82 protein-coding genes, 3 tRNA genes and 1 pseudogene (1 of these 86 only partly in view) are annotated in these 53,928 nt (G+C 57.8%); 83 read left to right on the top strand and 3 right to left on the bottom strand.

Features of this window, described 5'->3' with window-relative positions; all coding sequences use genetic code 11:
* The 83 genes and pseudogenes from dnaB to VB144_11320 all read left to right on the top strand — a co-directional run.
* On the top strand, nucleotides 1-346 hold the 3' portion of the coding sequence (gene dnaB, locus VB144_11730; GenBank protein ID MEA4884299.1) for a replicative DNA helicase. 968 nt of this gene lie to the left of the window's left edge; only the last 346 of its 1,314 coding nucleotides appear in the window; the start codon falls outside the window, past its left edge; its stop codon occupies nucleotides 344-346.
* Nucleotides 343-534, top strand: a complete 192-nt coding sequence (locus VB144_11725; protein ID MEA4884298.1) for a hypothetical protein — start codon at nucleotides 343-345, stop codon at nucleotides 532-534. The genes dnaB and VB144_11725 overlap by 4 nt, the downstream gene beginning before the upstream one ends.
* Complete coding sequence (locus VB144_11720) at nucleotides 497-964, top strand: hypothetical protein (GenBank protein ID MEA4884297.1); 468 nt, start codon at nucleotides 497-499, stop codon at nucleotides 962-964. The genes VB144_11725 and VB144_11720 overlap by 38 nt, the downstream gene beginning before the upstream one ends.
* Nucleotides 927-1,499, top strand: coding sequence for a hypothetical protein (locus tag VB144_11715; GenBank protein MEA4884296.1), 573 nt, complete (start codon nucleotides 927-929; stop codon nucleotides 1,497-1,499). Before VB144_11720 ends, VB144_11715 begins: the two co-directional genes overlap by 38 nt.
* Nucleotides 1,499-2,620 carry a DNA polymerase III subunit beta gene (dnaN, locus tag VB144_11710; protein MEA4884295.1) on the top strand — a complete coding sequence of 374 codons (1,122 nt, stop codon included), beginning with the start codon at nucleotides 1,499-1,501 and terminating at the stop codon, nucleotides 2,618-2,620. Before VB144_11715 ends, dnaN begins: the two co-directional genes overlap by 1 nt.
* Before the next feature lie 63 nt (nucleotides 2,621-2,683).
* Nucleotides 2,684-3,193: a hypothetical protein gene (locus VB144_11705; GenBank protein MEA4884294.1), complete on the top strand. Its 510-nt coding sequence runs from the start codon at nucleotides 2,684-2,686 to the stop codon at nucleotides 3,191-3,193.
* Nucleotides 3,193-3,360, top strand: a complete 168-nt coding sequence (locus VB144_11700; GenBank protein ID MEA4884293.1) for a hypothetical protein — start codon at nucleotides 3,193-3,195, stop codon at nucleotides 3,358-3,360. The genes VB144_11705 and VB144_11700 overlap by 1 nt, the downstream gene beginning before the upstream one ends.
* Before the next feature lie 2 nt (nucleotides 3,361-3,362).
* Entirely contained in the window at nucleotides 3,363-3,566 is a 204-nt protein-coding gene (locus tag VB144_11695; protein ID MEA4884292.1) for a hypothetical protein, read from the top strand.
* Complete coding sequence (locus VB144_11690; GenBank protein ID MEA4884291.1) at nucleotides 3,560-3,763, top strand: hypothetical protein; 204 nt, start codon at nucleotides 3,560-3,562, stop codon at nucleotides 3,761-3,763. Before VB144_11695 ends, VB144_11690 begins: the two co-directional genes overlap by 7 nt.
* Nucleotides 3,760-4,074, top strand: a complete 315-nt coding sequence (locus tag VB144_11685; GenBank protein MEA4884290.1) for a hypothetical protein — start codon at nucleotides 3,760-3,762, stop codon at nucleotides 4,072-4,074. The genes VB144_11690 and VB144_11685 overlap by 4 nt, the downstream gene beginning before the upstream one ends.
* Nucleotides 4,062-4,427: pseudogene (locus VB144_11680) on the top strand (DUF5131 family protein). The gene VB144_11685 and the pseudogene VB144_11680 overlap by 13 nt, the downstream one beginning before the upstream one ends.
* Nucleotides 4,410-5,669: a DUF5131 family protein gene (locus VB144_11675; protein MEA4884289.1), complete on the top strand. Its 1,260-nt coding sequence runs from the start codon at nucleotides 4,410-4,412 to the stop codon at nucleotides 5,667-5,669. Before VB144_11680 ends, VB144_11675 begins: the two are co-directional and overlap by 18 nt.
* The gene (locus tag VB144_11670; protein MEA4884288.1) at nucleotides 5,669-5,854 is read left to right on the top strand and encodes a hypothetical protein; all 186 of its coding nucleotides are present in this window, start codon (nucleotides 5,669-5,671) and stop codon (nucleotides 5,852-5,854) included. Before VB144_11675 ends, VB144_11670 begins: the two co-directional genes overlap by 1 nt.
* Before the next feature lie 25 nt (nucleotides 5,855-5,879).
* The gene (locus tag VB144_11665; protein ID MEA4884287.1) at nucleotides 5,880-6,272 is read left to right on the top strand and encodes a hypothetical protein; all 393 of its coding nucleotides are present in this window, start codon (nucleotides 5,880-5,882) and stop codon (nucleotides 6,270-6,272) included.
* The gene (locus VB144_11660; protein MEA4884286.1) at nucleotides 6,259-6,930 is read left to right on the top strand and encodes a hypothetical protein; all 672 of its coding nucleotides are present in this window, start codon (nucleotides 6,259-6,261) and stop codon (nucleotides 6,928-6,930) included. The genes VB144_11665 and VB144_11660 overlap by 14 nt, the downstream gene beginning before the upstream one ends.
* Nucleotides 6,923-7,132, top strand: a complete 210-nt coding sequence (locus tag VB144_11655; protein ID MEA4884285.1) for a hypothetical protein — start codon at nucleotides 6,923-6,925, stop codon at nucleotides 7,130-7,132. Before VB144_11660 ends, VB144_11655 begins: the two co-directional genes overlap by 8 nt.
* A 20-nt stretch (nucleotides 7,133-7,152) precedes the next feature.
* A complete protein-coding gene (locus VB144_11650; GenBank protein MEA4884284.1) occupies nucleotides 7,153-7,470 on the top strand; it encodes a Lar family restriction alleviation protein in 318 nt (105 codons plus the stop codon).
* Nucleotides 7,467-7,832, top strand: coding sequence for an SLOG family protein (locus tag VB144_11645; protein MEA4884283.1), 366 nt, complete (start codon nucleotides 7,467-7,469; stop codon nucleotides 7,830-7,832). The genes VB144_11650 and VB144_11645 overlap by 4 nt, the downstream gene beginning before the upstream one ends.
* Nucleotides 7,820-8,197 carry a RusA family crossover junction endodeoxyribonuclease gene (locus VB144_11640; GenBank protein ID MEA4884282.1) on the top strand — a complete coding sequence of 126 codons (378 nt, stop codon included), beginning with the start codon at nucleotides 7,820-7,822 and terminating at the stop codon, nucleotides 8,195-8,197. The genes VB144_11645 and VB144_11640 overlap by 13 nt, the downstream gene beginning before the upstream one ends.
* On the top strand, nucleotides 8,197-8,484 hold the full coding sequence (locus VB144_11635) for a hypothetical protein (protein MEA4884281.1): 288 nt from the start codon (nucleotides 8,197-8,199) through the stop codon (nucleotides 8,482-8,484). Before VB144_11640 ends, VB144_11635 begins: the two co-directional genes overlap by 1 nt.
* Entirely contained in the window at nucleotides 8,484-8,888 is a 405-nt protein-coding gene (locus VB144_11630; protein MEA4884280.1) for a hypothetical protein, read from the top strand. The genes VB144_11635 and VB144_11630 overlap by 1 nt, the downstream gene beginning before the upstream one ends.
* 29 nt (nucleotides 8,889-8,917) lie before the next feature.
* Nucleotides 8,918-9,079 carry a hypothetical protein gene (locus VB144_11625; protein ID MEA4884279.1) on the top strand — a complete coding sequence of 54 codons (162 nt, stop codon included), beginning with the start codon at nucleotides 8,918-8,920 and terminating at the stop codon, nucleotides 9,077-9,079.
* 185 nt (nucleotides 9,080-9,264) lie between these two features.
* Entirely contained in the window at nucleotides 9,265-9,816 is a 552-nt protein-coding gene (locus tag VB144_11620; protein ID MEA4884278.1) for a sigma factor-like helix-turn-helix DNA-binding protein, read from the top strand.
* Between the two features lie 199 nt (nucleotides 9,817-10,015).
* Nucleotides 10,016-10,093: transfer RNA gene (locus tag VB144_11615), tRNA-Pro, on the top strand.
* A 6-nt stretch (nucleotides 10,094-10,099) separates the two neighbouring features.
* Nucleotides 10,100-10,173: transfer RNA gene (locus VB144_11610), tRNA-Met, on the top strand.
* Between the two features lie 4 nt (nucleotides 10,174-10,177).
* A tRNA-Ile gene (locus VB144_11605) sits at nucleotides 10,178-10,252 on the top strand.
* 490 nt (nucleotides 10,253-10,742) lie between these two features.
* On the top strand, nucleotides 10,743-11,216 hold the full coding sequence (locus VB144_11600) for a hypothetical protein (protein ID MEA4884277.1): 474 nt from the start codon (nucleotides 10,743-10,745) through the stop codon (nucleotides 11,214-11,216).
* A complete protein-coding gene (locus VB144_11595) occupies nucleotides 11,198-11,353 on the top strand; it encodes a hypothetical protein (GenBank protein MEA4884276.1) in 156 nt (51 codons plus the stop codon). Before VB144_11600 ends, VB144_11595 begins: the two co-directional genes overlap by 19 nt.
* A 297-nt stretch (nucleotides 11,354-11,650) precedes the next feature.
* On the top strand, nucleotides 11,651-11,830 hold the full coding sequence (locus VB144_11590) for a hypothetical protein (protein MEA4884275.1): 180 nt from the start codon (nucleotides 11,651-11,653) through the stop codon (nucleotides 11,828-11,830).
* A gap of 5 nt (nucleotides 11,831-11,835) precedes the next feature.
* Entirely contained in the window at nucleotides 11,836-12,294 is a 459-nt protein-coding gene (locus tag VB144_11585; GenBank protein MEA4884274.1) for a hypothetical protein, read from the top strand.
* Complete coding sequence (locus tag VB144_11580; protein ID MEA4884273.1) at nucleotides 12,278-13,501, top strand: PBSX family phage terminase large subunit; 1,224 nt, start codon at nucleotides 12,278-12,280, stop codon at nucleotides 13,499-13,501. Before VB144_11585 ends, VB144_11580 begins: the two co-directional genes overlap by 17 nt.
* A 4-nt stretch (nucleotides 13,502-13,505) precedes the next feature.
* Nucleotides 13,506-14,972, top strand: coding sequence for a phage portal protein (locus VB144_11575; protein ID MEA4884272.1), 1,467 nt, complete (start codon nucleotides 13,506-13,508; stop codon nucleotides 14,970-14,972).
* Nucleotides 14,973-14,990: 18 nt separating this feature from the next.
* Nucleotides 14,991-15,425: a hypothetical protein gene (locus VB144_11570; GenBank protein ID MEA4884271.1), complete on the top strand. Its 435-nt coding sequence runs from the start codon at nucleotides 14,991-14,993 to the stop codon at nucleotides 15,423-15,425.
* Nucleotides 15,426-15,455: 30 nt separating this feature from the next.
* Nucleotides 15,456-15,638, top strand: coding sequence for a hypothetical protein (locus tag VB144_11565; protein ID MEA4884270.1), 183 nt, complete (start codon nucleotides 15,456-15,458; stop codon nucleotides 15,636-15,638).
* A gap of 4 nt (nucleotides 15,639-15,642) precedes the next feature.
* Nucleotides 15,643-15,804 (top strand): hypothetical protein, encoded by a 162-nt coding sequence (locus tag VB144_11560; protein MEA4884269.1) that lies wholly within the window; start codon nucleotides 15,643-15,645, stop codon nucleotides 15,802-15,804.
* Between the two features lie 4 nt (nucleotides 15,805-15,808).
* Nucleotides 15,809-16,924: a phage minor capsid protein gene (locus tag VB144_11555; GenBank protein MEA4884268.1), complete on the top strand. Its 1,116-nt coding sequence runs from the start codon at nucleotides 15,809-15,811 to the stop codon at nucleotides 16,922-16,924.
* Nucleotides 16,925-17,255: 331 nt separating this feature from the next.
* Nucleotides 17,256-17,657 (top strand): dATP/dGTP diphosphohydrolase domain-containing protein, encoded by a 402-nt coding sequence (locus VB144_11550; GenBank protein ID MEA4884267.1) that lies wholly within the window; start codon nucleotides 17,256-17,258, stop codon nucleotides 17,655-17,657.
* A gap of 3 nt (nucleotides 17,658-17,660) precedes the next feature.
* Entirely contained in the window at nucleotides 17,661-18,095 is a 435-nt protein-coding gene (locus VB144_11545) for a hypothetical protein (protein MEA4884266.1), read from the top strand.
* A gap of 109 nt (nucleotides 18,096-18,204) precedes the next feature.
* The gene (locus tag VB144_11540) at nucleotides 18,205-18,759 is read left to right on the top strand and encodes a DUF4355 domain-containing protein (protein MEA4884265.1); all 555 of its coding nucleotides are present in this window, start codon (nucleotides 18,205-18,207) and stop codon (nucleotides 18,757-18,759) included.
* Nucleotides 18,760-18,792: 33 nt separating this feature from the next.
* Nucleotides 18,793-19,731, top strand: coding sequence for a phage major capsid protein (locus VB144_11535; GenBank protein MEA4884264.1), 939 nt, complete (start codon nucleotides 18,793-18,795; stop codon nucleotides 19,729-19,731).
* A gap of 13 nt (nucleotides 19,732-19,744) precedes the next feature.
* Complete coding sequence (locus VB144_11530) at nucleotides 19,745-20,671, top strand: hypothetical protein (protein ID MEA4884263.1); 927 nt, start codon at nucleotides 19,745-19,747, stop codon at nucleotides 20,669-20,671.
* Nucleotides 20,672-20,684: 13 nt separating this feature from the next.
* Nucleotides 20,685-21,146 (top strand): DnaT-like ssDNA-binding protein, encoded by a 462-nt coding sequence (locus VB144_11525; protein ID MEA4884262.1) that lies wholly within the window; start codon nucleotides 20,685-20,687, stop codon nucleotides 21,144-21,146.
* The gene (locus VB144_11520) at nucleotides 21,139-21,459 is read left to right on the top strand and encodes a hypothetical protein (GenBank protein MEA4884261.1); all 321 of its coding nucleotides are present in this window, start codon (nucleotides 21,139-21,141) and stop codon (nucleotides 21,457-21,459) included. The genes VB144_11525 and VB144_11520 overlap by 8 nt, the downstream gene beginning before the upstream one ends.
* Nucleotides 21,459-21,959 (top strand): hypothetical protein, encoded by a 501-nt coding sequence (locus VB144_11515; protein MEA4884260.1) that lies wholly within the window; start codon nucleotides 21,459-21,461, stop codon nucleotides 21,957-21,959. Before VB144_11520 ends, VB144_11515 begins: the two co-directional genes overlap by 1 nt.
* Nucleotides 21,956-22,387, top strand: a complete 432-nt coding sequence (locus VB144_11510; protein ID MEA4884259.1) for a minor capsid protein — start codon at nucleotides 21,956-21,958, stop codon at nucleotides 22,385-22,387. Before VB144_11515 ends, VB144_11510 begins: the two co-directional genes overlap by 4 nt.
* A gap of 1 nt (nucleotide 22,388) precedes the next feature.
* Nucleotides 22,389-22,778: a phage tail tube protein gene (locus VB144_11505; GenBank protein MEA4884258.1), complete on the top strand. Its 390-nt coding sequence runs from the start codon at nucleotides 22,389-22,391 to the stop codon at nucleotides 22,776-22,778.
* 13 nt (nucleotides 22,779-22,791) lie between these two features.
* A complete protein-coding gene (locus VB144_11500; GenBank protein MEA4884257.1) occupies nucleotides 22,792-23,406 on the top strand; it encodes a hypothetical protein in 615 nt (204 codons plus the stop codon).
* Nucleotides 23,407-23,416: 10 nt separating this feature from the next.
* Nucleotides 23,417-23,776, top strand: a complete 360-nt coding sequence (locus VB144_11495) for a hypothetical protein (protein ID MEA4884256.1) — start codon at nucleotides 23,417-23,419, stop codon at nucleotides 23,774-23,776.
* Nucleotides 23,777-23,944: 168 nt separating this feature from the next.
* A complete protein-coding gene (locus tag VB144_11490) occupies nucleotides 23,945-27,883 on the top strand; it encodes a phage tail tape measure protein (GenBank protein ID MEA4884255.1) in 3,939 nt (1,312 codons plus the stop codon).
* Between the two features lie 32 nt (nucleotides 27,884-27,915).
* The gene (locus VB144_11485; protein MEA4884254.1) at nucleotides 27,916-29,421 is read left to right on the top strand and encodes a hypothetical protein; all 1,506 of its coding nucleotides are present in this window, start codon (nucleotides 27,916-27,918) and stop codon (nucleotides 29,419-29,421) included.
* Entirely contained in the window at nucleotides 29,421-29,879 is a 459-nt protein-coding gene (locus VB144_11480) for a hypothetical protein (protein MEA4884253.1), read from the top strand. Before VB144_11485 ends, VB144_11480 begins: the two co-directional genes overlap by 1 nt.
* Nucleotides 29,880-29,882: 3 nt before the next feature.
* Nucleotides 29,883-30,896: a hypothetical protein gene (locus tag VB144_11475; protein ID MEA4884252.1), complete on the top strand. Its 1,014-nt coding sequence runs from the start codon at nucleotides 29,883-29,885 to the stop codon at nucleotides 30,894-30,896.
* A gap of 365 nt (nucleotides 30,897-31,261) precedes the next feature.
* Nucleotides 31,262-31,831, top strand: a complete 570-nt coding sequence (locus VB144_11470; GenBank protein MEA4884251.1) for a hypothetical protein — start codon at nucleotides 31,262-31,264, stop codon at nucleotides 31,829-31,831.
* Nucleotides 31,832-32,263, top strand: a complete 432-nt coding sequence (locus VB144_11465) for a hypothetical protein (GenBank protein ID MEA4884250.1) — start codon at nucleotides 31,832-31,834, stop codon at nucleotides 32,261-32,263.
* A gap of 410 nt (nucleotides 32,264-32,673) precedes the next feature.
* On the top strand, nucleotides 32,674-32,925 hold the full coding sequence (locus VB144_11460; protein MEA4884249.1) for a hypothetical protein: 252 nt from the start codon (nucleotides 32,674-32,676) through the stop codon (nucleotides 32,923-32,925).
* On the top strand, nucleotides 32,922-33,413 hold the full coding sequence (locus VB144_11455) for a glucosaminidase domain-containing protein (GenBank protein MEA4884248.1): 492 nt from the start codon (nucleotides 32,922-32,924) through the stop codon (nucleotides 33,411-33,413). Before VB144_11460 ends, VB144_11455 begins: the two co-directional genes overlap by 4 nt.
* Complete coding sequence (locus VB144_11450; protein ID MEA4884247.1) at nucleotides 33,410-33,775, top strand: hypothetical protein; 366 nt, start codon at nucleotides 33,410-33,412, stop codon at nucleotides 33,773-33,775. The genes VB144_11455 and VB144_11450 overlap by 4 nt, the downstream gene beginning before the upstream one ends.
* Nucleotides 33,756-34,028, top strand: a complete 273-nt coding sequence (locus tag VB144_11445) for a hypothetical protein (protein MEA4884246.1) — start codon at nucleotides 33,756-33,758, stop codon at nucleotides 34,026-34,028. The genes VB144_11450 and VB144_11445 overlap by 20 nt, the downstream gene beginning before the upstream one ends.
* Nucleotides 34,025-34,411: a hypothetical protein gene (locus VB144_11440; protein MEA4884245.1), complete on the top strand. Its 387-nt coding sequence runs from the start codon at nucleotides 34,025-34,027 to the stop codon at nucleotides 34,409-34,411. Before VB144_11445 ends, VB144_11440 begins: the two co-directional genes overlap by 4 nt.
* A 12-nt stretch (nucleotides 34,412-34,423) precedes the next feature.
* Entirely contained in the window at nucleotides 34,424-34,843 is a 420-nt protein-coding gene (locus VB144_11435; protein ID MEA4884244.1) for a hypothetical protein, read from the top strand.
* 11 nt (nucleotides 34,844-34,854) lie between these two features.
* Nucleotides 34,855-35,154 carry a hypothetical protein gene (locus VB144_11430; GenBank protein ID MEA4884243.1) on the top strand — a complete coding sequence of 100 codons (300 nt, stop codon included), beginning with the start codon at nucleotides 34,855-34,857 and terminating at the stop codon, nucleotides 35,152-35,154.
* 13 nt (nucleotides 35,155-35,167) lie between these two features.
* On the top strand, nucleotides 35,168-35,356 hold the full coding sequence (locus tag VB144_11425; protein MEA4884242.1) for a hypothetical protein: 189 nt from the start codon (nucleotides 35,168-35,170) through the stop codon (nucleotides 35,354-35,356).
* Nucleotides 35,349-36,140, top strand: coding sequence for a hypothetical protein (locus VB144_11420; protein ID MEA4884241.1), 792 nt, complete (start codon nucleotides 35,349-35,351; stop codon nucleotides 36,138-36,140). The genes VB144_11425 and VB144_11420 overlap by 8 nt, the downstream gene beginning before the upstream one ends.
* Before the next feature lie 10 nt (nucleotides 36,141-36,150).
* Nucleotides 36,151-37,632: a hypothetical protein gene (locus VB144_11415; protein MEA4884240.1), complete on the top strand. Its 1,482-nt coding sequence runs from the start codon at nucleotides 36,151-36,153 to the stop codon at nucleotides 37,630-37,632.
* Nucleotides 37,629-37,898 (top strand): hypothetical protein, encoded by a 270-nt coding sequence (locus VB144_11410; GenBank protein ID MEA4884239.1) that lies wholly within the window; start codon nucleotides 37,629-37,631, stop codon nucleotides 37,896-37,898. Before VB144_11415 ends, VB144_11410 begins: the two co-directional genes overlap by 4 nt.
* Before the next feature lie 10 nt (nucleotides 37,899-37,908).
* A complete protein-coding gene (locus VB144_11405; protein MEA4884238.1) occupies nucleotides 37,909-38,688 on the top strand; it encodes a hypothetical protein in 780 nt (259 codons plus the stop codon).
* A 324-nt stretch (nucleotides 38,689-39,012) separates the two neighbouring features.
* A complete protein-coding gene (locus VB144_11400) occupies nucleotides 39,013-39,729 on the top strand; it encodes a hypothetical protein (GenBank protein MEA4884237.1) in 717 nt (238 codons plus the stop codon).
* Between the two features lie 13 nt (nucleotides 39,730-39,742).
* On the top strand, nucleotides 39,743-40,204 hold the full coding sequence (locus tag VB144_11395) for a hypothetical protein (GenBank protein MEA4884236.1): 462 nt from the start codon (nucleotides 39,743-39,745) through the stop codon (nucleotides 40,202-40,204).
* A 13-nt stretch (nucleotides 40,205-40,217) separates the two neighbouring features.
* A complete protein-coding gene (locus VB144_11390; protein MEA4884235.1) occupies nucleotides 40,218-40,463 on the top strand; it encodes a hypothetical protein in 246 nt (81 codons plus the stop codon).
* A gap of 16 nt (nucleotides 40,464-40,479) precedes the next feature.
* A complete protein-coding gene (locus VB144_11385; protein ID MEA4884234.1) occupies nucleotides 40,480-41,076 on the top strand; it encodes a hypothetical protein in 597 nt (198 codons plus the stop codon).
* A 15-nt stretch (nucleotides 41,077-41,091) separates the two neighbouring features.
* Nucleotides 41,092-41,355: a hypothetical protein gene (locus tag VB144_11380; protein ID MEA4884233.1), complete on the top strand. Its 264-nt coding sequence runs from the start codon at nucleotides 41,092-41,094 to the stop codon at nucleotides 41,353-41,355.
* A gap of 99 nt (nucleotides 41,356-41,454) precedes the next feature.
* Entirely contained in the window at nucleotides 41,455-42,240 is a 786-nt protein-coding gene (locus VB144_11375; protein MEA4884232.1) for a hypothetical protein, read from the top strand.
* A gap of 94 nt (nucleotides 42,241-42,334) precedes the next feature.
* Nucleotides 42,335-42,769: a hypothetical protein gene (locus VB144_11370; protein MEA4884231.1), complete on the top strand. Its 435-nt coding sequence runs from the start codon at nucleotides 42,335-42,337 to the stop codon at nucleotides 42,767-42,769.
* Nucleotides 42,770-43,077: 308 nt separating this feature from the next.
* Entirely contained in the window at nucleotides 43,078-43,731 is a 654-nt protein-coding gene (locus VB144_11365; protein ID MEA4884230.1) for a hypothetical protein, read from the top strand.
* A complete protein-coding gene (locus VB144_11360; protein MEA4884229.1) occupies nucleotides 43,664-45,088 on the top strand; it encodes a DEAD/DEAH box helicase in 1,425 nt (474 codons plus the stop codon). The genes VB144_11365 and VB144_11360 overlap by 68 nt, the downstream gene beginning before the upstream one ends.
* Nucleotides 45,048-45,557, top strand: coding sequence for a ParB/RepB/Spo0J family partition protein (locus tag VB144_11355; protein ID MEA4884228.1), 510 nt, complete (start codon nucleotides 45,048-45,050; stop codon nucleotides 45,555-45,557). Before VB144_11360 ends, VB144_11355 begins: the two co-directional genes overlap by 41 nt.
* Nucleotides 45,554-46,207, top strand: a complete 654-nt coding sequence (locus VB144_11350; GenBank protein MEA4884227.1) for a hypothetical protein — start codon at nucleotides 45,554-45,556, stop codon at nucleotides 46,205-46,207. The genes VB144_11355 and VB144_11350 overlap by 4 nt, the downstream gene beginning before the upstream one ends.
* Nucleotides 46,200-46,784, top strand: coding sequence for a hypothetical protein (locus VB144_11345; GenBank protein MEA4884226.1), 585 nt, complete (start codon nucleotides 46,200-46,202; stop codon nucleotides 46,782-46,784). The genes VB144_11350 and VB144_11345 overlap by 8 nt, the downstream gene beginning before the upstream one ends.
* A 4-nt stretch (nucleotides 46,785-46,788) precedes the next feature.
* The gene (locus tag VB144_11340; GenBank protein MEA4884225.1) at nucleotides 46,789-47,652 is read left to right on the top strand and encodes a hypothetical protein; all 864 of its coding nucleotides are present in this window, start codon (nucleotides 46,789-46,791) and stop codon (nucleotides 47,650-47,652) included.
* A complete protein-coding gene (locus VB144_11335; GenBank protein MEA4884224.1) occupies nucleotides 47,621-48,700 on the top strand; it encodes a phosphoadenosine phosphosulfate reductase family protein in 1,080 nt (359 codons plus the stop codon). The genes VB144_11340 and VB144_11335 overlap by 32 nt, the downstream gene beginning before the upstream one ends.
* Nucleotides 48,697-49,236, top strand: a complete 540-nt coding sequence (locus VB144_11330) for a hypothetical protein (GenBank protein ID MEA4884223.1) — start codon at nucleotides 48,697-48,699, stop codon at nucleotides 49,234-49,236. The genes VB144_11335 and VB144_11330 overlap by 4 nt, the downstream gene beginning before the upstream one ends.
* A 136-nt stretch (nucleotides 49,237-49,372) precedes the next feature.
* The gene (locus VB144_11325; protein ID MEA4884222.1) at nucleotides 49,373-50,146 is read left to right on the top strand and encodes a ParA family protein; all 774 of its coding nucleotides are present in this window, start codon (nucleotides 49,373-49,375) and stop codon (nucleotides 50,144-50,146) included.
* A gap of 142 nt (nucleotides 50,147-50,288) precedes the next feature.
* On the top strand, nucleotides 50,289-51,278 hold the full coding sequence (locus VB144_11320; GenBank protein ID MEA4884221.1) for a helix-turn-helix domain-containing protein: 990 nt from the start codon (nucleotides 50,289-50,291) through the stop codon (nucleotides 51,276-51,278).
* 486 nt (nucleotides 51,279-51,764) lie between these two features.
* Here VB144_11320 and VB144_11315 read toward each other — a convergent pair whose 3' ends face one another.
* Genes VB144_11315 through VB144_11305 form a run of 3 tightly spaced genes read right to left on the bottom strand, consistent with a single transcriptional unit; the run spans nucleotide 51,765 to nucleotide 53,560 of the window.
* Nucleotides 51,765-52,634 carry a hypothetical protein gene (locus tag VB144_11315; protein MEA4884220.1) on the bottom strand — a complete coding sequence of 290 codons (870 nt, stop codon included), beginning with the start codon at nucleotides 52,632-52,634 and terminating at the stop codon, nucleotides 51,765-51,767.
* An 11-nt stretch (nucleotides 52,635-52,645) separates the two neighbouring features.
* Complete coding sequence (locus VB144_11310) at nucleotides 52,646-53,107, bottom strand: ImmA/IrrE family metallo-endopeptidase (protein MEA4884219.1); 462 nt, start codon at nucleotides 53,105-53,107, stop codon at nucleotides 52,646-52,648.
* Between the two features lie 60 nt (nucleotides 53,108-53,167).
* A complete protein-coding gene (locus VB144_11305; GenBank protein MEA4884218.1) occupies nucleotides 53,168-53,560 on the bottom strand; it encodes a helix-turn-helix transcriptional regulator in 393 nt (130 codons plus the stop codon).
* Nucleotides 53,561-53,928 lie beyond the last annotated feature (368 nt).

Raw genomic sequence — 53,928 nt, 5'->3', positions numbered from 1 at the left:
TCAGAGACAGCTGGAGATAGGCCAATACACGAGGGCATTCAAGTGGCTGGCGCTGGAATTCAAGGTTCCCGTGATTGTTCTCGCACAACTCAGTAGGGCCGTCGAGGCTACCGCCGATAAGCGCCCGCAACTCCAGCACCTGCGCGAGTCGGGCAACATCGAGCAGGATGCAGATGTGGTGCTCTTCCTCTGGCGCGAGGATTACTACAAACCGGAGACAGACCGCAAAGGCATTACAGAGGTCATCATCGCCAAGCAGCGTAATGGCCCAGTGGGCACAGTCGAGCTGAGGTGGAATCCCGAGTTTGTGAGCTTCGAGAACCTCGAAAGGCGGGTGCCAGCATGAATTGGACGCTACAACAACGCGAGTATCTGTGCGCCGAGGAGTGCCGGCAGGCGATGCGCGACTGGCGGGCTGGCAAGATAGGCAACCAGGAGCTCATATGGAGAACATGGCGGGCGCAGCAGCGATACGGAGTAGGGGAGGCATTTGGCGATGACATACGACGAGATCATGAGTCTATCGGGGCGTGAGCTGGATGCGGCAGTAGCGGAGCATATATACGGGCGGGAGATAGAATGGCGCGATAAGGTGACAGGGAGATCGCCGTTTTGCCGGGATAAGAGCTCATATTTGTTTGGGGTGCCGTTATACTGCGAGCACGCTGCAGAGGCGCTAGACATTCTGAAACTCGTCCTATCCCATGACAATGCAGCGCGCGACACATTTTTCCCGGCGCTATGGTCACAGGCAGGCATACCCGAGTGGTTCAGCGTGCCGATGGACGATGCCCAGCTGGCCCGCCGATGGTGTGAGAGGGCTCTGACCTCGCTGGTTCTGGAGGACAGGTTGTCAGAGGCGATATGTAGGGCAGCAGTGTATGCCACGACGCGACCCTGGTGGACTGTGGAGGAGACCGCGGCGGATGAGGAGGGCGAGCATGGCGGCGACTTGGAATCTTGAAGCAGAGCGCATACTCACCGACTACTACCCGGCAGAGGGCGTGGTTGGCGTGCAGCGGCGACTAGCCGATATAGGCACCCACAGCACATACGAGGCGATCAAGAGCAAGGCATACAGACACCATTTGTATTTTCGCGACAGCAAGGAATGGGCAGACGAGGAGGACGCCATCATCCTCCGCGAGTGGGAGCACGGTGCGTTGCACACATTGCAGTGCCTACGCGCAGCTGGTTATGGGCGCCAGATGAAGGACGTCCTGAAACACGTAAGGAGCATGAGAGATGCGCAGGTGCAGGTGCCGCAAGGCGCACCGCGCAGCCCACGGACGCCGCTCAGTGAGCGCGACTTGGCTAGACTGCGAGCGATAGAGTACATACTCGGCGCGGCATGGAAACGTGCTCAGGCTGGCGAGTTGCTGCACCCCGATGGGAACCGCATGAGTATCCAAGATGTAATCGCCTTAGTGCTCGAAGGCGCGCACGCCAAACCAGCAGCGTTCGAGGCGGTAGCGGATGAAATGGAGGCGATAGCGTAATGAAACTCTCGGTGTCCACGATTGCGCTGCAACAGGCGGTCGGCGTAGTGTCCCGAGCAGTGAGCCATAGCGCGAATATTCCCATAGTAACCGGGATGCTGATGACAGCAGATGGCAATGGGCTGATGCTGACGGGATACGATCTGGAGATGGCCATCGAGACGCGCATACCCGCGACCGTCGAGGAACCGGGCGCAATAGTCGTCCCAGGCAAGCAATTTGAGGCCATCACTAAAAAGCTTCCGCATCCCGAGGTGGTTATCACCGCACAGAATACGAGCGCGATTATCAAGGCCAACAAGTCGAGATTTACATTGCAAACCATGGCGGTGGAGGACTACCCTGCGCTGCCCGAGGCCAGCGGCAAGTCGCTCACCATACCCGGCGATAAGTTCTGCGCAATGGTGCGCAGGGTGGCGTTTGCCACAGCAACAGATGTGACGAGGCCGGTCATGGCAGGAGTTCTGACCACGTTGGCAGACGGCAAGATGGCCATGGCGGCCACCGATTCATTCCGCATGGCCGTGCGCCGAGCAAGCATGGATACCGAGGAGTCGGTGAGCACAATTCTGCCTGCGCGGTTTCTGAGCGAGATCGAGAGAATATCTGGCGCCTTTGTGCGACTCATATTGGGTAACCAGCACGTGCAGGCCACCGTAGGCGAGACACGGTTTATCGCTCGCCTGTATGAGGGTGCATACCCAGAATGGGAGCGAGTCATGCCCGACCAGGCCAAGGTACAGGCATGGATCACGGTGGAGCGTGATACCCTGCTCAGCGCAATCGAGAGAGTGTCGCTGATGTGCGAGGACCAACTGGCGCCCATGCGTTTCACCCTCGACGAGGACACGCACGACCACCTGCTGGTCGAGGCCACGAACCCGGAGATAGGCAATGCGAAAGAGGAGCTGAACATCGTCGGCGATTTCCAAGGAAATGATCCCACTATGCAAGTATCGCTCAGGCCGTCATACCTGCGCGATGCCCTGCGGGTGATGACGGGCGACGTGCGGATAGGTTACACGGGCATTGGGCATCCCGTGCTAGTGCTCGACCAGGGCGATCCCGACTATAGTTACGTGATCATGCCGATGACCACTAACTCAAGCCCACGCCAATAACCGTGTGAAACGGTGGGCGTAATTGTGTTGCAGGGTCGAATTATGAAATAAGGGAGTGGTTCAATGGCTGGCTATACATATCGTCCACTAGCAGATGTATGGATTCTGGCGCGGACCAAACAGCACTACTACGGCGCGTATCCGGGCGGGTTCCTGTGGCGGGCGAAGGCATTACTGCCGGGGGAAATGTGCCACATGTGCAGCGGGACAGTTCGAGGCGATTATACTGTTGATCTCAATCCCGCGATGGAGCCAAGCCTGGTGGCAGATGCACGGGACACGGGGTTGCCAGCGGAGAGCTTCGAGGCGGTCCTGATCGACCCTCCATACACACCAGAGGATGCGACGCAATACGGGTACGAGTATCCGGAACCAAAGGACTTGCTACGAGAGGCGTGGCGGTTAATCAAGCCGGGCGGGCGTGTGGGGATACTGCACTACATTGTGCCGCGTCCACCGGCAAAGGACGCGCGACTGTTGGCTCTGGTGTCGGTGGTGGTGGGGTTCGGCAATAGGGTCAGGGTGTTCACAGTGTTCGAGAAGCCCAAAACGGTAGATGTGGAGGCTGCATAATGCCCAAATTTACCAACTGTGCGGATTGCCTTAACTTTCGCCCACTATACACTCGCGGCGAACCGGTATGCAGTCAGGGCGCGGAGTTCAAACTCAAACCCCTCGAATGGGAAGCGGTGCAGGAGGGGCGCATGAAGTGCCGGCTGAAACCGGAGGAGGTGGCATGACCATGGACACAAGACGAGCGTTATCGGGCGCCATCGGTATATACCCCAATGCGCGTGGTGATTGGTCGGCGGTCGTTATGATCAGGCGCGCGAGAGGGGCTTACAGCTGGTGGCCAGAGTATTTTGTGCACGGCGATTCTGCTGAGGCCGCTCTGGCAGCACTCAAACAGGCTGTGGCTGAAGGCGAGGAGGGGTGGACGTGGTAGAAATTGAGCGGGCCATAGATGTGGGCATCTGCATGGGCGTCAGTTGGGACAGCTGGGAGGCGGTTACTATGGTAAAGCGGCAACGCGGGACATGCCTGATGTGGGCGAAGTATGAGGGGCGCGGCGGTAACCCTGAGGCGGCGCTCGCTGCGCTCAAGAAGGCAGTTGCCGAGGGTGAGGAGGGGTGGAGCTGGTGAACGAACTCAAAGAGGCGATTGATACAGAGCCCAGACCAACAGTGGCTTGGTTCGCGCAACTGATGGAATGCAAACTCAGGGCGCGCGACTACAGAGGCGGTTGGGAGAACTGCACGCTCCAATACCTAGTTGGTGGGATGACAGAAGAGGTCTTAGAACTGATCGGAGCTATGGACGCGATCCTGACCGACGATGGGCTGACTAACCTATACGCCGTCATCGAAGAGGCGGTTGATGTGGCGAACTACTGCATGATGCTGGCGGACGTGGCGCAGGCACAGATTCGGCGCGAAGAGGGGTGGAGCTGGTGAACACGACGTCAATCAGCTGGACTGAGAAAACTTGGAATATAGTAACGGGCTGCACGCCGGTCTCCGAAGGCTGCGCGAATTGCTATGCCAAGCGCATGGCTCAGCGCCTTCGGGGCAGGTGTGGATACCCGGCGGACGAGCCGTTCAAGGTAACGCTGCACGAGGACAAACTGAAGGAGCCGCTGAGGATGTGGAAACCGGCGAGGATTTTCGTATGCAGCATGGGCGATCTGTTCCACGATGATGTGCCGGATGAGTATATACACCGGGTATTCGCGGTGATGGCGTTGTGTCCTCAACACATATTCATGGTGCTCACTAAGCGACCGCAAAGGATGCGAGAGTATCTCTCTGATTCAGCGACGCCATTCCGAGTCGCCAGAGCCATTGACTCGACCGGGGTGGCACGTGAGACAGCCGATATGGTACTTGAAACACGTCCCGTGCCTGGTTACGAGAACTATCTTGTTCGCAATGATGGCGTCATCTTCAGTCGCCATGGAAGCGGCGCTTGCGTCAACTGCGGTAATAACACTACGGGATATGCGAAACGGCGCTACTGCAGTCAGAAATGCAAAGAAAAGGCCCAATACATCGAGCGAGTAGGCAGGCCTTTACCCTTTCCGCCCACACCTACACCAATGACTCCGATGCCGGGTGAGGATGGGCACATGCGAGTTATGCTCTACCGCGAAGGTATCGGCTACCGGGAATTGGTCCATCGACTTGTCCTAACCGCCTTCGTGCGACCTCCCCAACCCGGCGAACAGGCGTGCCATAGGACCGGTGATCCCACAAATAACGCCCTGCCGAACCTGAGGTGGGGCACACAGCAAGACAATTGGCAGGACCGGATTAGGCATGGCAATGGCCATTCTCACGGTGAGGTGTCCTACATTACTCCTCCTATCAGTTGGCCGCTGTCGAATTGTTGGGCAGGTGTGACCGCCGAGAATCAGGCCAGAGCCGATGAGCGGATACCACTCCTCCTTCAAACACCTGCGGCGGCGAGGTTCGTCAGCGTGGAACCGATGCTGGGACCGGTGGATCTTTCATCCTGGCTACCGCCATTTACTGATTGCGATCACTATAACGGCGGCTGCACCAGACCCGAAAATCCTTTGGCGGAAACTCGTGATCCTTCATCGCGCCCGGGAATTCTGAGTTGCACACCTTCTGCCTGCGTTTTTGGAAGGCGAGGTCTGGACTGGGTAATTTGCGGCGGCGAAACGGGCACCAACGCCCGACCCATGCACCCCGACTGGGTTCGCAGTCTGCGCGGCCAGTGCCTGGCGGCACGTGTGCCCTTCCATTTTAAGAGCTGGGGGCAGTGGGCTCCTGAGCGCGACACCTTTGACGAGATCATGTCGGGCGAGACGACGTGCCCGGTGTGCGGCTGCACTGACAGCCATGCCTGTGAGGGTGGTTGCTATTGGATCGTGGACGCCGACTACCGCGACCGGTGCAGCCAGTGCGCAGGGGTTAAGTCGCATAGGTGGCCCGATGGGTCATACAGTTACCGCGTCGGCGCGGCACTGTCTGGTCGCCTGCTCGATGGGCGCGAGTGGGACGAGTATCCGGAGGGGACGGAATAGTGAAGGTGTGGAAAGTGGAGCTATTTCCGGGCGCGAGCACGTTGTGCACGGAGAACTTAGCGTTTCTTATGCAACTGCTTGAGGCAGACCTGGAGGACTCAGAGGTCGGCGACGAGATCACAATCAAAGTCCGCGAGATGACCCAGGAGAAATACGACAACCTGCCCGAATGGGATGGGCCGTGAGAGACGATTATGGAGGTGAACGCCAATGACTGACCTACCTGGATGGCTACAGGAGATTCGAGACCGGGCCGACAAGGCGCGAGGACCGTGGTGGGTAACGACAACAAGAGACGAAAGAGGCAGGTCGATGTATGAGGTTACGACTGCCCCTTGGAAACATGCGCCAAACGTATTCCCGTTGTCGCAGGCTTCTATGGAGAATCTTGTCTCCCACCCCGACGTGCCCCGCCTGATCGCACTGGTCGGGGAGATGGCGGAGGTGCTGGAAGCGTGCATGCCGGACGAGTGCTATGGCGGACTGGCTGAGCGCCTAGAGGATTGCGGAGAGTGCGAACTGCAAGACGGTTGTGAGCGTCATGAGGCCCTGCGTGCGCTGGGGATGTATTACGGGGAGGCATCGAGCGATGACCGAGACTGAAACGGGCATCCTGGCATGGCATTTTCTGCATGATGACCATAGACTGCAGTTTCCGCCGCACACACTGGTGGAGACGGGACAGACATTACGAGTCGAACCGCCGCTGAAGATGTGCGAGCACGGGTTACACGCAAGCATACGGCCGCTGGATGCGCTCGCTTTCGCGCCCGGCTCGATAGTCTGCCGCGTGGGGCTTGGCGGTGAGATTCTGGACGGCGACAGACTCTGCGCCTCAGAGCGCACTGTGCTATGGATGGCGGATGCCACGCGCACTCTGCATGAGTTCGCTTGTTGGTGCGCGGAACAGGCGCTGGAACGGGAGCGTGCCGCTGGATGCGAACCTGACCCCCGCAGTTGGGCGGCGATAGAAGCAAAACGTGCGTGGCTACGCGGCGAGACGAGCAACGCAGCGCTGGATGCTGCGCGGAAGGCTGCGGTTGCTGCTGCGAAAGCTGCTGTGTGGGACGGTACGGAGGCTGTTGCGTGGGCTGTTGCGTGGGCTGCTGTAACAGCCTCGCCCGGGAATGCTGCGTGGGCTGCTGCGTGGGATGTTGCGTGGGCTGCTGCGGAGGATACTGCGTGGGAGGCGCAAAACACGGAGCTAGAGCGCAGGTTGATGGAGCTAGAGCCGAGGGAGGGAGAGAAGAGCGGTGAATGAGCTTAAAGCTGACATCAAGCTCAGGCGTATATATGACCTCATACCTGAGTTAGAGGATTTTATGGAGGAGACTGGCTGCCCGATAGAACAACCCGGAGCTCCGAGGACGTTAATTGGGTGCGCCACCTGCTACGGGGCCGACTGTCTGGCGCATCCCGCTGCCAGAGCGCTCCGGGCGATGCTCGGATTCGACGAGGAGTAGAAATTGGGAGGTGGATGGTGATGAGTGAGCTGAAACCCTGCCCCTTCTGCGGCGGCAAGGCCCAATACCTCTCTGCCCGTACAGAGGAGCGCAGTGGGGTGATGCTCCACACAGTGTGCTGCACGGTATGCGGTGCGAGCACTAGAACGTGTAGCAACCGACAGCTAGCGTGTGCCGTGTGGAGCAGGCGGGTGCAGGCGGGGTACGAGCGGAAAGAGCTTCCGTTTGGTGCGCGGAAAGGCGACGGTACAGACGCGATATTCTGTGGCCCGGCCGGGGATTTGGGGCCTGCCGAAGTGACAGCCGTGCTGAGCGAGCGGGAGGAGGCAGGGGAATGAAGCTCATCATCGCAGGCACTCGTAACGCAGCAGATGCCGCCGATGAAGTTTGCTGTGCAATATGCGAATTCGAGTTGGCGTATGATGTCACCGAACTGGTCAGCGGCGCGTCGGGCAATGTTGACTTAGCGGGTGAAGAATGGGCACGAGAAAACGACATTCCCATCAAGCGTTTTCCTGCCGACTGGGACAAGCACGGCAAGGCGGCAGGCCCTATTCGTAATCGCGAGATGGCAGAATACGCGGACGCGCTCTTAGCTGGGTGGGACGGCGAGAGCAAGGGCACGGCGAACATGATCCTAGAGATGCACAGACAGGGCAAGCCGGTATTCGTGTGGAGGGTGAGCGAGTGCGTATCGTAGTTCCCGGCACTCCAGTGCCCAAGGCGAGAGCGAGGACAGTCACCCGGGGCAGCAGGACACACAGCTACACGCCCGAGCGAACGAAAGAGTGGGAGGAGACGGTGCAATGGATTGCAGCCCAGCACCGTCCGCCATCCCCACTACGAGGCCCATTAGCCGTCGCAATGACATTTTACCTGCCAAGACCGAAAAAGGGCAAGCGAGAATATCCGAGCGTGAGGCCGGATATCGACAATTACTGCAAGACCGTGATGGATGCGTTGAACGGCATGATATGGCAGGATGACGGGCAGATCGTGCAGCTAGAGGCTATCAAACAGTATGGCGATCCGAGGGTTGAGATAGAGATTCGGGAGGTGGGGTAATGAGCGCCGTTGAGGAACTGTGCACTAAGCTTATGCAGGCTCGTGTCGCTTTAACCGTCATAGAAACTTGCGCTGGATATATTGGCGCAGCCATGCGCGATAACAAAGAGATGCTGGATGGAATTCCGAGAGATGAGCGAGCCGAGCTACTTCCGCTGGTGATAAACAGCATGATACAGAGCATGGAGGCTATGGCTGCGACAGCGCGAGGCGAAAGCGGGCAGATCAATGTGGAGGCCATCTTCAAGCAGGCGCAGGACAAGTTCAAGGGCGGGGAGGCGGGATGATGACAACGCGAGAGCGGCTAGAGGCGATGGTGCATGCCAGCCTGCAGACTCCCGTTGACTGGTCGCCGGTGGCCGGATACTTGGAACATCTGGCCAAGCAGATTGGCAGCGGCGAGTTCAACATTCATGAGGCCACTATCTGTTTTGGCGGAGCGCAGGAGGAAAACGGGGAGACGCATTTCAATGGCGGGGCTTCGATTGTGCTGCATGGAGCGGATCGCAGTCTGCGCAAGCAGTTTGATGAGTTCGTCCGGCAGAATCCCGAGTTGAAGGTAGACCTGGGTAGATTGTGTTTCCGGGTGCCGGCTCTGCCTACACAAGAGCCGGGGCGATTAACGTATAGGGCGATGGCAGAGTTAATGGACGACCGCCGCAGGCACGAGGGACATGGAGCGCTGAGTTAGGGGAGGGACCTATGGAGGCCGACCGACGAATGATCGAGGTGAGTGCAGACGACATGGCCGTCCTGGAAAAATACCACCGTGCCAGGGCGGCTAGGTACGCGACGCTCACTTTCGAGATTCAGGATGGGTGGCCGGTCGGCGGAGACATAAAAGAGAAGTTCAAAATACCCCCCAAAGGAGGGGCGGCATGATACGAGTCCATGTCTGTAAAGTGCATGTTGAGCTGGTAATACGCAAGACTCCAATATCAGACAGCGACTCGTAAGGCGAGATACAACTACATAGTGTCCTGAGCTGACCGGACAACCGGAGGCCAGAGCAATCCCTTTCGAGGGAGTTGTTCTGGCCTTTTTTATTTGCGAAAGGGGCAAGAATTATGGAGTTTCAATCCAAGGAGCAGTTCATTGGCGACATGCCAGAGCAGTATACCGCCACCATCAAGGGTATTCGGAAAATGATTGCGGTTAGAGAAAAGCAGCTTGCAGAGTGTGAGGACACTGCCGTTGAAGGCGCAAAACTTGCTGGGCAGATTGTGATCCTCCGTGACATGCTAGACGACATGACCCGTGCCAAACGTACGGTGGAGGGTTATTACGCCGGAGACAACTGCGATGATGCCTACACATGCATTAGGCGCATGAAGGCATCGAAGCACGCCAACGCAAGCTATGAGGCATATCTGCTGATGGAGGCGACTGATAATTCAGACTACATACGAGGACTGAAGCGGGCATTGCGCAGTTGCATCAAAAGCAGTCTCACCGATAAGCAGCGCAAGGCATTGATTTGGTGTGAGTATCGAGGGCTTACGCAGGAGCAGACGGCTCAGAAGTTGGGTATATCCCAAGTGATGATTCACAAGCATTTAGGAGCCGCTAGAAAGAAAATTGGGAAAAAACTTTCAGCAGTAGCCCAAAACAGGTTATAAAATGCGCCTTCGGAGCCATATATGAGGGGCAATTTACGCCCATGTGTAAGGCCCGGGAAAAACGTCCTTGTGACGACCACGCCTAGATTGTGTGGCCGGGCCTATAAATTTCGGGCGCGGTATGGTTTCGACGGAGCCGAAAGCCGAAGCGCACGGCACCGGAGCCGAATTCGACTCTCGGCGCGTCCACCAGTTTTGCCTGAGTGTAGCGCAACTTGGCTAGCGCACCTGCCTTGGGAGTAGGGGGTTGCACGTTCAAATCGTGCCGCTCAGACCAGTTTGTCGCAGGGTAGAGTAACGGCAACTCACGAGGCCCATGACCTCGCGATACGGGTTAGATTCCCGTCCCTGCAACCAGTATTGCGCGATAGCTCAGCGGCAGAGCAGTCGGCTGATATCCGACCGGCCGGAGGTTCGATCCCTCCTCGCGCAACCAGTTTTCCAGTGCGTGAGCGCCGACACGCCGCTGGCAGTTGTGCCACCAGAATAGGGGATCGCGACGGAATGTTCCCGAATAGGGAGCAGGCTCCTGACGGAGCTGGGAGGAAAGGTTCCGCCCTGAAGGTGGCCATTATACCGTACGACATGGGGTGCTGGGTCACCTGAGGTGGCCGACCATGCAACGGTATCCCCCGCTTGTCGCGGCGGGAGGGCATGTGGTGGGACCGTCAGCCAACAGCCCGTAGAGAATTGGACGGCTGCGACACCAGCACTGGGCGGGGCGGCAAGAAGGCCGGCCTCGCCCATGCTGGGATAAGGAGTGACGGCGATGTTGGCAGAGATAGAACGCATGTGTGCGAATGGCCAGATCACGGTCGGCTTGATTTTTGCCGCAGTGTGTGTGCTGATGTTTATCGGTGCAGTGCTGCTCGATTGCGCGGAATGGCTATATCACACGTGGCGGCATTGGCGGCGAGGAGACTATTATGGTTGCCCATTCGACGACTAAGCCAACGCCAATGCGTTTCATGGTCCGCTACGATGCCGACTCAATAGAATCGCTGGAGCAGATCGGGCGTGTGGCGTTTCGTAGCGGTCTAGTCAATTGGCTTGCGCTCGAAGCTGATGAAACGGATGCGCAGCGGATAGCGCAGGTGCCCGGAGTGCTTGAGGTGTATCCAGAACGAGAGATAGTCTGGTGTGGTGATGGCTCGTGGATGACGAGGGAAACCCACCAGTACAAACTCAAAGCAATGCGCGAACTGCTGCCCGAAGCAGAGGCAAGCCTAGCGAGGTTGCATGAACAATTGGGCGGCAAACCCGAACTACTGTCCATCTACGAACCTTCGGCGCGTGAACTGATACGGAGAGTCAAGGCAGAGATTGAGTGGTTGGAAGGCTTGGAAGGCCAGGAGTCGGAATGGCCAGGGAGGGAGCAGCAATGTTCAGGATCTGCGTGATCATCGCGGGCTTTGTATTCGTGGCGCTGGCCCTGCTCAATGCGACTCGCCATATTGGAGCCTACTTGCATACACAGAATGCTAAAGGGCCGATGGAGCAGCGCATACGACACGCCAAGTGGATATGGCGGGCGTGATGCTGCCTAAGCCCCAGCGCCTACGCGACAAGCGAGCCATCGAAGCCGTGAGGAAGCCATGGTGCGAGCTGTGTGGGAGGACAGGCATGAGGCTAGAGGTGCATCACATCATCACCAAGGGCAGCGGAGGCCCGGATGACTGCTGCAATCTTGTGTGTTTGTGCGCCGAGTGCCATACGCGGGTTCATGCAGGCAACATCAGCCGCGAGATGCTGCAGAGCATCGTAGCCAGGCGCGAAGGGATCACGCCAGATGAGGCCGAAGCGGAGGCGCGGGAGCTGACGAGGAGGGCGCACTGTGGCTATCGAGTTCATAGCTTCACTTCCCCCGATACAGAGCGCCATCAGCCTTTCAGGTGACGAGAACGGGGCGCGGGTGAAGCTGGACATACCGGAGCAATACCGGATTGAGATCATGAAGCTGTCAGCCATGGGGGGCATGGCACTGAAGGTAATCATAGAACCGTTGGAGGAGTGATCGGAGTGGGCAAGGGCGGGCGACCCACGCGGTATGACCCAGAGCGACACCCGTTCCTTGCGGCATGCCTGGCACGAGATGGACGGACGGAAGACGAGATAGCTGAGTCACTAAGCATCTGTAAAGCTACGGTGACGAACTGGAAGAAGCGCTACCCCGAGTTTTTAGCCGCCCTAAAAGAGAGCAAGGCCGAATCTGACAGCAAGGTCGAGACAAGCCTCTTTAAGAGGGCGTTGGGGTATGAGATCACCGAAACCGAAGAGGTCAGGGACAAGCGCGGTCAAGTGACGCGAAAGAAAACCACTGTGAAGCAGATCCTGCCGGACGTGACAGCCCAAATCTTTTGGCTCAAGAACAGGCAGCCTGAGAAATGGCGCGACGCGCAGCCTAATAATGTCAACACGCTCGACGATCTAGCCGCTGCCATACGAGAGAGCAGGGAGCAACTTGGCAAGGGCGACTAAGAGATTCACGTGGGGTGGGTTCTCGCGACAGGGCCTAACGAGCATCGCGGAGTCTACAGCCAGGCTGAACATCTGGGAAGGCGCTGTCAGATCATCGAAAACCATCTGCTCGCTGGTGCGTTGGCTGGAGTATGTCAAGGCAGGGCCACCGGGCGACCTGCTCATGACCGGCAAGACCGAGCGGACACTGAAGCGCAACATACTGGACCCTATAGAGAGCATCGTAGGCCGTGGTAACTTCCGCTGTAACATGGGCAGCGGCGAAGCTCGACTGTTCGATCGGCGGGTATACATCGCAGGAGCAAACGACGAGCGGTCGGAAAGCAAGATCCGGGGTGTGACTCTTGCCGGGGCATACGGCGATGAGCTGACCCTGTGGCCCGAAAGCTTCTTCAGGATGCTTCTTTCGCGCTTGAGTGTGGAAGGGGCATCTTTGTTTGGCACGACAAACCCCGATGGCCCCATGCATTGGCTGAAGGTTGACTACCTGGATCGTGCCGGGGAACTCAACCTACGATCCTGGCATTTCGAGTTAGAGGACAACCCGAACCTCTCGCGGGAGTTTGTAGAGAGCCTGAAGCGCGAGTATACCGGGCTATGGTATAAGCGCTTTATATCCGGCTTATGGGTGATGGCCGAGGGCGCAGTCTACGACATGTGGGATGAGGATAAGCGCCTCTTCCGTGACATGCCGGATAAGTTCACCCGTATGGCTGTGGGCGTGGACTATGGGACAGCCAACCCCACCGCGTTTGTGCTGGCCGGTCAATCGGGTGCCCAAATCTATGTGCCGGCTGAGTATTACTATGACTCGCGCAGGACCGGCAGGCAGAAAACGGACTCAGAATACGCCAAGGATTTGAAGGAGTTTATTGCAGGCAAAGGCGTCCAGGCCATAGTTATTGACCCTTCGGCGGCGTCATTCATCGCCGAGTGCAGACGGCAGGGCATCGGGCCTATCCGACACGCCGACAACTCCGTGCTCGACGGCATACGAGACGTGTCCAGCCACATGAGCCGGGACGTGTTGTTTGTGCACGAGAATTGTAAGAATCTGCGCAAGGAGCTATCAGGTTACGTGTGGGACGCCAAAGCACAGGCGAAGGGTGAGGACAGGCCGGTTAAGGTTAACGACCATGCGGCAGACGCATTGAGGTACGTAATACGCACCATATGGCCCGCAAGAATGGGTTCAACGCTGGGGTGAAGAGATGGCTGACAAGCTGACTGATATGAACTGGCTCGATAGAGGCAAGCCATGGCCGCCCAAGAGCGAAACGGCGAGGCTGAAGTTGTATGACGAAAACCGCAAGCTCTTCAAAGGCGACCATGCTGAGGTGTTCACCGAGAACTGGAATCGGCTCAAGCGCGACGATCAGAGGAGCCTGGAACTGGTGTTGAACTGGTTCAAGCGCCTATCCACGCTATGGGCCGACTTGCTATTCGGTGAGCCGCCTACGATCACGGCTGGTGAGCGCGAGTCGGCGGAGCAGGCGGCGTGTAAACGCATCATCAAGGACAACGACCTGATGAATGTGGGCTACAAGGTGGCCCTAGACACGTCGGCTATGGGCACGGGGCTATTCAAGATCAGGTATGACGGCGACAAACGCAGGGCTTACATCGAGGCGCAGCCACCGGAATTGTGGTTTCCAGTGTTCAACCCGGACAACATCAATGAAGTTCTAGCTCATGTATTGGCGTGGACAACTGTGGTCGAGAGCAGGCGAGGGACTCTGACCGCCGAGGTCCATTATACCGACCGGATCATGACCTACCGCTATGAGGTGATCAATGACCGGATCGGGCGACTGCTGGAGAGCGCTACGGGGCCGAACCCAGCAGTGGTGAAACATGGTCTCGGAGAGTTCCTGGTGATCCCGGCGCCCAACCTGCAGACGTCGAATGACCCGTTCGGGATTGACGACTACTCAGACATCGACTCCATCATCTGTGAATTGGAAGTGCGCATAGCGCAGATCAGCCGCATACTCGACAAGAATGCCGAACCGAGCCTCGCAGGGCCTGAGAGCATGCTGGAGTTTGATCCCGATACGCACGAGTATAAACTGCAGGGCGGGAGCAAGTATTTCCCAATACCATTAGGCGCTAATGCAGCAGGCGCGGTGCCTCAGTATGTCACGTGGGGCGGCGAGCTGAGTGCGGCGTTTGAGCAGTTCAATGTATTACTAGATCAGCTTTACACTCTATCCGAGACTTCCGCCGCGGCCTTCGGCAACATCAAAGCAGGCATGGCTGAGAGTGGCTCGGCGCTGAGACGTCTGATGATGGCACCACTCGCCAAAGTTAACCGCATGCGCATGCGCTTTGACCCGGCGCTATGCAAGGCAATCGGCCTATGCGCGGCGCTTGAGGTCGCTCAGGGCATGCCAGGAGCAGTAATGCTCGACAACGTGCACATCACATGGCAGGACGGCCTGCCGGATGACGAGATGGAGCAGGCCAACATAATGTCCACACGCAAGGGCGCGGGGCTGATTAGCACTGAGCGAGCCATACAGCATTTGGACGGGCTGGAAGGCGAGGAGTTGGAGGCCGAGCTTGACCGGATAGCAGCAGACCAGATGCAGATTGCGCCTCCGGGGCCGAGCATGACAAACCTGGGCGGGATATTCGAGGGGCTAGGGCTACCGCAGGAGACCAATAAACCGGCATAGCCGGGAGGAGGAATGAGCATGAAGATGGGTGACCTGCATATCGAGCTAACGGCAGACACAGACAAACTCGCACGAAAGGCGCGGATCATCAGCAAGCACTTGGGGGCCATGGCTGACGAGCTGGCATTGGCGGCACAGCTGGAGGAGCCTGACTGCGAGGCGCATGCCAAAACCGAGGCCGTAGAAGATGGCGTCTATGGCAAATGTGATTATTGCGGTAGGCCGCTGAGACATCACAGCTGCTGCGGCGTGAGTGGCGTCTATTGCTCTGCCGGCTGCCTAGAAATGGCAGGGATGGAGCAGGCATTCCCCGTGCGCTCCGGTTGCGGCGGTCGATGGCCTACCAAGAAGTGGGGCCAGTCGTGTTTGGAAGATTGCACTTGCATAGACAAAGTGGTTGACAAGGTCATTCTTCGCCTGCGTGACAACTTCGGCATGAAGATCGAGGGATAGGCCGCATCCAAACACTGAGGGGGTATGAGCATGACGCTATTCAAGGTTTGGGGCTGGATTCACTTTGCCGCTGCCATCATTACGGCATTAAGCCTCTTCATACGGGCCTTCATCGGCGATGATGGCGTATCGCGAGCAGCGGCAGGGCTCGTATTCCTTATGGCCTGCGCGTCGGTATGGTGGGTCTGGACTGCGTTAAGGATGGCGGTGTGAGGGCGTGGGCAGGGTATTCTGCTTGTGGATAGCGCTCGGGTGTTGGGAGGCTGCTTCCCGTGCTGGCGTCACTGCGGATGGCGGCTGGAGCTGGCTCCTGAACACGCTATTGGGCTTCGTGTTTGCGGCCATGGCGTTCGACGGGCTGCAGCGACAGAAGAGGTGATCCTATGGACGCAGCAACAGCCCTGATCCAAATCTACCGCAATGCCTACATGCGACTGCTTGAAAGTATCGCCCAAAAGGAGCTAGCGTGCAAGAGCACACGATACCAGCGGGCACTCATTGGCGATGTGCGGTCGACCCTCGGGCAGCTCGACAAGACGACTGAGGCATGGGTTAAGACCCAAATTCCCAAGATGTATAAATACGGTGTTGACGCTGCCGCATTGCCGTGGACGATGAATGATCTCGTACCGCCTCCGTTGCCTCAGGGTTTTGCGCAGGTGCACCAGGCCGCTGTCGAGGCTATCGCACAGAACATGGCCAATCAACTCAAGGATGCCACGGCGTTTGTCGGACGGCGCATTGAGGACCAGGTGAGAACGGCGACGCTGGAGGCTACGGCGCAGAAGTTTGCGACAGGCGAGACACTACGCGACATGAAGGCCGACTTGGTCAACACCTTCGTTGACGAGGGCCTGACGGCGATTAAGGACGGCTCAGGTCGTCAGTGGCGACTCGACACCTACGCTGAGATGGTCACGCGCACCACCACTGCAGAGGCGGCCAATACGGGCACGATGATGCAACTTAAAGGGTTTGGGCATGACCTGGTGCAGATGACAGAGCATCGCTCGCCGTGCGAGATCTGCGCCATGTATGAGGGGCGCGTATACAGCATCGAGGGCAAGACACCAGGGTATCCGAGGCTAGATCAGGTTCCGGGCTTTGCAGACGGATACAACAATATTCACCCAAACTGTATACACGCTGTGGCCGCGTATATTCCCAACTTTGACAAGGACGCCGAAGCTCGTCGGGCTAGGAGCAACGCGCCATTCGAGGACAAGCGGAGCGATGCCGACAAAGCGGCGTATGAGCGCTCACAACAGCAGAACACGCTCAGACGTGATCGCAAGCGCTTGGAAGAAAAGGTTGCTGTGTTGCCCAAGGATAGCGATGAATACAAGGCTGCCCGCGAGAAACTGCGGGAGACGCGCAGCCAACAGCAGTCACTTGGGCGAGAGCAGCGAGCATGGAAGGAACAGTCGGCGAAGGAGAACAGGGCCTACTACGCGGCGAGGGATGCAGGGCAGGACGTGAAAATGCCAGGATTGCGGTAGGAGGTGCAGCGATGCGCCTACGAGGCAGAGCATACACAAGATATCAGCGGGAGCGCATGATCAGGCGAAGGATGCCACGAGTGCCATGGGTAGACAAGCCCGGCAAGTTGGCGAGACACAGTTACCGATACCGCTGCACGTGCGAGTGGTGCGCCGAGACCAGACATGCGCATATGCGGCGCAGGTGGAAGCAGGCGGCGTGGCGGGAGATTGAGACGCATTGGCATGACCGCTACGAGTCATGGCGCGAGTTGCATGATTGGCTACGCATCGAGTGCGACTACAAACCGTCTGTGAGGACGGCGATTAGGAGGAGTGCATGACCGATACTGTGATTCCCGGCGTGGGGCCGGACGCGCCGCCGACTGTCAATGAAAAGGGCGGCAAGCAGAGTTACAGTCCATATCGCTTTGACCTGCTCGATGCCAAGGCGATGCTGCGGCTTGCCGAGATTGCAGGACGCGGGGCCGCGAAGTATGGCGCAGATAACTGGCGCAAGCTCGATATCAACGACAACATCAACCATGCGCTGGTGCATCTATATGCACATCTAGCTGGTGATAAGCAGGATGACCATCTCGTCCATGCGCTGTGCAGAGTGCTATTTGCCACGGCGCAAGACGGCGAAGAGGATGAAGCGACTGATGATGAGCCAAAACCCTATCGCGTGGTGCTGTGCGGGAAGATCACCGGCGTTTCGGGCGATACCAGCAGTGATCTGGTATTGAGGTGAGCCATGGCATACACACATGAGCAGATAGAACAGGCCATCGCGGAGTGGCGACAACGCCTTGGACTCGAACGCTGGAAGGTCCGCGTGCTCTGGAAGGATGCACTCGATGACGACACAGTCGCGCAGGTAACTCCCAACCGGCAACGCTGCTCCGCATTATTGGAGCTCACTGAGGGCATATGTAGCACGCCTGCCGAGGACATTAACGAGCTGGCAGCGCATGAGATGATACACCTACATACCTATGGGATGTATCGGACGGCGCAGTTACTGCTATCGAATGCGGGCACTGAATTGCAGACGACGGCCAACGATATAATGCACCGCGAGTGGGAGCTTGTAACCGATGCACTTGCCGCTGCTATCACGATAGCGCTGCCACTGCCCGAGAGCCTGCGCGATGGCGCAGAGGATGAACCCTTTCGCGTGACTGAGTAGACTTCATACATCACGTATTCCCCGGCGCGCCTATTATGGGCGCGTTTTTTTGATGCCCACGGCGGGCTATAGCCGGTTATGGCCGACGGGCCTAAAACGGGAGGTAGACATGGCAGACACGGATACTAAGAGCGAGAAGACCGAACAAACCCCTGACGTGCAGGTCAACACGGATACACCCACGGCGGGAGATGCCGGTAAGACGTTCACCCAGGCCGAAGTTGACTCTATCGTCGAGAAGCGCCTGGCTAGGGCAGCCAAGGAAAAAGAGAAAGCCCTGGAAGATGAGCGCAAAAAAGCAACGATGACCGAGACCGAAAAGTTGAAGGCTGCCAAGGAAGAGGCAGAGGCCAATGCTACCAAGACGCTGGAAGCCGCAAACGAGATGTTTATACGCGCCGAAGTCAAGTCCATAGCTGCAGACATGGGACTCGTGGACGGAGATGCGGCGTATGCGCTCATCGACCGCGACAGTGTAGAGCTCAAGAGCGGCAAGGTAACAGGCGTCAAGGAGGCTCTGGAAGCCCTGGTCAAGACAAAACCCTGGATCAAGAGGGCTGAAGGCAAGGGTGGTAGCGTGGGGGCCGGGACCAATCCGGGCGGAGCGCCCAATAGTAAAACAGACATGAATGCCTTCATTCGGAAGGCGGCAGGCCGGGGCTAAGCCCGGTCAATTCATTTTAGGAGCGTGTAATCAATGCCAATGATCTCCCGCAGCGATGCGGATAGTCTGATCCCGGTTGAAACAGCCAAGGAGATTCTCCAGTCTATGCCGCAGCAGTCGGCAATCATGGGACTGGCACGGCGACTGCCCGATATGACGGCGGCGCAGCGTACGCAGCCCATCCTGAGCGCACTGGCGCAGGCGTATTTCGTCAACGGCGATACGGGCCTCAAGCAGACCACCAAAATGGCTTGGGACAAAAAGAGCATCTACGCTGAGGAACTCGCGGTCATCGTGCCCATCCCGGACAACGTGCTCGACGACACAGAGTACGACATCTGGGGCGAGGTCAAGCCGCGCCTGATAGAGGCGTTCGGCATCGCAGTTGACCAGGCCGTGCTCTACGGCACCAACAAGCCTGGCACCTGGCCGGATGGCATTACGGTTGGCGCGGCTGCCGCTGGGCACGTGGTCAACCTCGGCGCTGGAGCTGACCTCTATGATGACGTTATGGTCGAGGGCGGCGTGCTTTCCAAGGTGGAGGAGGATGGCTACCTCGTTACCGGGCACATTGCGGCGCTGACGATGAAGGCCAAGCTCCGCGGACTGCGGGACGCCAATGGTGTGCCGCTGTTCAACTCCAGCGTACAGGAAAAGACCCGCTATACCCTCGACGGCACGGATTGCCTGTTCCCTCTCAACGGAGCAATCGACGCGGCGCAGTCTCTGCTGATCTCTGGCGACTGGAGTCAGCTCGTATACGCGATGCGTAAGGATGTCACGTACAAGGTGCTGACTGAGGCGGTCATCACCGACGCGGACGGCAAGGTCATCTACAACCTGCCCCAGCAGGATATGGTGGCTATCCGTGCTGTCATGCGTCTTGGCTGGCAGCTACCGAACCCGCTCAACCGCGTGAATCCCAACAACGCGACCCGCTACCCGTTCGCGGTGCTCGCGCCTAAGGCGTAAGGAGTGACGTGGAGTGACTAGTAAGTTCTACCCGTTCAATCCTGCGCTGGAGCAGCTCATACAGACGGACGCGCCCGGTCTAGATGCAGACCGGGCCTTCGTGGCTCACGCGCAGTGGACTGGACCGGCAGCAGCGGATGCCGATGCTGTAGGATTGTTCCATCTGACGGCGGCTTCGCAGTCCATCACCGCCGGACTCGTCAACCCCGACTACGCGCGCGCGCTGTCTGTTGTGGGTAACGAGGCCGGTATCACCGGGGATGTAATCATCACCGGCACTGATCTAGCGGGCAACGCGATCACGGAGACACTGGCGCTGGCCGGCAAGTCAACGAAGAACGGCGCCAAGGCGTTTAAGGCCGTCACCAAGATCGAACTGCCGGCGCAGACCCATGCCGGAACTAAGCAGGTAGAGACGGCGACCATCGTAGGCGCCATCACCAAAGCTGGCACGGTGACAGTGACCGTGACATCTGCCCACTACACGAGTGACAAGGTTATGCATGCTGCTGTTGATCTCAATGACGACGCGGCGGCGGTAGCGGGTAAGATACGGAGCTATATTGCTCCGCTCGTGGCTGACCATTTCGCTGTAAGCGGCGCAGGGGCCGATGTTGTGCTGACCACCAAAGTAGCCGACGCCAACGACACCACGCTGAACATCGCCTACACCAATGGCACCTGCGAGGGTCTGACGCCGGATGCATCATCGACCGACACGACCCCCGGCTCCGTGGACGACCGGGTATCCGTGGGCATTACCGATGTGCTGGGTCTGCCGTACAAGCTGGCCCATGACACGGTGCTAGCTGGATACCTGGATAACACCAAAGACGCCGGAGTTACAGTGACGGTCAGCGCAACTGCGCTGGAATCGAACACAGTAGATCTGACAAGCGCCTTGAACGGCAAGGCCGTCGATGTATACCTCATGGTCTAGGGAGGCGTAGCACGTGGCGATTGAGAGCTACATCTCCGTGATCGATGCAGATCTCTACTTCGGGAGTCGATACGGAGCTGACCAGTGGCGAGCAGCCACCGAAGTCCACAAAACGCAGGCGCTCATCACCGCCACGCGCACGATAGACATGCAGAGGTTGCGCGGTCGCCCGACCAGCGATGCGCAGCCTCTCGCATTTCCTCGGGCTGTCTATTGGCGGGGCGCGTGGAGCGCAGAGACAGAGGTTCCCGAGGCGGTCAAAGCCGCCACCTGCGAAGAGGCTCTTGCTATCCTCTCGCAGGACACGCAGAGAGCGACGAGGCAGAGGGACGGTTTGACGGCGGTTAGCATCGGCGACGCCTCGGAAAGTTACAGCGCAGAGGTGCTTGCAAGGGCGCAGTCAGGCGGACTCCTATCGGCGCAGGCCAAGATGCTCATTAGACCGTGGTTGGTGGGGGCGGTGCCCATTGTCTAGTATTGCAACGATGGATCAGGAATGCACCTACTGGCCGCCAGGTGAAGGCGGCGAGTGGGGCGGCGGGGGATTCGGGGTCCCGCAAACACTCAAATGCAGATACCAGGGCACGACCAAGCTTGTCCGGAGCAAGGACGGCAGAGAGCTCGTGGCCAGTGCAGTATATTGGCTGCTACAGCCCATCGACCTGCAGGGCCGCATAGCGCCGGGGCGACATGCAGGCGAGCCTGTGAGCAGCGCCAAGGAACCCCTGAGCCTCTTGGAACGTGTGGGGCTCAACGGCGAAACAGATCATTGGCAGGTGTATATATAATGCCAGCTAAGCTGGACGGACTAGATGAGGCCATTGCTGAGCTCAACGCCAAGCTGGCAGAGGTCGAGGGCCTGACAGCTGAGGCCGTACGCGATACCGGGCTGGCAGTGCTCAGCCAAGCCGTGCAGGATGCGCCAGTCGAGACGGGCGATCTCAGACGGTCGGGCAGCCTGCGTTGGGATGACGGCACGGAGCTTACAGCCGCATCTATAGAAAAGAACGGTAAAACCATCAACTACTACGAGAGCTCTGCCACATCCACCAAACTAAGCGACGTCGTGGCCACGGGCGCGGACCCCAGCAAGGTCCGCGACAACAAGCGCCCGGACGGCTGTGCGATGGTCATAGTAGGGTTTAGCGTCCCATACGCAGCAGCGCAACACGAGGGCGTCGACTTCGACCATCCCAAGGGTGGTAAGGCTAAGTTTCTAGAGGATGCAATTAAGAGTGTGGACCTCACCAAGATCGTCCAGGACAAGGCAGGTGGCGCACTCAAGTGAACCCTCCATCGAAGGATATAGCCGACCTGCTGGTAGCCGCGGGCGTGGGCACGCGCACGACTACAGCAGACTGGCGCATCGCGCAGGGCTCAATGCCTGCTGCGCCAGATAGGTGCATCACCGTATACGATACTGGCGGCTTTTCACCTGATCCCAAATGGCGTGTGGACAGGCCAACTGTGATGGTGCATGTGAGAGGCCGACCTGTTGACACCGAGTACCCCATCGCATGGGCGAAGGCGCTGACAGTCAGGGATGCGCTCGCGGCATTGCCGAGTCAGGGCATCAACGGGACTCAATATGACGGGATATGGGCGCAAGGCGACATCATCCCGCTTGGGCCGGACGAGAATGGTCGTCCGGTTTTCTCATGCAATTTCCACCTGCTCCGGGAGCCGCCAGCGGGTGGGCATAGGAGTGGTTTGTAAAATGGCTATCGTCGGATATGCCTCGAAGGTCATGGTCGGTTCAACGGCGGTTGCGGGCACAGCGGACTGGAGCTTCGAGGGCTCTCGCGACATGTTTGACAAAACCTCAATGAACGATGGCAACAATGGTTTCAAGACATCCATTCCCCTGCTAGCGAGCGCGACGGGCTCGGTAAACCTCAAATACGCAGACCCGACGGACGCGGGGCAGACGGCTCTGCGCAATGCGTGGCTGCAGGGCACGCTGGCCACAGTCGAGCTCTACGAGGACTCCACACATAAGTGGTCAGGCAGCGTGTACATCACCAGTCTAAGCTCCAAATCCAGCGTGGAAGGCGTAGCGACTGGCTCGTTCAACTTCCAGTTCAACGGCGCGCCGACATTCGCATAAGGGCGTGATGTGATTGGGCGTCATCGTCGGTTACGAATCATCGGTATATCTCATTGATACAACGCAAAACACAGCGGCATTCACGACCGAGGCGACTACTGCCAACGCCGATAGGACAGTCTACAGGATCACGAACCCGGCTAAGCGCTGGTGGGACCCATCCCAGGCGGTAACAGCGAGCGTAGCGCCCACGGCGGGCATCGCCCATGCAGGTGGCGCAATCCCATACAGTCCTGGCCTGGAGGCAGGAACCGAGGTAACTGTGACCGGCAAATACTTCACTGCAGTCAACAAACTCGGTGGTTCCAAATCGTGGAGCATGGATCTGCAGAAGGACATGCTGGATGTTACATCATGGGACACAGTGCCTGCGGGTTTTAGAGAGTATGAGCCGCTACTCAAAGGCGGGACTGTTGCAGTGGAGCGATGGTGGTTTGATGAGTTTTTCCTGGGATGCATCACCGCCGGAACGCTGTTGGGCCTTGAGCTGCGGTTCAAGAATGGCGTCGCCTATTACGTGTACGGACATCTCACCGCGGACAGCGTGAAGAACGCAACAGACTCGGCGCTGAGCGAAAGCCTGAACATTCAGATCACTGGCATACCACAATATATCGACGCGGCATAAGGAGGGCAACATGGCAGACGAAACCAGATCACTAGCGGACGAGATCCTGGACATGGACGACATCCCCAGCGAGACAGTTGAGGTGCCTGAGTGGGGCAAGAGGTTGCTGGTTAGGGGGCTTACCGGAGCCCAAAGGGCTAAGCTTGCCAAGACAACGGATGAAAAGGGCAAGGTGGACGTAGAGAGGATACAACCCGAGCTGATAATCTACTCGGTGTACGACCCCGAGACAAATCAGCCAGTATTCAAGCCTACACATCGGGATCGGCTCAACGGCAAATTCGGCAAGGCGTTGGACAGACTCACTACCGCGGCGCTGAGGGTATCAGGGCTCACCGGAGACGATGAGGCAATCACAAAAAACTCCTAGGGCCAGGCTCTGAACGGGCCTGGTATTTTCGTATAGCGCAGGAGTTGGGGATGACAGTTTCTCAACTCCTGCGCTCTCTCACATCGTATGAACTATCCGAGTGGATAGCGTGGTTAAAAGCGCAGGACCAAGAACGTGAGAAGCAGCTAAAGGAGCTGAGAAGATAACATGGCAGACCTCGGCTCCATTATGGTGCGCATAGGCGCTGATGTGTCAGGGCTCAATCAGGCTGCTCGGCAGTTTGAAAAGACTGGGGCCGCGTTGGAGACCATCAAGTCTAGCGCCGAGACTGCTACGAGAGCAGTGGAACAAACCGCATCGCGAACCGCCAAAGCTGCTCAAGCATCAGCGCAGGCGGCGACATCAGCAGCGTCCAAGGCTGCGTCGGAAATGCAGAAGGTGCGCGTCCAGATCGGGCGCGAGATGGTGGACCTGACCATTGATCCCAGCGGTATAGTTGGCCAGCAACTGGCGGCGCTGGGCGTGCTGGAGAGCCAGGCTGCGCAGACAGCAGCGGCAGTCACAACCTCTACCACTCAGGCAGTAGAGAAAGCGGCTACTAGCGTGGCGCAGTCGGTTAGCCAGACACAGGCAGCCATTGCGAACTCGGGACAATTAGCTGATGCCGCATGGGCTGACTACGCGGCGTCATACGGGCTTGTGGACACGGCATCCAAGGATGCAGCGCAGTCGGCGAAGCAAGCGGCGGGCGAGACTGCCAAAGCCGCTGACGATGCGGGCAAGGAGATCAAGAACACAGCCAAGGAAACGGCAACCGAGGTCGGCAAGGCCGCAGATCAAATCAGCGCCAAGGCCCAAAATGGGCTCCAGACGCTGCACGATGGACTCAAAAAGGCCGGTGACAGCCTCAACAAGTTCTCTAACTCGTGGAACAAATACATCAGTGGGCCACTGATTCTAGCGGGCACATTGGCAGTGCGTAGCTCGATGGTCATTGATGACGCTTTGGACAACATCGCCATACGCACTGGCGCGACCGGGCAGAAGCTAATAGGACTGGAGAACACATTCCGGCGTCTAGCCACCACCACGCCTGCGGGTCTGGGCGATATATCCGCGGCCGTCGGGGATCTAAGCGCACGCCTCAACATGGAGGGCGGGCCTGCGTTGGATCGGCTTGCAAGGCAGGCTGTGTTGACTGGCAAGATGTTCGGCGAGAATCCCAAGCAGGTTAGCGGTTCTTTCGCGCGTATGGTGCAGTCGTGGGGCGTAGCAGAGCAGGACTATTCCAGCACGATGGACCGCATGTTCAAAGCAGCTCAAATGTCTACGGGCAGCGTGACCGAGTTGAATGCTGCGCTGTTCGATGCCGGGCCGCAGTTTAGGCAGCTAGGTTATGATCTAAGCTCGGCGACAGCCCTGCTAGTATCGTTCTACCAGCACGGCGTGGATGTCAGTGATGCCACAATGGGGTTCAAGAGCGCAATCAACGAGCTAACCAGTCAGGGGTTGGACCCCAAAAGGGAGTTCCCGAAATGGATCGAGGGCATTAGGCAGGCCCGGACCGAGCAGGAGGCACTAGCGATCAGCTCCCGCGTGTTTGGTCCACGCGCGGCTCAGCCCATGGCCGACGCGATCAGGCGGAACGCGATGAATGCAGACGAGTACGCAAAGAAGTTGGACGCGAGCAAAGGCGCGATTGAACGCACGTCCAAAGAGACCGAGAGCTTCGGCGAGAAGATGCAGGTTATGCGTAACAAGCTGGATGTCGCATTGGCTCCGCTGGGAGACAAGGTCGCTGCGAACCTCGAAAAGGTCTTGCCACAGGTTCTGACTTACCTCGATAAGGTCATCGGCAGTTGGAACAATATAAAGCCCGAGCAACAGGACCAGATGATTAAGGGTCTTGGGTTGCTAGTTGGGGCCGGTGTAGGGCTCAAGGTAGTTGCTGGCAGTCTGGAGATCATCGCGGGGCTGGCCACTCCGCTGGGCATGACATTCCTGGCAGTCGGCGGCTTGGCCCTACTGTATGACAAGGTTGCCAAGAAGCAGAAAGAGATACAAGCAGCACCGCCGATGAAATTCATGGATCTGGACAAGGTCTCGCAAATGCAGTTTACACATGCAGCTAGTACGTTGCGCGACACCAAGAACGAGAAGCGAACGTTCGACGCGGCGCAATACCTCGGCGTTACATCGCAAGATCTCGTGGACGCGAGCATCCTTGATAAGGATAGCAAGCTCCTTATTGCAGACCAAGCCAAACTCCTAGATGGGCTTGTCGCCGTATGGCAAGGCAAGGGTAAGACATTCGCGGCGCAGGTTGCGGGCACGTCGAAGCAGTCGGGTAAGGCTATTGTAGATACCATGGCTGAAGGGGCTGCATCCTCTGATTCGCTATTTCAGGCAGTGCTGAAAGCGTTCGATACGATAGCGAAAAAGCTTTTCACGAACTCGGACGCCAAGTCTGGCCCATTCTCGCATTTGACTGCGAACGGGCGAGCCATCATCGAGACGTTAGCGCAGGGCGCGTCAAGCAGTAATGCACTGTATGATGCGATCCTCGGCAAGTTCGGCGATGCAGGGCAACTACTGCCTCACTCGGACGCCAAGTCTGGCCCATTCTCGCATTTGACAAATGCAGGGCGGGCGATAGATAAGACCATAGCCGATGGCCTCCTATCGTCGGATGAACTGCATAGCGCGGTGGAGCAGACCTTCGGGCGAGCAGGCGAGCGCATGGAGGACACCTTGTCGGGCCATTTGGAATCGATGGCGCGAAGGATGGCGCACAATGCGCGACTTATGCGCGACGACACGGAGAACGTCTGGTGGCAGACGGCATCTATCCCAGGTGCTGCAATGCGATATGGCGTGGACTCGGCGCTCGGCGCGCTGGACGATGCCAAGCCTGCTAAACTGGCATTGACGCTGGATGCAGATCAGATGAAGCTGGTGCCGGACAACCTTAAGGATTTGTTCGGCAACAAGGTTCAGGAGCAATTGAAGGGACCGCTCTCACTAGAGTTGGACGCCGAACTGAAGCCGAACCTCCAGAACTTTGATTTGCAGCACCTGGTCGATGAACAGCTGGCGGCAATGGGGCCCCTGACCCTCAGTGGGGCGCTGAAACTGGATGCCATCGAACCGGAGCCGTTTACCTCAGCGATTGATCGCATGGTGGAGAGTATGGGCGGGCTGCAACTGGCTGGGCAAACAACAGCTGATGCGATGGGACTGTCGCTCGGGCAGATCAGCAGTGCGGCGACGGAGACGGGGCTGACACTGGATCAAACCATGATAGATGCAGTCACATCTGCGGCGGGCACAGGTACGGCATGGGAACGGCTCAAGAACAAGACGACAGAAGTATGGGGTAAAATCGTTGCTACGCTTGAGAGATCTGGCATAGACATGACCGCCCTGACACGCACCACCGGCGCGGGTATCAATAGCGAGACGGAAAAAGCGTTCTCTACCCTGCTTGTAACGCATGGTGTCACTGCCGAGCAGGCGAAGGCAATCTGGGAACAGTTAGGTGTCGATATCACCGGCGAAACCCAACGTACATTCAAGACAATGCAAGAGGTTATCGACAAATTCCAACATGACGCGCAGTCCACTATGAATAAACTCGTTACAGATGTTAGCATGAAACTCATAACCGGCGAGGGCGACTGGAACACCATTTTGAAAACCGCATTAAATTCCATGCTTAAGGCGTTCATTGAAATGGCAGTGGGCGCGGTGCTGGCATGCGAAGCGGTGCAAACCGCCATCCAATGGATGTGGTCGCCGATTGGCGCCTTGATAATTGCAGGTGCGCTTGCAACGTTACTGGCAATTCAAAGCAATTGGTCAAAAGACGATAAACCCTCATCGCAGGCTAAACCGCTTGCCGATGGTGGCATAGTGACCAAGCCTACATTCGCACTCATCGGCGAGGCCGGGCCAGAAGCCGTGATCCCGCTTCGCAGCAGTAAGGCGGCGGGGTATGGCGGTGGTGATATTCACGTGCATGTGGACGTGCACGGCAACCACATCATGTCAGATCGAGACGTGGAAACGCTCACGGACAAGATACAGCGCAAGACGGTTGAGGCCCTGCGCCGTGAGAACATCCGCGCCAGAGTCTCATACGCGTAGGCCGGGGCAACCCGGCCTTCCCCTTCGGGGAGGTGAATCCGATACTCCGCATTACCATAGCCGGCAAGGACGTCTCGGCATTTGTGCTGCTAGGCTCACTGTCTATCACCGAGGAAATCAACGCAACCGACACATGTTCGGTGGACCTTTATGATAAGGGCAACGAACTGCATTTAGTGACAGGCATGCCAGTGGTGATTGAGGACGTACAGCCTCCTCCAGAGGGTGCAGAGAACCCGGTCATCACTGGGGTGTTCAATGGGCAGATAGAGAAGCCGGGCATCGAATTGCTGCCAGCTGGCGCAGGTCTCATGCATCACCTCAGCATCGTGGACTGGGGCTGTATAATGTCGCGCCGGTTCTACTCGGGGACGCACCTCAACTACAAGGCGGGCGACATCGTCAAATGTCTCATTGCCGACGGTCTCACGGGCGAGGGGTTCACTGTTGCCGATGTCCAGGATGGGCCGGTGCTCAAAAAAACACAGTTTGCCTATCTCTCTGTGGCTGACTGCATGGCTGAGCTGTCACGGCTGACCGGCTATAAATGGTGGGTAGACGCTGGCAAAGGCGTGCATTTCGTCGAGCGTATTGCCACCGCGGCTCCATGGGGCATCGTGGCTAACAGCGACCTAATAGCGTATGACCTGCAAGTTGAGTATGACAGATCGCAGTATCGTAATGTGCAGCGCGTGAAAGGGACCAAGGTCACTGCCGACAAGATCAGCCAGATTCGATGGACCGCTACCGCAGGGCAAACCGTGTTTTACGTGCAGCATGCAACGGCTGTCAATGGAACAACTGCGTACGATGAGATCGAGAAGGCCCCTGAGATCACGGTCAATGATGTGGTGCAACTAATCGGGAGTGTCGGCGACCCGAATATACGATGGGTATTCGAACCAGGCTCCAACACCATTCGCTACATCGGAGATACCCCGCTGTCGGCGGGCGATGTCGTCGAGCTGTCGTATTTTGGCAGGTTCCCAATCCTTGGATATGCGGTGAACAAAGATGAAATCACTGCACGTCAGGCCATCGAGGGCGGCACTGGGATCTATGAGGCCGTTGAGGTGGATGAGGGGATCGACCGCGCGGACATCGCCACGGCCAAGGCAGAGACCATTCTGGAGCAGTATGACCACATCCCCACCAAGGTGATGTTTCGGACCTCGACGCACGGGTTGCATGCTGGGCAACTGCTCGACATCGCCCTGCCAGAGCTGAGCATCGGGAAAAAGTTCCTGATCGACAATATTCGGATCAAGGAAGAGCCAACAGTCGATGAAACATACAGGCTGCAATATAGTGTAGAGACCGTAGGTTCAGAGAATCCCCGGTGGCGCGAATACTATCGGGCGTTGCTCAGAGAACGCGAACAGGCATCGGCGGCAGACCAGCTCGCACCTGAGTTCATGCCGATCGTGCATGTAATCCTGGATGTGGTTAAGATCTCGGATACCTGCTCCGTGAACATATCTGACTATGCTCCAGCAGAGGTCACAATAAGTGAGGTCGGATTTTGCGAGGTGGACTAATGCGCGTTATATACATGCGGCGCGACCCAATACGGATCGTGCCATTTAACGTTGATGTTGGCATCTACGATTACCCTAGTATGGAGTTAGCAGGTCATCAGCGAGTGCATAACCGAGTGCTGGACTCGGGTCTAACGGCACTGTGGGACTGTTTTCGCGGCGTGGGCTCCCCGCTCACCACCATAGCACTGGGCACAAGCGCAACAGCGCCCGCCGCTGACGCGACCGGGCCGGTGGATGAGGTGTGGAGGTCAGACCTTTCGACGCTACGCACCTATGGCCCCATGCTGGAGGCGCAGTATTACCTGGCATCCAACATGTGCAATGGGTTGACGCTGCGTTCTGCGATGGTGTTTGCGGGCAGCGTGCCGTTCGCGTGGGTAGCGCTGGAGCCACAGATCAAGGATGCGCAGCACGTGTGGGCAATACAGTGGTCATTCCCGCTGGAGGTGGCGTAGCAGATGGGGATAAAGATTTTTCCTAGCGCCAATGCGGTGGGTGGGGCGACTCAGAAGGTGCTTAAGGAGATTAACCTGGCAGGATGGATGATGCCGGGGGCCCGCAATTACGTGGTCAGCGGTTTCAATCTGCCCTCTCAGGTAGAGGGCTCTACCCTCCCCATCACGGCGGGGGTGGCAGTGATCGCCGGCTATTGTGTGGTGACTGACGCACCGATTAACCTGCAGATGCCTCAGCCTACAATGAATAATAATACGTACGCAATCTATCTGTGTCTTACCCGCGATGGCATAGGTCTTGCCACGGGCGCGACTGCAAGCTACTCGACGACGGGACCGCCTGCAGGCGACTATATCAAACTAGGCACTGTAAGGGAGGCGGTGGGGGGGTATAATTACGGCGACAATACCGCCCCTAATGCACCGTGGCCGAGCCTGGTTGATGTGATGCGTCCAGGCAGCATATATTACTCTACACGTTTCGATTCCGTATATGGTTTCGCTGAGACGGGCACAGCCGTGTGCACCGAACGCCATGTTGAACTAACCACGGCTGCTCAAAGCGGCGCATCTTCGACCCTACGCAAGGAATGCCCAGCTACTACGCATTTTGACACATCCAGACCCTACTTTATCCGTATGGGGATTGGATATGACTCTTACAGCGCAGTTACGGGGTATGCTGGCATCGGGACTCCTGCTAGTAAACAGTTTGTGGGTATTTCCTACCGCGACGGCTATATCTACGGAGCACACGGCGACGGCACGTCGCTTGTGGAGACAGCAGAATTATCCACGTCGGGCGCCGGCAATACCACAGCGAATAAAGAGATCATTATCACCGTTGCAGGTGGTGTATGCCGATGGCAAGTTACGCAGGGTTCGGCGTGTGAAGCTACATCGAATTTGCCTATATATCTAGGCGATGACGCGATATTCTACGCCGAGGTCAAGACCACCGACGCTAATGCCAGAAAAATGTATATATCTCATTGGGCGGTGTTACAGGTTGCGTAACGTCACACTACTGTGCATAATTCTCCTTCTCGCCGCCCCTTGCGCGGCCTCGCACACAGTCGCAGGCGAATATGACCTCGTAACTCGGCAATGGACATGGGAGACTGTCGGAACGCATCCGCTCACAGATTGGCTTGGTATCGGCTACTCACTGCGCTGCTTGTGTGACGAGTGGGTATGGAAGGCAGGCATAGTGCCATCATGGGTGCCTGTGCGACAGGACTACACCGTATGGGCAGAGGCGCGGCGGGGCGTGTGGAGCGTGAGGCTGACGGACTGGTGCAATCACTGGTTGAGCCAGAGCGGCCGCCCGCCGTGGGCCGACGAACATGGCTTAACACTGAGAGTGCAATGGGAGTGGTGACATGGCAGATGTAACACTACAACAGCTCCTGCATACCGCGGGAGACAATCCGGTAGACGTGACCAATAAATCGATTCATACACGAGTGCCGGAAGGCGTCGATGTAATAGATCGCGCCGCCCGTGCGCTGGGCGTGGTGACGATCAAGGGCAAATACGGCGCAACCGAAGTGCCTGTCCAGGTGGATGCAGAAGGGCGGCTTGTGTTGGCTGCTGGGGTTACGGTGAATGCAGAGGGCCTGACGGTGGACATTGGCACGCTCAAGCAAGGGCAAGCAGGCACCGATCCATGGGCTATGCGTGGGCATGGGTTCGCCTCCTCAGTCGAGGCGGCGGCGACGGCTACAACATCGGACGCCAATGCGGATTTCGCCGTGAAGTGGATCTCGCACATTGTCAACGATGGCGGCACTGACCTGTACATCGCATTCGATGCCAGTTCGGCAACGCCGAGCAATCGGCTCACGCTAAAAAGCGGCGAGGTGCTAGACAACTTCCCGCGAACATGCAGTGTGCTGCACTATTCATGCAAAGCGGGCACCTGCGCATTTCGCGCCGTGGGGGTGGCATAAATGGGACTCAAGACATCGCATTATAATTCTTCTGTATCGGGCTTTGCTCCAACAACAGTGGCGGCTGCTCTCGACGCTCTCGCGGGTGTTCGCATCTCAGATATGGACTCCAACAGCGACGGCACGTACGTGCGGTGGGAGAACGGGCTACAGGTGTGCTATAAGAGGCTGAACGGCACCTATCTAAACGACTGTTACATGCGTGCCCAATGGTCATTCCCCGCGGTTTTCGGGGAAGCGCCCATTGTTGTGTGCGCTATCGAAAAGCCACGCATCAACGGACGTGACGACCCGTACGACATTAGCCATAACCAGCACGTTGCTCCCCTCTCCACCGCATCCGTGGTTATCGCCGTTGCCGTGCATTCTGCTGTGTGCATTGCGGGCGACAATTTCAATGTCAACGCCATCGCCATCGGCAAGTGGAAGTAGTATGACAGCAGTTGGACACATCGCAGCGGGCATAGTAATCGCCCGACACTGCCCGCCGGGACTTGCATTCACGGCGGGCATCCTTTCTCACGCGGCCATGGACTACTTGCTCCCTGAGTTTCGCGGCTGGCCTCCTCGCCGCTATTGGCCCTGGTGGCTATGGCAGGTGGCCAGGAGCATCGTCTTGCTCTGTCGAGGCTGGCCGTGGGCGTTGTGGGGCGTGCTGGGAGCAGTGCTGCCGGACGTGGTGGATGGAGCATACAGCCTCTTGCGACCCCAAGCATGGCAGAGCGGCACACTTCTCTGCCCGTGGCATCGGGCTGGAGCGGAACTGTTCAAACGAGACATGGGAAGGGCTTCGACATTCGCGGTCGAGGCCCTTTTGATTTGGTGGGTATTGAGGTGATCGAATGGCAAACGGGCACACAGAGATAGACCCAGAACAGCTGCATAAGCGCGGCTGCGAGTATGGGCGTAGCCTCGGAAAGGATGTGGGATACCTGCGCGACGATGTAACCGAGATGAAGGCTGATATAAAGGAATTGCGCGAGAGCACCAAGCGCATCGAGCAGTCACTCGCTAAATCCGAATGGCTCAGGACTCTTGGCATGGCGGGCGTATCGGCTATCATCGCTGCTATCGTGGCGCGGGTAGCCAAATGACAAGACCAGAGTTTGTCGAGCGCATGAGCAATGCGTGCAAGGTCGCCCGGCAGAAGGGTGCACAGTTCAACGAGCCTGTTGTGTTCGCTCAGGCTGCATTGGAATCAAACTGGGGCAGCAGCGGGCTTTGCGCTCGCGCCAACAACCTTTTCGGTATCAAGGCAGGCAAGTGTTGGAGTGGGCAGACGCTGGAGCTGCCGACCAGGGAATGGAGCAAGGCAAAGGGCTGGTACGACACTGTCGCCAAGTGGCGCGTGTATCCCAGTTGGAACGAGTGCATCGTGGACTACTCCAGATTGCTCTCGCGCCTGAGTTGGTACCACGATGCTCTGAGCGTAACGCATGACCCCAGCAGATTCTTGTCCGCGATTCTGCCGAGCGATGGGGAACCGGGGTGGGCGACAGACCCCAAGTATGCACAGAAGATTTGGAATGTCGTGAGAGAGATTGAGAAGCTAGGCGGGCCGAAGTGGGAGGTTGAGAGATGAACCTCGACAGTCTCATGAGAATTGGCATTGACGCAACTTGCGCGTTCGCTGTAATGAACATCATCAACGGGTTACGGAGAGGATGGTTCGGACGGCGGGCTAGGCGCTGGCTCGACGCACCGGGGACCAAACGCGAGCGAACGGCGCGCCTAATCGCGCTGGCATGGTGGGTATCACTGGCGGTGTCAGCGGCATTCGCTGCACGGTCGTATGTCGGCGGCTGGCAGGCATATATGGGCGAGTGGCTATCAAGAGCAATTATCGCATGGCTATTGAGCATGGGACAGTTCGACGCGATCAAACTCGCATGGCCGACGGCATTTGGCCAGAAGGAGGCATCCGATGATCAAGGCGTGGCTTAGAGCTAACCGGATATGGATTGCGGCAGGCGCGGGCCTGCTGCTTCTCATTATAGGCACCGTGTTGGGCTACAAGCTCGCGCAGGCCATTGGCATCGGGATCACCGGCGCGGCAGGGCTCACGGGCGCGGGCAAGGCCATCATGCAGCCCGATCCTGTAGTGGAGGGCGCACGGCGCACCGTGCAGGACACGCTCGACGCCAAGGAGCGCCGGAAGCGCGAGGCAGAGAGAATCAGAAGGGAGAGCGGCAGATGAAGAGGCTACTGATGGTCCTATTGACTCTCGTGCTAATCTCGCTGCCCGCATTAGCAGCGCCGGATTACAAGGCTCTCTACGAGCAGGCCATGACTGATGCTCTCGCATGGCAGGATCAGGCATTTACACTCTCGGCAGAGGTGGGCAGGCAGAAGGCGCTGGTGGAGGATACTCTCAAGCTGTATGAGGAGGCAGAGAGGGACGGCGACTTGCTCCGCATGGAGATTGACCGGCTTACCATCGCTCTCGCGGACAGGGATTCCATCATAAATATGCAGGCTATACAACTCAAGCGGCTTATGGGCACCGAGAGATACGCATGGCTACTGGCAGGAATTCTGGGCGGCGCGATCACGGGACTCGTTGTCGCGCCGGGCAAATAGGGAGGAACTCAAATGGCAGGCTTTTCTGACTATCTAGAGCAGGCTCTGCTCAATGCCACCTTGCGGGCGACGGCATACACATCGCCAGCGAAGGTGTATATCTCGCTGCATACTGCCGACCCAACCGACGACGGCTCGGTGGGCGAAGTGAGCACTGTGGACACGGGCTATGCCCGGCAGGAGATTGCATTCTCAGCACCTACATCCGATGGCACGGGCTATAAATGCGTGAACAGCGCGGAAGTGACATTCGGTGACCCAACCGGCCCGTGGGGCGCAGGCCAACCCATCACGCATTTGGGGCTATGGGATGCTGCCACAGAGGGCCATTGCCTGTATACGCTGCCCGACACCAACAATCCGCATAAGTCCTACGCAGTCAACGATGTGTGCGTCATTCGCGCAGGTAGCATCAGCGTCAAGCTAGACTAGGGGTGATGTGATTGGCAGCTATAGATGATGCCTGGTGCGGCAAGGCGACCAACATTGCCAAGGACGCGTACGCGGACATACGCCCCGCTAGCGGACATGAGGTGTCGCTGGCTTATCTCGCCCACGGCTACCCTGGCGAGCTGTATCTGTATGACGGCACGACAAGGGTGTTTGTGACCAAAGGCGATGTGACCTGCATGGCAGGCGACGGATTGAGGCTCACCAACAGCTCCTACGCGCAGTTCAAAAACACTCATTCCGCAGCTCAAGATATCATGTGGAGCGGCACCTACACCAAAACCCCAGCGTAAGGAGGTGGACTGAATGGACTATCGCATATTGCATCCCGTTATCCCTGACCAGTCCACCGGCGATGGCGTCATGGCGCTCGACGCGCAACTCAGGGCCAAGGGCGCAGACGGGTGGGGGTATTCGTTTGGCGACGATACCCTCACCATCAGCGGCCCCGAGGGCATGGACTTGTCGCAGTTTGGAGTGGTGCTAGATGGCTAGGAGTCCTAACTGCACGGGTGCGCCGCTGTTCAAAGGTCGGGTGGATGTGAGCATCAGTTACCCTGACCCCGATGAAACGCCGCTCGAAACGCCTGTGGCACTGCCGACGAGCGAACCAGCTAGTCCACAAGTGAGTTTCACGCTGGCGACTAAGCACTTGCCTACGTGGAGTCCATACGAGTTGCCACATAGTAAGATGATGATGTTGTGCGCAGGCGGCAAGAACACGAGCGGAGGGACGCTGACCGTCTATTGGCGCGTGAAGATCAACGGGGCGAATCACAGCACGGGGTCAAACAGTTATGTATCAGCGTCGCAATACTGGACGCTGAACTCGCTGGACTTGCCCATCCCCGCGTCGGTCGGCGATACGGTGGACGCATATCTGTGGGCGTCGGGCGCAGGCGTCGATTGGCAATACAAGGCATTCGCCTGTATGCCAACGCGCATCGGCCCTTACGATATAGCACTCGCAGATGTTGTGGTTGCACATGACAACTATTATCCTGTGTTGACCAAGGGACCGAATCCCTACAGTAGCACTGCATACGGCTACATACAACCGATGAGCGCCACGAATAAGGACCTGTATTGCTTTCTGCTGTACGGCACTAACCTAATCCGCGTCGCAGCGCCCTATGCTACGTGGCGCTTGCTGCGGGCATGGTGGGGGGACCGTCAGGACTCAAATCAGATTAATACTAATTCCTCGGCCATGCCGCTTTACTACCGCAACTACCGCATCACCCGCATCGCCTACACCCCGCTAAACCTGCGCGTGTGAGGTGAGGTAGATGGGACACACGCATCTGGGAAGGTTCGCGAGCGGACGGCACGACGAGTACGGGCGACCGATAGCGGCAGGGCATGACGCGATGGGGTACCCGGCGAGGGTGTCCAGTCGCGTCATCAAGGAGCTGTCCGGTTCCTGCGAGGCAGCAGCCACCGCCACGGGTGCAGCCATGCGGCGCAGCCTCTCGGCGGGCACTGCCACGGGCGATGTTGTAGGTATATCTGCTCTCTCGCGGCAACGGCTCGCAGAGGGCATAGCAGCCATCGCGGCGGAGGGCGCAGGGGCGGCGACACGGCAACGCACAGTGAGCGGCACAGCGGTACTCGAGGCTACCGCCACAGGGCACGGCACAGCCGTGAGACTCGCGCAGGGCGCGATTACAGGGCAAGCGGATGGCGCAGGGGCCACCTCTCGCCACCGGGCGCTTGCGGGGCACACAGAAGCAGTTGTTGCATCGTCTGCAACGACTCGCAGGGCGCGGACAGTAAGCGGCGAGTGCTTGCCCACCATCGAGGCGGCAGGCGCGACCTATAGGGCCAGGGCGATGCAGGGCGACACGACGGCAACGAGCACGGCGGAGGGACTGCTTGCGGCAATACGGGCGCTCTCAGGCACAGGACAGGCTCAAGCCACGGGCGAGGGCTACACAGCGCGGCAGCGATCCCTCTCGGGCCATGCCGATGTAGCCTCTCTCGCAGCAGGCTACGTGACACGTCACGGGCTCGCAGGCGGCGAGAGCATAGGCGCTGCAGAGGCCACAGGGCTGCTCAGATTAGGCAAGGCCGTTATGGGCGAGTGTGAGGCCACCACAGACGCTTACGGGGCGCTTATCGCCATACGCGGGCTTGTGGGTAACTGCACGGCGGTACTCGAGGCAACGGGCATCCTCTCGCGCATCGCGGGACTGGATGGCGCTTGCATCATCACCACGGACGCGGCAGGCTCCATTACACGCATACGGTGGGCAGGGGGACAAGCCCACGCCGAGGCGGCGGCGAGTGGCCAGGCAGCGAGATACGGAGCGCTATCGGGCAATGCAGAGGCGCAGGCGATAGCAGATGGTGTGCTCTCGGCGCTGAGGATGCTGGCAGGAGCAAGCACGAGCACCGCGACGGGCTCGGGCGCTGCAACGAGATTGCGCAGGGTATCGGGCTATGCGGATGCACAGGCAACCGCAAGCGGCGCGGTGAGGAGATATAGACAGCTCGCAGGCGATGCGATGGCGCAAGCGGCAGTATATGGCACCATGATACGGCGCAGCCACGTCATGGGAGATGCACTGCCAACGGCAGATACTGAGGGATGGCTCACGCGGATATGCTTGCCGCAAGGCGAGTGTATAGCAGTAGCCACGGCGGATGGCCTTGTGGTCATGCGCTACGTTGGCGGCATTATAGGACGGCAAACGGTGCTTGTTGCGATGCGCCGTGACTTGCCTTTAGGCGTCGAGGGCCGCACGACCGAGCTGGAGGTGGTTGGATGAAGCAAGGCGATACGATTTGGATACGAGGAACATTCCACGGGCGGGATGGACAGCCATACGACCCGACCGACGTGGTATTGAGAATATACGATGGTAGCCGGAAACTGATTAAAGAGCTTACCCCGGCTCGCATTGATGTGGGGTGCTATGAGGCTCCGTATACCCTGCCCCTGGGCGACGGGGCGCTGACGTATGAGTTCTCCGGCGTGGATGCGGAGGGGCTAACTCAGCTCGACAGGGGCAACATTCAGCCTCCGTGGGTATAGGGTGAACTGTGTGGGTAAGCGCATAAACGTTGTACGCGTGGGGGCCGGCATCGACGATCTGAGAGTGTTGCTGCTTTCTGATCTGCATGTCGGCCACATGTGTTTCGACGAGAAACTGCTTGACTATTACCTGGGCTTGCTAGATTCCGATCCTAACATGCGGATGATCTTGCTGGGTGATCTACATGAAACGAAGATGCGAAAAAGTAAGGGCCTGCTTTCCGAGCAGGTCTTGCCTTTGCCGGAGCAGCGCAAGGTGTTGGTGCGGAAGCTCAAGCCGCATGCAAACCGCATAGATGGCGCCGTCCTTGGCAACCACGAGTATCGCTCACCCGACGAGGGCGGCGATGACCCTATGGATGTGCTTGCCGACTGCCTAGGTATCAGTGACAGATATTTCGGCCACTTCGGCTGCGTCGCCTACGCGTCGGACAAGCCCAGGCGCATCGCCTACACCATCTCCGTCAAGCATGGATCCTCCGGCGGCACGATGATAGGCTCGGGGCTCAATGCTGTCCACAAGCAGACCTGCAACATCGAGGCCGACATCTACGTGGAGGGCCACATTCACAAGGCGACATTTGCCGGACCCCTGCAGCGGTATGTGCCCGATCTGCACAACATCGACCTTCCGCCAAGATTGTACTGGGAGGTCACAAACGGCTCTCTGCTTAACTCGGAGCGGAGCTACGCCGAGATGAAGGGCTACCCCCTTACCGCCCCTTGTCAGTCGATTCTGACCATTTCGATGTGCAAAGGTAACCGCAATGTGTCAGTTACCACAAGATAAGCCCCGTTACGCCTGTAACGGGGCTCCCTTCCCCTTCTGATCCCTCAATGGCCCCCTAGACCCCCTACACGCCTCCACACCGATTCCCCCATCTCGACATACCACCCAATGCCTAAAAGCCGCGTCACGGGGCGCACAGCGTGTCATTTTCCGCCAAACGGTTGTTCGGTATGGGCTAACCTGTTCAGATAATCCCCAAACAATGAATTCCGTTGCGCCTTCTCGAAATTTCTCGGAAATATGTTGCCAAAAGGGCTTTACAATATTACAATGCCTTGCTATACTGTAATCACAGGGGGACAACATAGCAAGGAGGGCGCTGACATGACCATCCAGGCGAGATACCCCGGCAAATGCGCCAAGTGTGGCCAGGCCATACAGCCCGGCGACGCAATCAACTGGGATAAAACGACCAGGCGCACAGAGCACGTTACGTGCCCGAAACATGTCGAGGTGCCGCAGGCAACCAAAACCTATACACTCTACGCCGGCAGCGGCGACGGCCACCGTGGCTGGCAGCGCGGGCAGATCATGCGGGCGGGAGACAGCTACCGTGATCGAGGATATCCCGAGTGGTTGTGTGTGCTGGATGCAAGCTCTAAATACTACCGCTACGATGGCATGAGCTTCGGGGTCGGCGACGAGAGCGGGTACGCATACACCGCTACATGCCGCGAGGCAACGCCCGATGAGGCGGCTCCCTACATCGCCAAGCGCGAGGCCGCGCTCAAGGTCAAGGCAGCCAAGGCCCGGCTGGAGGAGATCAAACGCGACATCCAGCAGCGCGGCGAGCGGCCTGAGGCCAACGACAACAACGCCCGAGGCGAGAGGATATTTGACACTCAGACCATTTATGGTGGCGGCGACTGGTTTGTGCTCAATGACTCAGAGATCTGGTATGTCCGCAACAACGGCAGGGATGGCGACTGCTGGAGCACAAACAATGTCACCACCGGCGGGGCCGGCGCAATCGGTCGGAGGATACCTCGCGATGAGGCGCTGGTTGCCGAGTTACGCGAGCTGGCCGCGATAGTCAAGTAAGGAGGGTGCTGGCGTGCAATACGAGATCACCCATACGTGCGGACACGTCTCGGACATCGAGTTGTTCGGCCCGCGCACGGAGCGTGAGCGGAAGGTTGAGTGGCTGCAGAGCCAGCCGTGCAGGCAGTGCAAACTCACCGATGAGGGCGCGAGAGCGGCCAAGGCCAATGCAGCAGATGATCTCCCGGCGCTCGTGGGATCGCCTAAACAGATCGCGTGGGCGGAGCAGATCCGGCGCAAGGCGCTGGATAACGCGGCCAAGGTGCGCAAGATCGACCCTGCGGCGCTGGCCGCGGCGACCAAGCCCGAGACAATCGCGCTGGGCACGGAGTATGTCGGGGTATACGAGGCGACCATGGGCAAGCTCCGCACCGAGACTAGCTCCAAGTGGTGGATCGACCACCGCGACACCGTGGACACGATGCTCTACAACGCCTGCGACGACGTGCTGCGCAAACACAAGGCTTACAAGTAAGGAGGGGATTGTAATGGCAGCAACTCCCGAGCGAGTGCAGAAGGTAATGGCTAACATCCAGCTCATAGTTAACTTGTATTGGCGCTGGCTGGATGAGCGTGAGCATGAGGACATCAACGAGTATGGCAAGGTTATTGCGAGCAAGCTGGGTTTTCCCGTGCAGATGACCAAGAGGCCATTCGGATTCAAGTTTGATAACTATCAGGCCAAGGTGACCGGCGGCAACAACGCCAAGCTGCAGGTTTGCAGGATCGCATAGGAGGGGACCACACACAATGATGACCATCAAAGACGAGCTGCTAGCGGCGGGCTATCAGGTGGCCCTGATTGTGACCAACACGCCGGATACCAGCGATGTTCCGCTTGTGGACCTGGCGGTCCCGGATGGCGCAATCGCCGACCAGGTGCCGGAGACAGATGACGAGCTAGGATGCACAGGGGTGCTCGACCTGGGCGTTCCCGGCGGTGAGCGGCCGCTGATCATGACCATGGAGATGTATCGGCGGTGGTGTGACGAGCTATACCACGACCCCGAGGGCATGTATCGCGCGATGGAGGCGGCCATCGCGGCCAAGACAGTCAAGGAGCGATTGCTAGCAGCAGGGTATCGGGTGTTGTGCTCCTACTACCCGCCCGAGTGCGCGGGCGGCGGCGAGCCGCTACCTCTCGCTGAGGTGGATATACCGGAGGGCACGTTGGTTACGCTCGCGCCGGATGAGTATTATGGCGGCCTGCTACTGCTAATACCGGGCTGGGATCCGGAGGAGGCGCCGGTGGCCATGAGATTGGGCACGTATCGCCTGTATTGCGATGCGACATGCGACGATCCCGAGGATGAGTATCAGTGGATGGTGGAGATCCTGGCTGACTAGAGAGGAGGGTTGGACATGCCCAAGCGTGAGTATAAGCGGGACTACTCCGAGCGCTACATACTCTCCACACCCCAGGCCAGGCGCGAGTTTGAGGGGCGCGACGAGTGCGGCAACGTCTATGGGGTAGCGCGCGACTACTGCCCCGCGTGCGGCGCGCCGGCGACCGACGGCCGCGGCAACGAGGTGGGGGCCAAGAGCCTGGCCGATATCCAGCACTGGGAGGCGAGGCTCTGCCTGCTGGAGTGCAGGTGTGGGACGCGGTATCACTGCTACGGTTAGCGCAGGGCTCTTGCCCTGCCTCCGCTCCAGGCGAGTCCTGGGGCGCAGGGAGTGCAAGGCCACAATAACGCCGGCTCAGCCGGCAAGAGGAGGATCACCATGGATCTATCTAAGCGAGATCTCGCCCAAGCCATGGCCGCTGTCCGTAAGGCCCTGGCTTGTCCCGAAGCTGACGATGAGGCAGCCCGTTGGCTGCCGGGAAGGTGTCGCATAGCGGTGGTATCTCCGCTGCTAGACGGCACGTGGAGTAATATGGATGTGGATGTGGTCGACGATCAGCCCGTAATTGGACTAGCGCCTGGGCTCTACGGCGAGCCCAAGGACATCAGTCTCGCGCGGCGGTATTATCGCGATGGATCTACGCTAGCATATGCCAATGTGTGGGTGAGTCCTACTGGAGAGCTGCGCGCTGCGGTCGCGGACTGCCGGGGCGCCCGGCAGCATCGCGAGTATACGGGAGAGGGCGCATATGAGGTATTGGTCGCGCTGGTGCGCGACGATATCCGTAGCTTGGTCGAGTTGGCACAACCCACCCCGCCGCCTTACAAGTCGATATCTATCACGCCGGCAGCACTGCCGGCGAACACCGACGAGGGATTTCAGGCCACGGCGCGCGGCAATGGGGACGTATTGGAGATCACGGCGGAGCGCGTCTGCCGCGACTCCGAGCTAAAGAGAGCGCCGGGTTGGCGCGGGTATATGGTGTCGCCTCGTGTGTATGGCCCCTTTTCCCCGCCGTATCTGGCGGAGCTAATAGCCAAGAGGTGCGGGTGGGATTGCATCGATCCGCCGTTCGGCCGGCACGGAGTTGCGCCCCTGGCTGTAGCCGAGCAGTGGCTACTGCAGCACCCCGAGAGGGTACTGGACCTCTTCGGGGCCCGATAAGTGGATTTTCGCCCCTCGATAACCTGTCATTCGTACACGATTGTATTGCACGGGGGACCAGCATGAGCCGGGCCCCCGGAGGAGGAGAACAGAATTGATTAGACTTGCAAACCTCACAATGCACGATCAGACCGAGTATCTGGAGGCCTATCGGGGCCTCGGCTACGAGGTCAACCCCAAACCACTCCTCCGCGAGGTCAGCGGGGCGGAGGACGCCAAAGCCGCGGCGTGCGAGGCGCTTAAAGCCGCTGAGGCGCAGGGAGCCTCCGGCATACTCCTCGGTGGCCGCACGGACATGTGCATCTATGCCGCGGTCCTCGCGACCATCGGCGGGTTCCGGGTGTTTGTCGCGGAGACCGAGCGCGTCCGCGACGAGAACGACAGATTCGTGTTCCGGCTGGTCGGCGTGACCCCGGTGGAGTTGTTCGCGATACTGGAGAGGGACGACCGATATCTCGGAGTGGGCGTACGAGGCGTGAAGGACGCGCCCGGTCGGTCGGGGCGAGTCGTCGGGACGATCCCCATCTAATGGCCGGGGCGTGGGCTCTTCCGGAGGCGGAGGGGTCGGCGCCTCTCGCGCATGTACGCATTTGGGACGACCCGCCCAAACCCTGGTGAGTAGATCCGTGATTCTCGGACCCAGCCGGTAGCAGTAAATTGAAGGGATGTTGCGAATGGCAGAGCAGCAGGGGACACAAGCGCCAAAGGAACAGCAACAGTTTTGCCTGATGTTGCCCATGGATCAGTGGAGATGGCTACGCGCCCAGGCCTTCCGGCGCGAGTGTAGCATGGCTGATATTGTACGGGAAATGATCGACCAAGCGAGGAGTGAGGATGATGGTCAAGGTCGAGACTCGTAACGGCATGCTGGCCGTTACCTGCCCCTACTCGCAGGCGTTTTTGTCGTTCGCGAAAATGCGCAACGGGAAGTGGAGCGACAGCCTGCAGCAGCGGTTATTCGACCCGCGTGATGAGTTTGCAGTTAGAAGCACGTTGGTGGACATCTATGGCACGGACGATTACGAGAGCTGCGCCAAAACCGCCGTGCGCGTGGATCTTGACAAACTCAGCAACGACCTGGTGTATGTAGAGCATCTATTCCTGCTGGGGCGTGAGCTGGCCCAGCGCAAATTCCCCGACCGATACGTTGATCTGGGCACCGATGTGGTGGCCATCAGCGGCGGGTTCCCGCACAAAAGTCGCCGCGGTGTTGACCCGCTGGAAGGTACGGTACTCGAGGTTCGCGGTGTGCCCATCATGGCAGCTGAAAAGGCATTGCAGGACTATCCCGCAGCCATCACCGTCCTAGGCGAGTATGACATAACTGCACTCCAGGAGGAGCGGGACTACCACGCCAAGCGCCTGGCTGAGCTGGACGGGCTGATCGCTCGTTACAGCGGGATATTTAGAGAGGATGACATCATTGCTGACCTGCAAGACGACGATGATGAGGCATCAGCAAACAGCAGTGAACAAGCTGTCGAGGGTTAAGGTCGGGGCGCTTTATTGCGACATGGGAACTGGCAAAACCCTCACTGCGCTGGAGCTTGCTGTGAAGCGTCTCAATGCCGGCAAAGTGGATTGCATCCTGTGGTGCTGCCCTGTGTCGGTGCGACAGACCATTGCCGATGAGGTAGACAAGCACGTCACAGGCGCTACGTGGGAGATAGTGCAGCCCAGGGCCATACGCAATCCTCACGCGCACATCTACATAGCCGGCATCGAGGGATTATCATCATCTATCTCTCTCAATGCCCGGCTGATGGAACTGGTGGAGGCCAAACGGTGCTTCCTGGTGTGTGATGAGTCGAGTTTAATCAAAAACCACATGGCCAATCGCACACTGGCCCTGTGGCGGCTCGCAGAGAGGTGCCAGTATAAGTTGATCCTGAACGGCACTCCTCTCAGCAATAACGAGCAGGATCTATACTCGCAGTGGTATTTCCTCGACCCGAGGATACTGGGTTATAACAGCTATTACAGCTTTGCGGCGAACCATCTGGAGTTCGACCCGGATTATCCCCAGCGAGTAGTCGCGGCGCACGACGTGGAGCTGCTGACCCGCAAGATTCAGCCGTACACGTATCAGGTGCGGAAACACGAATGCCTGGATCTGCCGCCGAAGTCATACGGTTCCCGATATTGTTACATGGGCATGGAGCAAAGGGCACTCTACGAGGTGACGCGCGACAGGATGCTTGCGGAGATGGAGTATGAAAACCCCAAGCCGCACACTATCTACCGGCTGTTTACTGCCTTGCAGCGCATCATGTCGGGAGTGTGGCTCGACCGCAAGACTCTATTCCCAGACCCGATGGATAACCCTCGAGTACGGGTGCTACTTGACACCATCGAGGAGCTGCCGCGGGACTCCAAATGTATCTTGTGGTGCAAATACACGCACGAGATAGAGACGTTACAACGGATCCTGGAGTCGCGCGGTGGGGTGGCCGTATTACATGGCGGGATACAGCCCAAACACCGGGACCAGGAGTTACGGCGGTTTCGGGAGAATGCTCGATTCCTCGTGGCGAACAAGAGGGTAGGGGCATTCGGACTGAACTTGCAGCACTGCAACTACGCGATCTACTATAGCAATGACTTCAGTTGGGAGACTCGCTCGCAATCGGAGGATCGGATCCATAGAGCAGGCCAAACTCGCAACTGCCATATTCTCGATATCGTCTGCAGCGATAGCATAGACGAGCAGATACACCGATGTTTACGGCGCAAGGAGAACCTGGTGGATGCATTCCGCAAGCAGATCGACCGCACCAAAGATAAAATGGAGCTAGGGAGGTGGATAGATGGTGCCAAAGACGATAACATTTCCGTGCTTGCAAGTTAGGCTGGTGCCGACCAGCAAAGTGGTGGCAAACGAGTACAATCCAAATCGCGTCGCCAAACCGGAGCTCGATCTGCTAGCAGACTCCATAGAGGCCGATGGAGTGACCATGCCGATTGTTGTTTATCACGATAAGGAGGCCGATCAGTATATAGTCGTGGACGGATTCCACCGCTATCTGCTCCTCCGCGACCGATACCAGTGCCCGGAGATTCCGGTAACGGTGATCGACAAGCCTTTGGATGAGCGCATGGCCAGCACCATACGCCACAACAGGGCCCGCGGAAAGCACCAGGTGGATCTCATGGGCGAGCTGGTAAAGGCATTGGTTGCGCAGGGCTGGCGCGAGGATGACATAGCCAAGCACCTGGGGATGACCTACGAGGAGGTTCTGCGGCTCAAACAGGTTGTGGGCATCGCCAAGGCTATCAAATACAAGGACTACGGCAAAGCATGGGAGGCGGTAGAGTGACCAGGTGGAGTTACGGCGACTCGTGGGAGAGGCACCCCATTGAGCCCGGTGAACTGTGGACCGAGCTGGATACGCTGTCTTATGTCATGGTGCATGATTTGTTCGATGGCCTGCCGGACCACATGCGACAAGCGGATCTTATCTACTGCGACCCGCCGTGGAATACCGGCAATATCAACAGCTTCTACACGAAAGCCGGGATCCCGCAAACGCGCGAGTTTGCAGATTTCGCGGATGCGCTTTTCGATGCTATTTCGATCATTCGACCTCAGGTCTGCTATCTGGAGATTGGGAAACAGAACCTAGCCCTGTTTGAAGCCCGGCTTGCAGAACTGTATCCCTACACGCAAACATGGCCAGTGACCTACTACAAGCGTAACCGCTCGTATCTGGTACGCGGGAGCCTATGGGGGCATACGGGCGTAGACTTCACAGACATGGATGACATGAACACACCCCGAGCCGCTATAATGAGCGAACCATTTGAGTGCGTTGGCGATCTGTGTATGGGCCGCGGGCTTACTGGTATTACGGCTTATCGGCTAGGTAAACGATTCGTGGGCACTGAACTCAACCCGCGCCGGCTGGCCGTGCTGATTGACGAGGTGGCCAAGCTCGGCGGCGAATGGGAGGCGGTTAAGAGTGCGTGAGGTGTATCACTCTGCATTGCATGATGAGCTGCCTGTAGAGGACCAGCTCGACGAATATGAGGCCCCGCAGGGGTTGGTATTCCAATGCGATCTGACGCATGGGATCCACCCGCGATTTCGGCGCGCAGATGCGATCTACTCCGAGCCAGCGTGGAAGGATGGATACGCCAAGTTCGCGCAACGCGCCGGAGTGTCGACCGATCCGAGCTATGCGGGATATCTGCGATATCTGAATGCAATAGACTCTATCATCCACGAGCTCGGAGTGCCCGCATACGTGGTGCTAGGCAAACACATGCTCAAATGGGTGCATCCCGAGCGCACTCAGCCCGTGATGCTGCATGGCTACGAGGCGCTGTTGGGCATCTGGTTCGACGATAGAGAGATACCTGGCTGTAGTAACGATGATGTGCTGGCGTGGGTAGCAAGCCAATACGATTGTGTGCTCGATTTCTCCTGCGGGTATGGGAACCTGGCGCGAGCCATGGCCGAGAAGGAAAAGAGGTTTATCTGCAGCGATCTCAACCCCAAGTGCGTCTACTACGTGGCCCGAGAAATTATGGGCTACCGGGGGTGATCCCGTGGAAGGCAAGGTCTATCTGACAAAAGAATCCGCGGTGCCTATTGCGGAGCGGATACTGCAGACCAGGGGTCCGGCAAAATGCCTAATCATCTATCACCAGCGGAGCAGGGTGTGCGACAACACTCTGCTCTGGCTGGCCGGCACAGGGGCCCGGCTCGTGGAGTTCGCGGATTACGGCAAGGATGCTCAGGCTGCGCTGATAGATGATGACCAGGCCACAATGATAGTTGTCGGGTTGTCGGACATGATTCGCCCCTCCAACAGGTGCGATATTCGGTTCGAGTACATGTATAACTTCGCCAAACCGGGAGCGAAATACATCATCGACCATGTGCCATTCTTGCAAGAGAAGTGGCGCGTGTGGTATCCGTATGGAGTCATTGACCCGGCGATACTATTGTATCCGCACAGTTACGCCATCGAGTCCGCATATCGCAACTACGAGGATGGGTTAACGGAGGATGACCCGCTCGATATCGGCTGGATCATCGACCGGGTGAAGGCGTGGACAGAGATCGACTATGAGCGATACTTCGACTTTGGCATAGAATTCGAGGTGCATCAAACTACAGCCGACCAGCGTAAGGGGTATGCAGAGCTGAAGGACAAGCTGTTCGAGGAATGCACGACAATCAAGCCGATAATCACAGGACTGGCCAAGTTCGCGCAAAGCATATGCCCGGAGCGTAGCATCGTTGCCGACATGCGCAAACTCTACAAGCTCACGGGCGACACGACATATCACATGACCGACCTGAATGTAGACTGGTATCTTCGGGGCGAGATCGAGCGAGTTGTGACCGACACCAACAGGTTGACGGAGGGATTGCATGAAGCGGTATCTCACAACAAACGTCCTTGACGCAGCTAGGGAGCGGTATGCTTTCATCTTTGACCGCTTCGACAGCATCTATGTATCCGTGTCGGGCGGCAAGGATTCGACGGTTCTCTATCGCCTGGCGATCGAAGAGGCGGTGAAACGCAACCGCAAGATCAATCTATTCTTCCTCGACCAGGAGATGGAGTATGGCTCGACGATCCGGCTCATGCGCGGCATGATGGAGCATCCCAACGTGATCCCGCTGTGGTATCAGGTGCCGATCCGCATGACCAATGCCACAAGCTACACGGAGGAACTTCTGTATGCGTGGGGGCCCGGCGAGGAGTGGATGCGTGAGAAGGAGCTCGATAGCATCCACGAGATAGCAGGCGAGTATCCGCAGAGGTTTTACCCGTTCTTTGAGTGGTTCGAGCGGCAGGCGCCAGAGGGCAGTGCATTCCTCGTAGGGCTACGGGCAGACGAGAGTCTGAATAGATTCAGGGCTGTGACCAAGAACCCGGGCTACGAGGATGTCAAATGGAGCACCAAGAGCAGCAACCCGGAATCGTTTAAGTTTTACCCGCTGTACGACTGGGGCCACGGCGACATCTGGAAATACATTGACGACCACGGTGTGCCATACAACGAGATCTACGACAAGATGTTCAGCAAGAATCACTCAATCTACAGCACAATGCGGGTATCGAATCTCATCCACGAGAAATCGTTCAATTGCCTGACAGAGCTGCAGGAGCTGGAGCCAGATACCTATGAACGCATTATCAAGCGCCTGGGCAGCACTCACTGCGCGGCGCTGTATGCGAGGGATGCTATGGTGTATAACACAGACCAGTTACCCGACGCATTCCCGACATGGCGCGAGTATCGAGACTACCTGCTGGAGTCGTCGCCTATCGCGCCCGAGCGGAAGGGGCGTTTCCAGAAACGCTTCGAGGGCCAGGAACAGGATGAATACACGTATCGGCAGCAGTGCCGACAGATCTTGATCAACGATTGGGAAAACAATATCGGCGTGAGCAAAAAGCCCGACATAAAAGATAGGCTGGAGAAATGGAGAGCAATACTATGACTGAGTATATGGCTATGAGCGTCGGCCAGCGCCTGGACTATCGCAATGTTGACCAGGTGGTCCGGGGCCGCGATATGATGCTGCTGGATTGGGATCAGTCGGGTTTCATCCTGATCATCGCCATGACCGACATGGCAGACCAAGAGAGCGAGATCATACGCCACAACAAAATGCTTGTCTCCGCTTTCACAGACCATAAAAACGTGCTCCCCCTGTGGCGGTTTGCGGATAGCGAGATTTACGGCGAGACGCCATTTGATCCCACAATGTACCGTCCATACGTCCCGGGCTCACGTGAGGCGATCCTGCGCACCCATATAGTCACTATGGTTGGCGTCGATTCCAACACCATGATAATCCGGGCGCTTCGCGCAGTGAGCCTCCCTGCGTACTTCAACCGTGCGATTCAAGAGGCGTGGCAGGATGCGTGGGATAATCCGTTCTACAGCCAGCAATATGCGCAGTGGGTAGACGCCATGAAGGTTTGCTACACGCTCCAGGAGATGTTCGACCGTGCCGAGCACATGGGGAGCTAGGGCAATGTATTATGGAACGCACGCGATACCACCACCCCGGCATTGCCGGGGTTTTCTCTTGTGCGGCAGGAATTCCGCCTCGCGTACCTAATAAATCCTGAGATTAGGATGAGTAATTCGGGCGGGAGGCGTTGCTGTGTCCAAGATAATCAGCATCACAAACCACAAAGGCGGTGTAGGCAAAACCACAACCGTCCTCACGCTAGGCCATGCGCTGGCATTGCTGGAGAAGCGAGTCCTGCTGATCGACTTCGACCCACAGATGAACCTATCGCAGACACTCGAAAAAGCGAACTGGGACAAGACCAACAACCTGCATTATGCGCTGCGCGACCGCAAGATCCCCCTCTCTACGCTCATCGAGTCCACCAGGATTCCAGGCGTCGATCTGGTTCCGTCGAGCGAGTTTCTACGGGCCGCGGACGTGGAGTATTTCCGCAAATACGATAGCGCACTTCTGCTCAATAAAGCACTGACGCAGGCCATCCGGGAGGACTACGACTGCATTCTGGTGGATTGTCCGCCAGCATTGAACATCCTCACCATCAACGCTCTGGCGGCATCAGATCATGTCATAATCCCGATAACGCCGGGGATGTATAGCCTCTTTGGTATCGAGATGCTTACAGACGAGATAGACGAGATTCGCAACGGTCTAAATTCCCGGCTCGCTGTTCTCGGAGTGCTTATCACTAATTTCGACCGCCGCGTGAGAGTGCAGCGGGACGTGGCAGAGCAGATCCGGGCCACCTTCGGTGGGCAGGTGTTCGACGCCGAAATAGGGGTCAACGCACCAATACAAGCCGCGCAGAGCCAATGCCGCACCATCTACGAGTATGCCCGGACAGAGAGAGGAGCCGATGACTACACCGCCCTGGCCGAGGAGGTCATACGTCGTGCCCAAATATGACTCATCTAAGACCTTCTCCATAGCGGCACGAGCAGCTGCAAAGTTGAGGGCCGCAGAGTCCCCCCCAGCAGATGACCAGCATGATAGTGTAGTCACTATGGGTATACCTGCCATGAGTATACCTATGACGAGTATACTCGCCATGACTACACCTAGCGCACCAGTGGAACCGCCGCCAGATAGATTTGTGCGCGCGGCTAACTGGCTATGGGACGTTCTGCCCTCGGCGGTGGGTCCAACTGAGTGGGTTGTATACGCGCATCTCTACAGGCTGACTGTAGGGTTCAACCGTAGTGAGTGCGTTGTGGGCTATGGGGCGATGGCTGAGCGCACCAAGTTAAGCAAGGCCACAGTGATACGCCACATAGCCAAACTGCGTGAGCTCGGGTTGCTCACCACCGGGGAGACAACACAAGCTGGCACATTGATTACTTTGTTTGCCCCGGTCAGTGTAGTCACCATGAGTATACCCAAGTCAAGTATACCTGCCACGCGTATACCTACTATGAGTATACCCGCAGAGGATACACCCGGTGTGGTCGCCATGAGTATACTCGCTACGACTACACCCAAAACAGGCCAGCATAAGCCAGGTGTAGCCACCACGAGTATACCCACCATGAGCACCAACAAAGACAAGGGTACTATGAAAGACAACTACAAACAGGTCGTTGCTGTCCTCTCCGAGGCGGGTTACGGAGTTACCGTCGATACCCTCGAATCTCTTGCAAGCGATGGAGCTGACGTAAGCCTGTCACGAGTCCGTAAGTGCATCGCTTATATCAAGAGCAAACACAATATCAGAGACAAGAATGGCACACTCATTGCAGCTCTCACAAAAGGCTGGGAAGTAGGAGAGGCTGCGGAAAAAGCCGCAGCCTCAACAGAAGCAGCACAACAGCAACAGGAGGTCGCCGCGCGGGAGGAGCAAGACAAAGTTATGTGGCTTGCCCAGGAGAAGGAGAGACTCGGAGCAGAGGGACTGGAGAGGCTGCGGCAGGAAGTGACAGCCCGTGCAGAGCAGGAGGGTGACTACGTGCTCAAGCGTGCTAAGTCTCAGCAGGCGAGGAAGGACCACATCAACGGGTTGGTGGACGCGGCGCTATTGGCTCGACGAGATACCCGCGCTTGATCCGGCGCTCACAATGGCGAGTATACTCCTGGAGCGCCTCGCCGCGGGTGGTGTAGAAGTCAATCTTCTCTCGTCCAACGGCGCCTATCCGGCCCCAGCGGCGCACAACTGCAGGACCGAACAAGGTCTGCTCGACCGACAGGGCATACCACTTGCGGTGTGGCGGTGTCGTGTTAGTGTATCGCGCCTCCATAGGCTCACCTCGCCGCTGGCAATTGGGCCATGGGGTTGTCTGTTTTGGGGCCTTCGCCATATCCATTTATGCACGTTTCGCGCCTGTATATTGCATGCCCATACAACAAATATACATCTGCAGTGCATGGCGCTCCACAGGGATATGCGCATAGTGCCGTGAGCAGGGATGACACAGGGTAACGTCGCATAATAGTCATTATGTTAACTTGGGACTATCTTACATATCCACACCCAAAACGGCAGAGCAAAGCCCGGCGCGAAGGCCGGGCATGATGGCAACTAGAACCTCACTCATTTAATCACAACCGCAAGTATGGCAGGCAATTCCATTGATTTCCCCAATATCGTGCATGATACGATGATCCCCGCACTGATACCCGCCACCGTCACAGCATCGTCCTCTAGTAATCGTGTAGGATTCATTCCGAATATCATTATAACGAATATACGACGACCATCATAAGTTTTCACTACATAATGCGCGTCATTGAGTTTCTGGTCTACTGTACCGTTCACGATAACGGCCTGCCCCAGATATCGCTCTGGGTACCGTTGCAAAGACTCTGCGGAGACACGAGCTGGCTTGGATGTGCGCTCCAATATGCTTGAGTTCCATTTATCAGGGCTGATGCCGCATGTTAGACGCGACGCCTCCTCTGCAAAACGGAATCCTATCGCGTTTGCGCCATGGTCGCTAGTGTATGCGACGGCGATCCACTTGTCTGCCAGTTCTGTAGGACCATACCACGGGTCACCCGAGGTCGCGCCTGTCAGCTGTCCACTCCAACTAATATATCCGCTGTAATATATCCAAGCATTGAGGTCTTCGCTGGTGAATGCAGGATGGCAAGCATACAAGAATGCAACCATCAAATCATTGGCTTTGGGCGGTTGCGCGGAGAATCGACGCGGGAAGATGCCCTGGACAATCTTGACAGCATCATCCTCAACTATCGCTTGTATCTGAACTGGCATGCCACGCGCCGTCAGAGTGTATAACGATTGCGACTCAGAATGGGTGACGGTCTCGTCCATCTCTACCCCGGAGCGAGGGAACAGACCCCGTAGCTGTGTGATGGTGGGAAGCGCCGCGCTTGTCGTCGCAGGGAATATTAGTGTGAACATTGCAGCGATAGCCAGCCAGAATATACTACGTCTCACCCTAACCCCTCCTATCGCAAGCCCAACTCGCGGAACCTGAACTCAAGTGCCTGCTTAGACACCCCAAGCGCTGTGGCAACGGCATCAGCCGGCACGCCACGCCCTCGCAGATCACGCACTGCATCAGCCTCCATCAGCAGGCACGCCGCGAAATGATCGGCATCGCGCTCGTGACCTCGTGGCGCTCCTCGCTTTAGCATAAGCGCCGCGCTGGGCGACGGCATGTCCACCATGTAGTGCCACAACTCGTGAGCCAGCGTGAAGCGTCTACGCGCCCATGAGTGCCGGGAGTTTACAATGATCACTGGACTAGCATCAACCCAGTGTAGTAGGCCGCACAACTCCACATCGGCAAATGGCCATTGCAAAACCTGAATGCCTGCCTGACGGGCTATGGATGCGATGTCTACCGGTGGACCAATACATTGAGAGTAAGTGTGGCGAACTAGATCGGCTAATTGTTCAGGCGACATCATCAGCCCTCCTACGATGATGATCGGCCCGAGGCGATGTGTAGCGCGAAAAGGCTGCGGCTATTGAGGCGTGGGGCCTGGCTTATCTGTTCGTTTGTTCAATGCTATCTTCCTGCGAACTTCATATTCGGCCCATTTGAGCGCCTGGAGGACATCTTCTTCGGCATCAGGAGCCAGACCGGTAATGCGCGTGATGCGGGTCGCGATGCCTGGTCCAATGCCGTCAGATATATGTTCATTCCTGCAGTTGGTTTTGCCTAATAGGTAATCGGTAGAGCATCCATATAAGTCAGCTGCACGTCTAATAAAATCGGCTTGAGGTTCAGTTCGACCGCTCTCATAGTTGGCGATCACATAATTCTTGGTCCCCAGCCGTTCAGCAGCCTGGATCTGTGTTAGCTCAGCGCGCTCTCGTTCCCAGCGCAGTCGCTCGCCCAGGATGCTTGCAGCCATTCGTTTCACCCCCATACCCAGCATAGCTCATTTAGTGCCTCACACAAATATATTTTGTCCGTTAGGCGATTTTGCTATTGCATTTGTACTACAGACTAACTACAATAAGATCAGGAGGTGATTACATGGGCGCATACGGACAGCGGATACGCTCTTTGAGGCGCGAGCGAAATTTCACGCAGTTGCGCATTGCAGCAATAACTGGAATGCCCAACTATACCCTGAGTCTTATTGAACACGATAAACGGATGCCAACTGCGGTCGAGATCGACAAACTAGCCCGCGCACTAGGGGTAACGCCTAACGACATACTTTGGCCCATTGACTCTAGCATACCGGCCTAGCACTATTGCGCACAGCGTGCGAGG

This window comes from Clostridia bacterium (genome assembly GCA_034926675.1).
Classification (GTDB): domain Bacteria; phylum Bacillota; class DTU025; order DTU025; family DTU025; genus JAYFQW01.
Note: the sequence above shows the minus strand (reverse complement) of the source record. Positions and strands in the feature narration are given on the sequence as shown.

Bases quoted from the DNA above. Each gene is read 5' to 3' on its own strand.
- VB144_11450 (MEA4884247.1), top strand. From the start codon at position 33,410: ATGAACCTCGACAGTCTCATGAGAATTGGCATTGACGCAACTTGCGCG.
- VB144_11705 (MEA4884294.1), top strand. From the start codon at position 2,684: ATGGCTGGCTATACATATCGTCCACTAGCAGATGTATGGATTCTGGCG.
- VB144_11490 (MEA4884255.1), top strand. From the start codon at position 23,945: ATGGCAGACCTCGGCTCCATTATGGTGCGCATAGGCGCTGATGTGTCA.
- VB144_11675 (MEA4884289.1), top strand. From the start codon at position 4,410: ATGCGAGAGTATCTCTCTGATTCAGCGACGCCATTCCGAGTCGCCAGA.
- dnaN (MEA4884295.1), top strand. From the start codon at position 1,499: ATGAAACTCTCGGTGTCCACGATTGCGCTGCAACAGGCGGTCGGCGTA.
- VB144_11380 (MEA4884233.1), top strand. From the start codon at position 41,092: ATGCCCAAGCGTGAGTATAAGCGGGACTACTCCGAGCGCTACATACTC.
- VB144_11375 (MEA4884232.1), top strand. From the start codon at position 41,455: ATGGATCTATCTAAGCGAGATCTCGCCCAAGCCATGGCCGCTGTCCGT.
- VB144_11355 (MEA4884228.1), top strand. From the start codon at position 45,048: ATGGTGCCAAAGACGATAACATTTCCGTGCTTGCAAGTTAGGCTGGTG.
- VB144_11495 (MEA4884256.1), top strand. From the start codon at position 23,417: ATGGCAGACGAAACCAGATCACTAGCGGACGAGATCCTGGACATGGAC.
- VB144_11535 (MEA4884264.1), top strand. From the start codon at position 18,793: ATGCCAATGATCTCCCGCAGCGATGCGGATAGTCTGATCCCGGTTGAA.
- VB144_11665 (MEA4884287.1), top strand. From the start codon at position 5,880: ATGACTGACCTACCTGGATGGCTACAGGAGATTCGAGACCGGGCCGAC.
- VB144_11460 (MEA4884249.1), top strand. From the start codon at position 32,674: ATGGCAAACGGGCACACAGAGATAGACCCAGAACAGCTGCATAAGCGC.
- VB144_11555 (MEA4884268.1), top strand. From the start codon at position 15,809: ATGGACGCAGCAACAGCCCTGATCCAAATCTACCGCAATGCCTACATG.
- VB144_11620 (MEA4884278.1), top strand. From the start codon at position 9,265: ATGGAGTTTCAATCCAAGGAGCAGTTCATTGGCGACATGCCAGAGCAG.
- VB144_11645 (MEA4884283.1), top strand. From the start codon at position 7,467: ATGAAGCTCATCATCGCAGGCACTCGTAACGCAGCAGATGCCGCCGAT.
- VB144_11435 (MEA4884244.1), top strand. From the start codon at position 34,424: ATGGCAGGCTTTTCTGACTATCTAGAGCAGGCTCTGCTCAATGCCACC.
- VB144_11310 (MEA4884219.1), bottom strand. From the start codon at position 53,107: ATGTCGCCTGAACAATTAGCCGATCTAGTTCGCCACACTTACTCTCAA.
- VB144_11515 (MEA4884260.1), top strand. From the start codon at position 21,459: ATGCCAGCTAAGCTGGACGGACTAGATGAGGCCATTGCTGAGCTCAAC.
- VB144_11650 (MEA4884284.1), top strand. From the start codon at position 7,153: ATGAGTGAGCTGAAACCCTGCCCCTTCTGCGGCGGCAAGGCCCAATAC.
- VB144_11335 (MEA4884224.1), top strand. From the start codon at position 47,621: ATGAAGCGGTATCTCACAACAAACGTCCTTGACGCAGCTAGGGAGCGG.
- VB144_11540 (MEA4884265.1), top strand. From the start codon at position 18,205: ATGGCAGACACGGATACTAAGAGCGAGAAGACCGAACAAACCCCTGAC.
- VB144_11305 (MEA4884218.1), bottom strand. From the start codon at position 53,560: ATGGCTGCAAGCATCCTGGGCGAGCGACTGCGCTGGGAACGAGAGCGC.
- VB144_11470 (MEA4884251.1), top strand. From the start codon at position 31,262: ATGGCAGATGTAACACTACAACAGCTCCTGCATACCGCGGGAGACAAT.
- VB144_11390 (MEA4884235.1), top strand. From the start codon at position 40,218: ATGGCAGCAACTCCCGAGCGAGTGCAGAAGGTAATGGCTAACATCCAG.
- VB144_11320 (MEA4884221.1), top strand. From the start codon at position 50,289: ATGACTACACCTAGCGCACCAGTGGAACCGCCGCCAGATAGATTTGTG.
- VB144_11410 (MEA4884239.1), top strand. From the start codon at position 37,629: ATGAAGCAAGGCGATACGATTTGGATACGAGGAACATTCCACGGGCGG.
- VB144_11415 (MEA4884240.1), top strand. From the start codon at position 36,151: ATGGGACACACGCATCTGGGAAGGTTCGCGAGCGGACGGCACGACGAG.
- VB144_11425 (MEA4884242.1), top strand. From the start codon at position 35,168: ATGGACTATCGCATATTGCATCCCGTTATCCCTGACCAGTCCACCGGC.
- VB144_11545 (MEA4884266.1), top strand. From the start codon at position 17,661: ATGGCATACACACATGAGCAGATAGAACAGGCCATCGCGGAGTGGCGA.
- VB144_11455 (MEA4884248.1), top strand. From the start codon at position 32,922: ATGACAAGACCAGAGTTTGTCGAGCGCATGAGCAATGCGTGCAAGGTC.
- VB144_11595 (MEA4884276.1), top strand. From the start codon at position 11,198: ATGTTCAGGATCTGCGTGATCATCGCGGGCTTTGTATTCGTGGCGCTG.
- VB144_11635 (MEA4884281.1), top strand. From the start codon at position 8,197: ATGAGCGCCGTTGAGGAACTGTGCACTAAGCTTATGCAGGCTCGTGTC.
- VB144_11465 (MEA4884250.1), top strand. From the start codon at position 31,832: ATGGGACTCAAGACATCGCATTATAATTCTTCTGTATCGGGCTTTGCT.
- VB144_11565 (MEA4884270.1), top strand. From the start codon at position 15,456: ATGACGCTATTCAAGGTTTGGGGCTGGATTCACTTTGCCGCTGCCATC.
- VB144_11630 (MEA4884280.1), top strand. From the start codon at position 8,484: ATGACAACGCGAGAGCGGCTAGAGGCGATGGTGCATGCCAGCCTGCAG.
- VB144_11695 (MEA4884292.1), top strand. From the start codon at position 3,363: ATGGACACAAGACGAGCGTTATCGGGCGCCATCGGTATATACCCCAAT.
- VB144_11365 (MEA4884230.1), top strand. From the start codon at position 43,078: ATGGTCAAGGTCGAGACTCGTAACGGCATGCTGGCCGTTACCTGCCCC.
- VB144_11480 (MEA4884253.1), top strand. From the start codon at position 29,421: ATGCGCGTTATATACATGCGGCGCGACCCAATACGGATCGTGCCATTT.
- VB144_11420 (MEA4884241.1), top strand. From the start codon at position 35,349: ATGGCTAGGAGTCCTAACTGCACGGGTGCGCCGCTGTTCAAAGGTCGG.
- VB144_11445 (MEA4884246.1), top strand. From the start codon at position 33,756: ATGATCAAGGCGTGGCTTAGAGCTAACCGGATATGGATTGCGGCAGGC.
- VB144_11600 (MEA4884277.1), top strand. From the start codon at position 10,743: ATGGTTGCCCATTCGACGACTAAGCCAACGCCAATGCGTTTCATGGTC.
- VB144_11330 (MEA4884223.1), top strand. From the start codon at position 48,697: ATGACTGAGTATATGGCTATGAGCGTCGGCCAGCGCCTGGACTATCGC.
- VB144_11625 (MEA4884279.1), top strand. From the start codon at position 8,918: ATGATCGAGGTGAGTGCAGACGACATGGCCGTCCTGGAAAAATACCAC.
- VB144_11700 (MEA4884293.1), top strand. From the start codon at position 3,193: ATGCCCAAATTTACCAACTGTGCGGATTGCCTTAACTTTCGCCCACTA.
- VB144_11720 (MEA4884297.1), top strand. From the start codon at position 497: ATGACATACGACGAGATCATGAGTCTATCGGGGCGTGAGCTGGATGCG.
- VB144_11725 (MEA4884298.1), top strand. From the start codon at position 343: ATGAATTGGACGCTACAACAACGCGAGTATCTGTGCGCCGAGGAGTGC.
- VB144_11575 (MEA4884272.1), top strand. From the start codon at position 13,506: ATGGCTGACAAGCTGACTGATATGAACTGGCTCGATAGAGGCAAGCCA.
- VB144_11400 (MEA4884237.1), top strand. From the start codon at position 39,013: ATGACCATCCAGGCGAGATACCCCGGCAAATGCGCCAAGTGTGGCCAG.
- VB144_11715 (MEA4884296.1), top strand. From the start codon at position 927: ATGAGGAGGGCGAGCATGGCGGCGACTTGGAATCTTGAAGCAGAGCGC.
- VB144_11385 (MEA4884234.1), top strand. From the start codon at position 40,480: ATGATGACCATCAAAGACGAGCTGCTAGCGGCGGGCTATCAGGTGGCC.
- VB144_11475 (MEA4884252.1), top strand. From the start codon at position 29,883: ATGGGGATAAAGATTTTTCCTAGCGCCAATGCGGTGGGTGGGGCGACT.
- VB144_11505 (MEA4884258.1), top strand. From the start codon at position 22,389: ATGGCTATCGTCGGATATGCCTCGAAGGTCATGGTCGGTTCAACGGCG.
- VB144_11660 (MEA4884286.1), top strand. From the start codon at position 6,259: ATGACCGAGACTGAAACGGGCATCCTGGCATGGCATTTTCTGCATGAT.
- VB144_11440 (MEA4884245.1), top strand. From the start codon at position 34,025: ATGAAGAGGCTACTGATGGTCCTATTGACTCTCGTGCTAATCTCGCTG.
- VB144_11570 (MEA4884271.1), top strand. From the start codon at position 14,991: ATGAAGATGGGTGACCTGCATATCGAGCTAACGGCAGACACAGACAAA.